A 42,731-nucleotide genomic window follows, 5' to 3' on the forward strand; every position below is an offset into this window, starting at 1 on the left:
TTTCATACGTATGATTTGTTAGTTTTGCTGCGTTTGGTACGTAAAGAAAGGACAAAGGCTTATGATTTAATGCTAACCCTTAGAAAGGCTAGTAAGAGTACGCAAATTCACCAAGCAATGATAACTGTTCGGAGGAGCAATATGGGCTTTATACAGGGCGTATGAAGGTTATAGAAGGTATTTTAATAGACAGAATGGATTATAAACCTCAGCCAATAGATGATAAATTGGTAGCGAAATTAGCTAAAAGACTACGAAAAGAGTAGAAAAAGAGGAAAATTATTGATAGTGTTGAATGTAGTATAAAATGGGAAAAACCGCCCATGCTTTAGTTGGCAGGCTGTTTCTCAATACAGAACAGAAAGGGAATTGGGGCTCCGGTGCAAAAATATTCTCTAGAAACATAAAGTGTCAATTTCCTTTAAATTCATAGCCTATGAAGCTAATCCAAACAGTTTACGGATGAATTCGTTTTGATCTTGGACAGACTTTACCTTTTGGTAAACTTGCTTCTTTTTCAGCATATGTATCACACAGGCACCTTTTTTTCTCCCTTCAACTCTTCAGTAGCTATAGGATAAGCTGGGTTCTTGGCTACTGTGATAACACGAGGCTTTGAAACATGAAAAGACCGCAAAAGTTTCTTGAAGAAACGCTTTTCAGTTTTATGATCTCTTGTTTTGTTTAAATAAAAATCAATCGTATTTCCTTCTGAATAAACAGCACGATATAGGTACATCTATTGACCTTTTACCTTAATATAAGTTTCACCCACTCTCCAGGAATGATTAGTTGCCTTAAGGTGACGCCGTACTCTCCCACCTAGTTCAGAACCATACCGATAAACCCAGCGCATGATAGTTATATGGGCAATGGACAAAGCCCGTTCCTCCATCCTTTCCATTAAAGTTGTACCGCAGGTGCCATTTTACCGTTAATAAAATAACATCAGGCTGATAATGTTTCCATTTGAACAAATTCTCCTTTTCCATACCATCACACATCTTTTTTCGTAGAAAGAGCAAAAATTGTCCAAGTCCAAGCCTTCTCCATCAAATTTCATGTCATGATTGTGTATCCTGTCTTACGAAAGGAAGTGATGATATGACTTCGGAACATCATTTTCGTGGAAATGGTTATCGCCATTGCAATGTAATATTTGTGACATTCAATCAAACAACTGGCAGAGTGATACTTATTAGTCCTTCCATAGGCACAATTCCTCCAGCTTGTGCAAATGACACACTCATTCAAGATTTTACCGTGGGCTTATTGAAAGACGGCTATACAATCCAAGCATTCTACCAGGAAACCTTTGTCTTCTCAAAATGTAAAAGCTACTATGATACAAAATAGAAAATGAAATAAAAATTAAATAAAACTCTATAGCCTGAGCAAACTACTAAAGATGGATAAATCATCATTCTATAATTAGCTCCTAAAAACAAAAAAATTCCTGATTAGGGCTCAGGAGTTTTTTTGTTTTTAGGTTGTATAGATTATTCATTTCAAGTTTACATAATGTGATTAATCAATATAAAAATTAAATTTTCAAACAGAAATTTATAAAAACCGTTCTTTACATGCGACAAGTCTAACTTTATATTCATAGAATGATATTTGAGGTATGTTCTCATCACTAATAAAGGGAGATGAGAAAATGGAATATTATAAAAAAGATTATAAATCTAATCATAAAAAAAGGTATTCTCAAGATGATCATGATCATCATTGCTGTAAGAATGACCAATACGACTATCATAAAGAAAAAAAAATCAGCAGAACAGTTGCAGATTTTGACTATTTTAACCAAGCTGGATCAGTAATTCTTACTTCTACAACAACGGCTCCGTCCGTTGAAGAAATAATGGGAACAGTGAGATTTGAAGAAGTATTTAATGGTGACCTTGTCCATTTAAGTGGTTCAAGTACAGTTACAGTCGGTGCGACTTTACCAAGTACTATTACATTTAGAATTCACAAAGTAAGAAAATCCCAATATAATCCACTTTTAAGTCCCACAATTTATGCGCGTACTATATCAGTTACTGCAAATACAACCTTTGCTGTAACATTGGAATTTGTTGATGCCCTCATTAATGATGAGGATGAAGTAAATTACTACTATACTGTTAGTATTCCAGCAGGCGTTGCAGCAACTGCAACAGTTAGTAATAGTACTCATACAGGGACTTTACACAGATAATAAATATAGCAAAAACATCTAGATCCTTTTATTCTTTCAATAGAAAAAACATTAACATGTCCCTACGAGATAGGGATTTTCTCTTTTTTACGCTGTATATAATATACAAAGTTATTTAGATCGGGTAAGCGGGTTCTGGTGCAAAGATTACATTTATTTAAAAGAGGTATATAGATTTCTAATGGAATTTGTTCTTATGCAGCCATTCCAAATAGTTGATGAATGAATTTCACTTGATTTTGGACAGACGTGTCCTGTAAAGTAAGTTGTCCTTTTTTAATGATATGGATTGCTTTTATTCCCGAAAGAATAGATTCGGCTGTACGAAAAGATTTTAATCCTAACATAGAGCGAACTCTCTTTTTAGTAAAACGATGATCTTGTTCAATAATATTATTAAGATATTTAATCTTCCTTAGTTGGATGTCTACAGGCATCTTTTTTTCTTTCTTCAAACTCTTCAATAACCACAAAATAGGCCGGATTTTTATCGAAAGCTATGACAAGGCTTTGAAATATGAAAAGACTGCAAAGCTTTCTTAAAAAGCGCTTTGCAGCTCTGTGATTTCCTGTTTTCTTTAAATAAAAATCAATCGTATTTCCCCCTGAATCAACAGCACGATAGAGGTACATCCCTTGTTCTTTAACTTTCACATATGTCTCATCGATTCGCCAAGAATCAGTGGTTGGCTTAAGATAACGACGTACTTGCCCATCTAGTTCAGAGTCATACTGATGAACCCAGCGCATGATGATTGTATGAGCAATGAAGAGTCCACGTTCTTCCATCATTTCGATTAGGTCACGAAGACTAAGGTTGTACCGCAGATACCATCGCAATATTATTCATATAGGGAAACATTCAAGTTAATGGGCGGTATTTGCCATAGATATTTCTTGATTTTTATGTCTGGGTCCAAAAATTTATACAGATCTCTATATTAAGACAGAAATATCTAAAAAGAAGAGCGTAAAACATCTTGAAACGGTTACAAGATGAAGTTTGTTAGAAATCAAAATGAATTTATTCCAAGACTTTTTAGATTAGCTTTATAAGCTATAAATTTAGAATAAACTTACACTTTATGTTTCTAGAGATTAGTGTGAACCAGAAACCCTAAAATTCATGCCTCCCTTTGATTGTTCTAATATATTGAAACATTTAAAAAAATGTCATTATAGTCTACTTTTTAGTTAATCAACCTAGATATCAAAAAAATTAATAAATATATGAACATTTGTCCCATTCACTTTCCAATCAATTGCATAAGCTATTGTTGGGAGGGTGGTTAATAATGATGGGAACAAAATTAGGTTGCTACCCTTTATAATCATCCTCCTAAAACAATAAAAAAATTTAAAAAAGAAAGGTGATATAACATGGGTGGAGTACACACTTGTACACTTACAGTAAGAGTAACAACGGCTGCAGGGGTAGTAGTTACTGGAACTGCGTTAGTTACAGCAGTTGATGGTATTATTCTCAGCGCTTCGGTTCCCCTGGGCGCTCCTATCGGCGCAACCCTTGCTTTAGCAGGAATTCCTTGTCCAACACTTGCACCGATTACACTATCTCTTCCAGGTCTAGGATCCGTTGTAATTACTGCTACAGAAGTATAGAAGTACACTAGAAATATAAAATATAATTTTAATTCAGTTTATCCACCTCAAACTCTAAGAGGTGGATTTTTTAGGAGTGATTATTATGGAGCAAAAGTCCCCGCTTATAGGAATCTGTGTATCAAAGGTGAAACCATTATTCGAAAGTCTAGTAAAGGATAGACTTGAAAAGTACCCCGATGACGTTACTCTTATAGCATTTCGTATTGAGAACTTGAACTTGGCGGGAGGTAATGTAAAAGGGGTCTATTGGGAGAAAAAAGGGCAGGAAATTAATCGAAAAGAAGGGGTGTTTCCCTTTCCCGACGTGATTTACTTGCAATGTCATGTGGATAACAATGTCATAAAACAGATCGAAGGGGTCATTGGTCGTAAGGTATTTAATAATTTCATATTTGATAAATGGGAGTGTTGGAAGCTACTGGAAAAGGATAAGGAAGTACGCAATCATCTCCCCTATACCCAAAGATTAAAAAATAGGACAAACCTCTATCTCTTTCTACACCAATATAAGGACATTTTTTTGAAACCTATTAATGCCTCCACTGCTCATAGTAGTAAAGGAATTTTTAGGGTGAAGTTGCAAAAGAAAGGAAACATCAAAATTTTCTATAGAGAAAAGAATAAAATGCAAGAGAAAGGATTTAAATCTTACCAGAAATTTCAGGACTGGATTTTCCCTAAATTATCTCCTAAAGACTATGTTCTGCAGCAGAGTATTGAAACGATGAAAAATTCTGAAAATGCAACTGATATTCGAATTAATATGAATAAAAATAGTAGAGGTGAGTGGGAAGTATCCATGATATTGGTTCGGGTTGCTACAAATGTTAGCCATGTTATTCCTAGATTTGCAATGTTCTATTCCATTAGCAATTTTATAAAAACAATCACTGATGATGAAGAAAAAATAGAAGACTTGGAAAGGTCTATTAGTAACATAGGGCTAAAGATTTGTAGGGGTTTTGACAAATCTGGATACCATATGGCAGATATAGGGATTGACTTAGGAATGGATCAGAATGGACATGTATGGATTTTTGAAGTTAATCCCCTTCCATTTCCTTATCGTGGTTCAGTTCGGGATCATTCATTGATTAGACCACTTGAATACGCTTCTTATCTTGGATTAACATATCAACAAAAGCAAGAACAACAACAACAACAACAAGAGATGCTTAAAAAATGGTGGCAGCAACAATGGCAAGAACAACAACAACAAGAACAACAAGAACAACAACAAGAACAACAAGAACAACAACAAGAACAACAAGAACAACAAGAACAACAACAAGAACAACAAGAACAACAACAAGAACAACAAGAACAACAAGAACAACAAGAACAACAAGAACAACAACAACAAGGAATGCTTAAAAAATGGTGGCAGCAACAATGGCAAGAACAACAACAAAAGCAAGAACAACAACAACAAGAGATGCTTAAAAAATGGTGGCAATTCTGGAAATAAAATAACGGCACAAGGTTAAACTCATGCTGTTATTTTGGGTAATTGAGACCATTATATAAAATAAACTCTGTGTAAAAAGGTTTTTAAAGGAATATAGATCCAGCCATTACCAAACATTAGGGATCACAATGTAAATTAGAACAAATGTAATTTTTATTGATATTTGTTAATTAAAATCAAGTATTAGATGAATACTCTCTACAAACTTCCCTCTGTAAATTGAGTAATATCATAGATTTGTAGAGAGAAATAGAAACACAAACAAATTTCCACGTTCATTAGAGCTATATATTCTCATTTTTTACAAACTGTCGATAAGGGAAATAGCTTAATTACTCTGTTCCCTTTATTTTAAAAACAGAGGGAGACATACCTATGATCGCAAAATGTATCTATAGTCTTATAGCGATCAGATTCCCAGTGTCTTAGCGCTCTCATTCCTTCGTTCAACCTATCTATGGGATAAAGTCTAGTAATGCCAATTAGCAAGGTCGAATGCCTAGAAGAATGCTTTATATTCAATAATCTGTGCTTAATTTTTAATGTGTAAAGATTAAGCTTGTAAAGCTACGGAAAGATGGGGAGGAGAATATTTCGTATTATCTGCTCTCCATTAAATAGATATTGTTTCTGACCTACAGTATGTAAATAGAATATGAACTACCTTCCTACAAAATACAATAAGTGATTGTTTCTTGGGTAAGAAAAAATACCTTCACTATTTTAGTTTTGTTAAGAACCCCGTTGACAGAACCTATTCCCAATATAAATATCCTTATCCTTTTTTGAAAAATGTGTTTATACATTATGTTAAATGCCTACAACACCACAAAACTTCATCATATATTGGTTATAAGTCAGATAAAGACATTTCATTTCTATTCAAAAAGTGAAAGGAATAAATTTTAAATGTTTATAAAAAGAAAAAATACCTACCATTAACGTTTAGCTGATTTTATTCTTAAATAAGGGATTTAATACTAGTTTAAAAACTTAATTTAAGTATAAATTGACAGCAAGTTGAAGAAAGGAAGAAGATATCATGGATATAGCAATAATAGGTACAGGGTATGTTGGTCTGGTAACAGGGACTTGCTTATCAGAAATAGGCCATAATGTTACGTGTATCGAGATAGATGAAGAAAAAGTTAAGGAACTGAGATTAGGTAACTCTCCAATTTATGAACCAGGACTTGGTGAATTGATAACAAATAACATTCAAAAAGAAAGGTTAAACTTTACAGCAAGTCATAAAGAAGGCCTTGCTAATAAGCAGATTATATATATAGCTGTAGGTACTCCACAAGAAGTGGATGGTTCTGCAAATCTTAGATTTATTGAACAAGCAGCTAAGGATATTGCTCAAAATATAACAAATGATGTTATTGTTGTTACAAAAAGCACAGTTCCAGTTGGAACTAACATGTATATAAAAGATCTGATATTAAATAATTTAAAGAATAAATTAAAAGTAGAGATTATTTCTAATCCTGAATTCTTACGTGAAGGTTCAGCCATAAAGGATACCTTTCACGGAGATCGAATTATTATAGGCCATGATAATGAAAAAGCAGCATGTATTCTTGAGGAAGTTTATAAGCCATTAGATATTCCTATATTTAAAACGGATATTTACAGTGCTGAGATGATAAAATATGCATCTAATACTTTTTTAGCCACGAAAATCAGTTTCATAAATGAAATAGCCAATATATGTGATAAAGTTGGAGCTAATATTGAAGAGGTAGCAAAAGGAATGAAACTAGATAAACGAATTGGTCCTCATTTTTTAAATGCGGGCATTGGATATGGAGGCTCTTGTTTTCCAAAGGATAATAGTGCATTGATCAAAATTGCAGAAAACGTTCAGTATGATTTAGAAATTATAAAATCCACTATTAAAGTAAATGAAAAACAGCCATCCTTACTAGTAGAAAAAGCAAAAACACGCTTTGGAAATTTAATTGACAAACGGATAGCATTATTAGGATTAACTTTTAAACCATATACTGATGATATGAGAGAAGCACCTTCTATCTATATTTCAAAACAATTATTGAAGGAAGGCGCACAAATAATTGCGTATGATCCAGTAGGAGTTGAGAATGCAAAAGAGGTTTTTCCACAGGGGATAAATTATACAGATTCTGTAGAACAGGCCCTTTTGGAAGCAGATCTTGTTTTTATCCTAACGGAATGGAAGGAGATTACTGAATCTTTCTTAAAAAAGGCAACTCAGTTAATGAAAGATCCTGTTATTTTCGATGGTCGAAATTGTTTTTCATTAAAGGATGCAAAAAGTTCCAATGTGGAATATCACTCAATAGGAAGACCAACTGTGCTAAGAGAAATGTATGGCGAATTTCAATAAGGCGGGAATGGCGATTAGGATGAATTACAATTTTTATTTTAATATCAAGAATTGTATGAGGGCCCCCTTACTTCACTTGTAGTAAAGGTTTATAATATAATAAATTCTTCCCCTTTTTTATTCCTTCACTTGGAGATTTTGATTCCATGTAAAACTTCTAAAGTCACCATACTGCTGCAAGTTCCTTCCAAAATTAAACAGTCTCTTATGAATTAAGAAAATCAGTAACCCTTTGTAATTCTATTATATCATCATAAAAAAGCTTTCTTATTAAGGTTTTTAACATGAAAGCTTTAAACAAAAATGAATTAAAAACATGTAAACATTCGTTTTAATGTTAATATTTAAATTTCCGTATTTTTCACTTTATCTATATCCACTTTTCCTTGTTTGTTTATTCTCCAAAGAATTTCCGTTTCCCTTTAATTAAAAGTAAATAGGCTACTAAGGTTTAGAGTGACCTTTGTCAAATAGACAGTCTTAAGAAAGCTACCTATGCAGCCTGAGTTCTATACTGATAAGGACTCAGGTTATTTAATTTTTGTACCATTTTCAATAGACAGGTATCTTTTGTTTTGTTTGATAAATAACCTTTATTATTAATATATTTATGATAATAGATAATAACAGGATCGACCTCTTTTTCCGTATATAAAATTTTGGGGTTTAAAAGTTCCGGGGATTTTTCTATTGTAAGAATAAAGTTATATAATGATACCGTCATTATTGGAACCCCATTTTCCTTTAGGAAACCTTCCACACTTGATTTACTATGTTGAAATTCTGGATTGATGAAAGACTCAACGGATTTATAAAGCTTCTTATAGTTAGAAATAATAACTCCTAACGTTTTTGCTACTTCTTTTAATTTTGTTGTCCAATTTTTTAAGCAACCATCATAATGAATAACTGTTCTATTTGAACTTTCCGATCCTAAAAATGACGATAATGTATATAGCGTCCATATAAGAAAAGACTTATCTTTTGAGAATCCATTTCTTTGATAAAGAGAATTAGCCACACCTAATGGATTTCTCCCGACAATTACGTATGGGAAATTGATATTTAATTTTTGAAAAATCTGTTGCTACATTGGAAGTAAGAAACTAGTTCTATGGTCTCTCTAACCCCATAGCTTTTTTCGAAAAATTTCTTAATTATAATTTGTTTTAATCGTTTTTTTGAAGGAATATAACTTTACTTTCTCATTATTTTTCTGGTAAGAGTACTTGTAAATCCCATGAATACGAAAATTTCTTAAGTATTTATTGCTGTCTCAAAGTAATTCCCCCATGTTTCCAATATCCTGCCAGATTAAATTTCTCTCCTTTCGCAATTAGTTGGGACTCTTCCCAAAGATTAATGCCTAGTAGATTTAATGATCTTGTAATCATTAAATCTACTTCAATGTATTCCTAAAACACATACAGCTTCCAATTGATTATCCATTATCTGATCTCCTTCGACATCTTTAGTCATTTAATTGTGAATTAGATTTAGGGATTAGAAAAAGCAAAGTTTCTACATCTCAATTAGATTGTTTAAGACACACCATTTCCTTAAAAAATAAAATATAATTTGGAAGCCTATAGATTAAATGTTTTAAGTTTTAATTATTGGAATAGCTCTCTTTCACTTTTCTCATTCGTCTCTGAGATAAAAGCTCTTCTGTGTGAAAAATCACCCCACTAATATAGGTACACTTTCATTAGTATATGAATATACATATTCTATCCTTATCATCAAATGAAGTATTTGTATTTTATGTGATTAAATAATGTTAATTATAGTCAAGAAATAAAAAAACGGATTTTAACATTATGTGTTTTAAAATTTATTTTATCTATGTAGTTAATTTATGTTTATAAGCGCAAGATACATTAAATTAACGGAACTTAGATATAAGTAAATGCATCCATTTTAAAGGAGGTCTACCATGAGCATCTCATCCCGAGACGAAACCAGATATTATATTGTGAAAAAACTTAAAGGTAGAAAAAGGAGTGTTAAAAATATAAGCACTGGCACGCTATATGAAAGCGTCGTTAGACCATATGAAAGTGACGATACACCATATGAAAGTACTGACACGCCATATGAGAGTACTGACACGCCATATGAGAGTGACGATATACTATGGGAAGATAGTGAACCCATTTATAAAAGCTGTGTTTGTGAGTTATTAGATCAAATTGCAAATAAAGGTGGCGTGGATATTGTTACGGGTTGTGAAAGTAAATTATTGTTACTGAATAAACATACTTCGCAACCAATATCAGTTGATGGGATAGATCCAACGGTTTTTAACTTAGAAAGCTTTAACTTTGAAACTGGTTGTGCGATCTTCAGTTTCGATAGAGAAATGATGGATTCTACCACAGGCTCTGTAAAAGGAACACTTATTGAAGATTGCGACAATATTTCTGGAATCTTGTTCATAGAAGATAACAACGAATGTTGGTAAATCCTTTTTCCAAGACTTATTCCAAAGGTAATATTGGATTTATAACTTAAAAATCAGGCTGTAGATAAACAGCCTGATTTTTAGATGGTAATTTGTATAAATTTGTGAAAAGTCACCCTCTAGTAGAGGTCGTATTTAAGGGACTATTAGAAAAATAATCTAACGAATGATTAAGTTAAAGAAGAAGCTATACATATTTATAAAAATAAAGGTGGATAAAATGCGGATTTTATATATGCCATAAGGTTCTCCTAGAATCTATTAGTTTTTTAATCAATATATTTTAAGAGAACTTCAAAAATTTCCTGATATAGAAGTGAAAATTTATCAAGAATCAAGTGAATTATTCATATTCCAATCGATATTTGGGAATCCCACGGCTAAAGCTGCAAGCCCTACACCTAACGTTGTGGCGGGTGGAGTTCTTGAATGACTAAGCGTTCACAGTCCATTTCTATTTTGAACAACCTTCAAGATGAGGGCATCTCATTGCCCCTCTTAAGACAGTACATATAGCACCTTAGGATGATTGACTGTTACCATCAATCACAGGTACATATCGAATGTTCATGGCACCGACTAAATCATGATGTTTTAAGAGACCCTTTACCAAATACAAGTTATTGGAAAATGAAAAAAACGATATTCCCTAAAATTTCTATTTAAAATTTAAATTTGATTCAACACTGGATTCCCCATCAAAAGCTGTTAATTACTATTCAAACTCAAAAATTACACTTAATACTTAACGTTCGTATAATAATAAAGTGAATCAAAATAGTGCAAATATTATAAATAAAATCATAAATAATCGCACCTCTGATATAGCTAGCTGTGGTACATTTCAGCTTACTGAATGAATCTACGATCCCCCAAAAATTTTGATGAAGGAAATGGAGTTGTGTCATTTAAAACAGATAAGAATTCAATTAATAGAGTTAGTAACTACCTTTCCAATACTGAAGAGCGAGAGTTAGTTTCCTGAAGAGTTTTAAACCACCACACCTTCCATCATCACCTTAATAAGATGATAGATATAATAAAGAAATAACGTGCTTTATATCAAAGCACGTTTATTGATAATAAAGCCAGTTAATTTCCTAATAAGATAAAAGAAGGATTTAATAGAATGAGATAAGTAGAAAATCCCTTTAAGTTGAAACACGGGTATACAATACCTAATCATCGCTTGGGTTATTTTTCAATGGAAACAAGAGTTGATTATCCATTAGATGTAAAATTAAAAACTATTAAGTCACCCCCCCTGGCTCACCAGTATTTTGGACAACTTGTTCTGTGCCTAATTCTGCTTACAACCGATGAATTCGCTACTAAGCAACCTGCTTCAGATAGAGAGCATCTTTGGATTTATAAATAAGAAATTTAAGATACACTGTAAGAATACGACTGCTTTTCACATCGTAATCAGCATTACAAAAGGTTACAAACATTTAAAAGATCTTTTGATGGAAAATGATTCTAATTTACTAATACAAGCATACAAACATTTTCTCTGTCAATGAATAAAATAAATAGAATACTAAGGAAAGGAAGGGCTAAAATGAGTGATTATTATATAAAAAAATATATAAAAGAATCCAACTGCAAAGAATGTGGTTGTAAGCACAAAGACCACTGCAAAGAATGTGGTTGTAAGCACAAAGACCACTGCAAAGAATGTGGTTGTAAGCACAAAGACCACTGCAAAGAATGTGGTTGTAAGCACAAAGACCACTGCAAAGAATGTGGTTGTAAGCACAAAGACCACTGCAAAGAATGTGGTTGTAAGCACAAAGACCACAAGAAAAAATGTGGTTGTAAGCACAAAGACCACAAGAAAAAATGCGGTTGTAAGCACAAAGACCACAAGAAAAAATGCGGTTGTAAGGACAAAGACCACAAGAAAAAATGCGGCTGTAAGAACAAAGATCATAAGAAAAAATGCAGTCGTAAGAACAAAAATCACAAGAAAAAATGCAGTCATAAGCTAGAAGTCACCCAAAAAGTGCGGCTGCAAGCATAAAGATGGATTCTGATTATAATTGTAAGAAAAACAAGAAAAAATAAGATGATTTTTTTAAAAAAGTAATCTGTAAGCAGTAATTATTTAGTTCCGTTCAGTTATATAATTTTCTACTTTTCTGTTTTCTGTCGATAAAATAGATCTTTTTATCATTGGGGTATTATCAAGTGTACAAACCTTCAGCTGCGTCTATAGTATTTATTTTTCTTAGCCGTTTTCTAGGTAGTCGTGCGCTGACTCTCTATTTTCTCGTGTAACCCAATAAGTCTATCACCAGAAACAGGAAGTTAGTGTTGGACAAGAACAGTCTTTGTGCTTGAACTATTCACTCAATTCATTTCTTCTCGCGCCACAATAATTAAATGTTAGAAATAAAGAAATTTATATTTTACTAATTAGCAGTGTTATATTCCTTTCACATTCTACTAAGAATTTATAGTAAGTTTAATTCCCCTAACTAACATAATCGAAATAATCAAAATTTTAGTTTTAGAAGAATTTTTTTAGTTAGTTTGCTTCCAATAATTGTTTCTGGTGTTGAGCCAACTAGAAGGTTACCTGTTAATTTATAGTCTATATGACCATAACCATCCATGAGAAGGCCTGTAAGTGAAACGAGAAAAAAGCATGGAAGATATCAGTGCCGACAACTTCAGAAGATTTTAGATTATAGAAAAATAAAATGAATAAAGCAAATGAACTTCCTGCTCCTATAGAAGTTATGCATACGACAGCTCCTATAATTATACCAATGACGATAGTTATAGGAGCTTTTCGATAATTAGCTTTAGCCTCCAAGGACTATTTATTTTTCGAGTGAATGTTAGTTGAATTAATACAATTACTGGTATAAGAATTAAAATAAAACCAAAAAGTAAAATCATCCAGTGCTCATTGTAATAATCAGAAAAAAAGTAATAAAAAGTTAAATTTGCAATAATTGCAGATGGTAAACTTCCGATAGCTAAATATTTCACTAATTGATAGTTAACTGTTTTTTGCTAACTCGTTGGAAAGCACTAAACATCTTTGTAATTGCATTATAAACAAAAATACCACCAGTTTATACTAATTATTATAGTAGGATGAATTCCGAAAAATATAAGAAAAGGAGTAAGTAAAGAGGATCTTCCTATTCCTGTAAAGCCGACTAACAAAAAGGGCGTTTCAATCAAATATTCTTCATAATAGCAAACTAATTAATTTTAATTAAAATGGAAAAGTATTCAGTAATGAATCAATCATACTTAGATACCTCTTCCTCATTGAATTTAAGTTATATATAACTCAGTAGCATAATCCGTTCCAAAATTTTAAATTATCAAATGGTTATTTATCTTATGTATTTAGCAATCAGTATCCTCTAGGCAATTGACTTTAAATTAAAAATTAAAAGTAAAAACTTGATGATAAGTCCGATTTATATATATTGGATAAAGTAATAGGATTAGGAGTTCAGAGCATTTGGCACTCGCCTTTGAAACGAAACTAAGGTACGAAATGTCAAGAGTAGCTTCCCCTATTTATCAAATACCACTTTTAAATTGGCATTCGGATGGCATTATGAGGTATAACTTGAGAAACTTATAATTTTTTTAAAAAAATGATATCCATAGCCATTTCAATTTCTACATTGATATGTGATATATCTAACGTTTTAAGTTATTTAGTGAACTCTGTCCCATGGGAAAGGAGAAATCTTTAACACAAAAATTTAGGTTTAGGTGCAAAAGTTACTTTCTGAAAATATAAGGTTTCGGTTTCTTTTAAATTACTAGCCTACGAAAAAAACGAAGATGTAAAGAAAGCATTTGTCTATTTTTCTATTTCTTGATTTACTTACATAAAAATCCACAATTTATCTCTTCAAATCGACTGCATGATATAAGTAACCCCATGACTTTTTACTGTGATATACCTTTCATCTAACCTGAGGGTAGTGTACGGTCAGTTAAGGTGATACTTTCCCCTTTCTTCTAAGTGAAGTCCATATTAGTTGTATGAGGTAAAGATAATCCTTGCTATTCCATACTTTCCATTAAATCCAACATGTTAAAGTTGTACCATAGATACCATTCGACAGTAAATAGGATCAGATTGATAATGTTCTCCTCCTAACCAAATTTTAGGTTTTTATACCGGCTATATCCCTTTTTAGAGTAATGGTATTAATGTGTCCAAATTTGGTAGATTGCTCAGGTTTTCTGCACCAGACTCGAAGCAATGCATATGATTAAAAAGAGGCAGGTTCACCAAAGGGCAAGCTCTGCCTAAAATCTAAGGGAATTCATTAACAAACCCTTTAATCTTGAAGCATGATTCCTAATTTAGCAGGAAATTTACCACCTGTTTTTTTATTAAATTCTCTTCGCATTTAACTATTATAAATAGTAGGTAGGAGTAAATTTTTTAGATTTATCTAATATGGACCTATATGTTACCTATGAAAAAGGAGGGAAAATAGGTGGCGAAGCAAAATGACCGTGATAAAGTTCAATCCCCTATTAAGAAGCAATTAGATGAAGTTGAAAAATATTTTAAACAATATAAATCAGAAGTAAGCAAACAGTTGAACAAAGCACCCAACCGGAAAGAAATTGCTTTTGGCATTTCGCTCAAAAGTAAAAAGGTATCTCGCAATTGGAATAAGGTACAGAAAAATTTATCGAATACCTTAAAATCAATATTCAGGAATACTGACCAACATTTTCGTATTATAATTGCTGGGCATAATAAACCAAATATTAAGGAATTAAATGATAAGCGAGTTAAGTGGTTACCAGTTAAATTCTCTTCACCTACAAGTCCAAAAGGATTTTCTCAAGATAAAATGCGTAAACGTAGAGTGATAGGTGAATATTTGTATAAAATAGGGTTTCATGGATATTTTATGGCTGTCGATGCGGATGACTGGATACACCATAGATTTGTAGAATATATAAGGTCCCAGCCGTTTTCCGATGCTTTCATACTAGAGAAAGGTTTAATAACAAATATTGGACGAAAAGAGATTTGGGAAATGGGAGAATTCTATAAAAGATGTGGAACTAATGCACTTTTTTATTTTTCTAAAAAGGATTTTCCTAATCCTAAGAAAAAGAAAGCGAATCCCTTTAATATATTAACTCTAAAGGCACATCCAAAGTCCCCAGAGCGTTTAAAAAAACTCAACAAGAAATATAAAATGATTAATCTCCCCTTTGTGATTTGGGTTCTCTCACATGGTGACAATAATAGTATGTTAAAGGGAAACAAAGACCCAGGAATTTCAGCCAAAGATTATAATTTACAAGGAGAAAAGCTTGAAGATTGGTTCTATAATTATTTTAAAATCAAGTAAAACAAAATCACTAGAGCGGTTCACTTCTCCTCAAAATAATTAGGTTTGGAAAGATCAATAGATTTCTTGGATTTACTTAAACAACTTATGGTTTACTCTAAGGTAGTAACCCATTCAATTTTCGATAAATTTATAAACAGAGGCGTTCTAACATAATGAGAACAAGGAGGAAAAAAGATGTTAAACCAAGTATCTGTATTAATCCCATACAAACCAGACAATGGCGAAAGGGATAAATTGTTTAAATGGGTAAAATCCTACTATAAAAATGTAATGCCTGAAGTTGAATTGTGTATTGGAACGAGCAAAAGTGAACCTTTTAATCGATCACAAGCAATTAATAGAGCTGCAAAAAAGGCTACAAAGGATGTGTTTGTTATAGCTGATGCAGATGTTATATATAATCCAAAAATTTTAATTAAGGGGATTCGGTTGCTTGATAAACATGCTTGGGTTATTCCCTATGGTAAATGGTTAGACATCTCAAAGGCAAGTACTATAAGACTGTTAAAGACTTCCCCTAAATGGCCTTTATCGACAAAATTTAAATCTACAGAGCGTTTTCAAGACAAAACTGTTAAACCTGTAAGTGGAGTTATCATCGTTACTCGCAAAAATTTTAATAGTATTAAAGGATTTGACGAAAGATTTGTAGGTTGGGGTCGAGAAGATAACGCGTTCAGAGATGCAATGAATACTTTATGTGGACCTTTTAAAAGAATCAACAATAGTTCTATATATCATTTATGGCATCCAAAGGTCGGACCTAAAGGCAATCCAAATATCAAAAATAATAATAAATTATACAAGAGATATGAAGAAATAAATGGAAATGTAAAGAAAATGAGAAAATTGATTAACGAACGTAAAGATTAGAAAAAGGTTCTCATATTTTGATTTTTTAAAATATGAAAAATTATACTCAAACTATATATTAAATGGAGGATTAAGTAAAAATGACAGAAAATAAGCAACATCCAATGGAAAAATTAAAGGAGCAATTGCTTTATATTTTAAATGTAATTCCTCCGGGTTCCAATATATATTATCTTGATTACCCCTTTCATACAAATATCGGTGATTTGCTAATTTATAAAGGGAGTGAAAAATTTTTTGAAAATAACAATATAAAGGTGCAAGCAAGATATTCAGTATTTAACTTTCCAAAAGACTTATCAATACCTAAAAATCATATTATTGTTTTCCATGGCGGAGGTAATTTTGGGGATTTATGGGTGAGTCATCAGCGTTTTAGGGAGTCTATCATATCAGAATACCCTAATCATCGTATTGTAATACTGCCTCAAACTGTATATTTCAAAGATAATAACAACTATATAAAAGCCAAGAAGCTGTTCAGTAAACATTCAGATCTTCATATTTATGCTCGAGATAAACGGAGTCTAAAGCAGTTAAAAGGATTTAGTAAAAATATATACCTTTCACCAGATATGGCTCACGAGCTTTGGCCCATAACCCCCCCCACCCCCTCACAGAAAAAGAATCTATATCTCTTGCGTACAGACAAGGAAGTCAATAAAAAAAACAGATTCAAAACCCAAAAGAATCAAAATGTCGTAGATTGGAATGACTTAGTAACAAAAAAAGATTCCAAGAAAGTGCAAGAAATTAAAAAAGAGTATAAGAATAAGGGAGTTAGCAATGCCGAATCGTGGTATAAATTTAGCGATTATTTAATTAATAAAGCAATATCGTTATTTAGCACCCATAATAAAGTAATTACAACGAGGTTACATGGGCATATTCTTGCTTGTTTACTAGATAAAAAAAATATACTTTATGATAATTCTTATGGAAAAAATAATCAATATTATCGCACTTGGACTCACAATGTAAACAAAAGTAAATTTATTAAGTAATGGAAATAATCGTACCCAAGTATGATCATCTAATCAATGAGCAGCTTGTTGATAAATTTTTTATTTGGGTAAAAGACCATAGTTAGTTCAAAATAAAACGAATGGGACAATTCACTGAGAATGGACAGGTTTTTATCATTTGAACTAAAGAGAACGTGGAACTTTTTCAATCTCGCACCTTCAAATGAGAAGATTCTTTTGTGATTGAAACTCCGCCATGTAAGCTCTTTACTTTGCAATCCCAATTAATAAAAAGGCATGATGTCGTTAAAAGACATAAAATACGTGGTTTCAATAATTCTTATATCTATTCAGTCGAATTTTAGATATTCAACACGTTTGTCTAAAAAGGAGAGAATTTCACAATGAGAAATCAAAACCAAATAGTCCTAGATCCCCCTAAAGTAAGAGGCGGAAATAAAATTTATTGTCATTTTAAGTGTTCAGGAAAAGTTAGCAAATATTTTAATGAAAATAATTTTTATATAAAATTAAATGCAAATGTTGAATCTGTACCTCAAAGCATCCTTATCATTCCCGCTTTATCAAATATTTGCCCTGTTGCTTGGATTACGGGAGCTGATATTTATGTTGAAGAAATTGACCAAGAGTTTTTAGAAGCACTAAATACAGTAAAAAAATCATTTCAGAAGTTATATCCTAAGCATTCTTTTAAGGGAGACATAAAGTATAAAAAAATTAAGAAAAATAAGGGATATGGAAAGAAAAAAAGTGGGCTCTTCTTTAGTGGAGGAGTAGATTCAGTGGCTTCATATATAAGAAAACGACATGAAAAACCGTATTTACTGACGGTTAGAGGAGCTGATATACCATTATCGGAAACGGAAGGATGGCGTAAAGTAAAGAATAATAATAAGCAATTTGCCAAAAAGAACGGACTTTATCCTTTATTTATTCAATCAAATCTAAGGTCTTTTTTAAATGAACGTAACCTTAATAAATCCTATTCCAAACATGGCCTTAGAGGCTGGTGGGGAGGTATTCAACATGGGTTAGGCACAGTAGGTCTATCTGCTCCCTTATCATTCATTAAAGGTATGAATAAAATTTATTTTGCATCTTCTCCGGGTATAATATCAGTTGATAATTATTTACGCTTCACTCCAGAACCGGAAGGGTCACATCCATCAATTGAGAATAACCTTAAATGGGGGGCTACAAAGGTTGCTTTGGAAAGTATGGACCTAAATAGACTTGAAAAGATAGGAATTATTGCAAGATATATAAAGAAAAATGATCCTAACCTGCAATTAAGAGTATGCTGGGAATCAAAAAAAGGAAGCAATTGTGGAAAGTGTGAAAAATGTACTCGAACAATGGCTAGTATACTTTCCGAAGGATTAAACCCAAGCAATCATGGTTTTAGGATGAATAAAAATTTATTAAAATCAATGAAAAATAATAAAAAATTATTTACTAGATTAAATAAAAATAAAGAATTTCAATGGAAGAGAATTCAAAGAAAATTGGGTAAAATAATTCTAGATAAAAATTCTGAATACTATGATTTTCACCAATGGATTTTGAAAACTTACTTTCATAACAAATCATAATGAATTCGTAATTTTTATTTCTTATTATATTCCCCATATAAAATAAAGTTATTCTAAAACTATTAATCAGAGCTACATCATTAGTTATTTAATCTTTAACTTCAATTTCGGTCAAGATTAAACGTAGAGGCATTAATTATGGGGGGCTTTTCAGCTGTTAACACTCTCACCTTTCTACCTCGAAAATATACTCAATAAAAAGAAATACTGAGACTAAGCAAACTTAGAATGTTTCAGAAACCGTTCTACTCCCCCCTTAGATAGTAACATCAGATTTTTTTCTATTAAGCAAGTGGTATTAATTCTTACGTTTAAAGAGGTGATAAAAGATATGCTCGGGCACATAAACACATCTGAAGTCAAATATTGTATTAATCAGCATCTTTCATGGAAGTTTAATAACTTTAGCTCTTTAAACTTATACACTAATTCCTGGGGGATTAGGTCATTATGATCCCTATTAGCTATCACATAGGAGAAAACTTCTATTTGGAGTTTATTCTAGACAGGTTAGCTATACTAAAGGCTAAGGTGCCTTTTCAATTAATTAGGTTGATGTTAACGAACATAATAAAAGAGAAATGCATCAAACGGATTAGTATGAAACAGAGTTTTTAAAGTGCGAAAGTCGAGGAAATTAAGAAAGTTCTTTTTGGTACTAAAATGAAATTTTTCATCACAATAAGGAGAGAATTTCCCGATGAGAAACCAAAACAAAATAGTCCTAGATCCTCCTAAAGTAAGAGGCGGAAATAAAATTTATTGTCACTTTAAGTGTTCAGGAAAAGTTAGCAAATATTTTAATGAAAATAATTTTTATATGAAATTAAATGCAAACGTTGAATCTGTACCTCAAAGCATTCTTATCATTCCCGCTTTATCAAATATTTGTCCTGTTGCTTGGGTTACGGGAACTGATATTTATGTTGAAGAAATTGACCAAGAGTTTCTGGAAGCACTGAATATAGTAAAAAAATCATTTCAGAAGTTATATCCTAAACATTCTTTTAAAGGAGATATAAAGTATAAAAAAATTAAGGAAAATAAGGGATATGGAAAGAAAAAAAGTGGGCTCTTCTTTAGTGGAGGAGCAGATTCTGTGGCATCATATATAAGAAAACGCCATGAAAAACCGTATTTACTGACGGTTTTGGGAGCTGATATACCATTATCAGAAAATGAAGGATGGAGTAGAGTAAAGAGTCATACCAATCAATTTGCCAAAATGCACAAACTTACCCCTTTGTTTATCCAATCAAATCTAAGGTCTTTTTTAAATGAACGTAACCTTAATAAATCCTATTCCAAACATGGCCTTAGAGGCTGGTGGGGAGGCATTCAACATGGATTAGGTTTAGTAGGTCTATCCGCCCCCTTAACATTCATTAAAGGTATGAATAAAATTCATTTTGCATCTACACCACTTTTATCACACAATAACACTTTATATTCTACGTCATGGGGATCACATCCTTCGATTGAGAATAATCTTAAATGGGGGGATACGCAGGTTGCTCTAGATGGTACGCATTTAAATAGATTCGATAAGATAGGAATTATTGCAAAATATATAAAGAAAAATGGTTCTAACCTTCAATTAAGAGTATGCTGGGAATCAAAAAAAGGAAGCAATTGTGGGAAGTGTGAAAAATGTGCTCGAACAATGGCGAATCTACTTTCCGAAGGATTAAATCCAAGTAATCATGGTTTTAGGATGAATAAGAATTTATTAAAATCAATGAAAAAAAATAAAAAGTCATTTATGAAATTAAATAAGCCCCAATGGAAAATTCTCCAAAAAAAGTTAAGTAATAAAATTCCAGATGCAGATTCTGAATACTATGATTTTTGTCAATGGATTGTAAAAGTTAACTTTCAGCGTAAAAGGAAAGATTTTTTTAGTTAACACATTTTCGTCATAGATAAGAATCAATAGTATGCTCTTTTAAATCGCCTACAAAAGATACCCCCTCTTATTGCCCCACCATGTTAATACATTATTGCATCTATTCGCTAAAAATTATTAGTTGGTTTGGGATGTCATGTCATCTCATCTTACTCGTTCATCGTAACCAGAATTATACTTATAAAACTAGCGTATGATAACTTGATAAGTAATATAGACCCCCTATTCTTCTAGAATACTAGCAACCCTATATCATCTAATTTTAAGAGATTACTTGTGTATATTTTTAAGTTTTCATTAGAACCAAATATATTGAAGAGTTATAAGTTTTATTTTCACTGTTTGTAATTAAAAAATCTATAAATTAAGTTTATAGATTTATATAAAAAACTATTTTCATTTCATAATAAAGTAATTATAGGGTAGCAACATATTGAATTATAACATATCTTATAATATTGAAAAAAATATAACTAAAGGAGTAAAAGATATGATTCCGGATAAACAACTCTTAACTGTTGAGCAAGTTTTAAAAAAGCTAAAGCAGGCCATTAAGAAAAAGAAACCCTTTTCTTTGGTACGTGTGGGTGATGGAGAAAATATTATACTAGCGCAAAATTCTGTTATGACAATCGAAAAAACCTTAAAAGAACAATGGGCACGGAACGCGAACAAATCTCGAGATAATAAAGGAGTTACTCTTCCAAATACAATTTTAAGAGATCAAATGGTAAACGCCATTAAAAATGCTAGCATAGTAGGTATTCCTTTTTATAAAAATGATCCAATTCTTGCTGAAGATAGATTAAAGCGCCAATTAACTGATAAAGTATTTAATCATTTTCAGATTACTCCTAAAATGGCTTGTCATACTTTTGTAAACAGGGTTTTTGCTCAAAAAAGTGATTTTTGGAAAGCATTACAGGGCAAAAGAATCCTGATTATAACCAAATCCAAGTGGTCAAAAAAAGTGACTCAAACCTTAAGAAAAAAACCTTACAACTTAAATGTTACTAAGAGAATAAATTTTAATCACTATGATCAGCTGGAACATACCTTAGCAATAATTAAGGCAAATAAAGGCAACTTTGATATAGCTCTTATTTCATGTGGTGTAAATTCTGTCATTCTTGCCCAAAAAGTTGCTGAAACGACAGGCAACATTGGAATTGATTTTGGAAAATCCCTAATGTATATAGTACAAAAAAAAGCCGGATTAAATCATTCCTCACGTGGAGCAAATAAAGATTTACTCCCATAAATTAAAAAATTGTTGCTGGTTATTAAGAATAATATTTTTTTAGGTTATTCCTTTATATTGCTATTAATTAAACGGAAGTTTTAGACATTTTATTCCCATTAAAGTTAGATCATTTATTGTGATTTAATAAATATATTTCGGGAAATTAAATCTCTATTTTCCTTTAAAGAAATGATTCATATGAAAGCTTTATATACAAGTTCAGCTAACTAGGGAGGAGAAATTTAGTGAAGATAAGAAAGGCAGTTATTCCAGCAGCAGGTCTAGGAACAAGGTTATTGCCATCAACAAAGGCAATGCCAAAAGAAATGTTACCTATTATCGATAAGCCAACGATACAATATATTATTGAAGAAGCAGTGGAATCGGGAATTAAAGATATTATCATTGTCACTGGAAAAGGAAAGAAATCGATTGAAGATCACTTTGATACTTCAATGTTACTAGAAGAAACCTTAAAAAATAAAGGAAAAATAACCATCTTGAAAGAAATGCAAAGCATTTCTCAGTTAGCGAATATTCATTATATTCGCCAAGGGGTACCTAATGGTTTAGGACACGCGATTTGGTGTGCAAGAAATTTTATTGGTAATGAACCCTTTGCTGTTTTGTTAGGAGATACTCTTATTAAAGATAAAAAACCATGTCTAAAAGAAATGATTAGATTATTTGAAGAATGTCAGTCATCTATCATAGGCGTTAAGCGAGTTAACGAGTCTGAATTAAGTCGATATGGAATTGTAGATGTGATGAAGGGAAATGAGCCACTGTTGAAGGTTCGTAATCTAGTAGAGAAACCGGATAAAGGAGAGGCACCATCGGATTTAGCTATATTTGGAAGATACATCCTCACCCCTAAAATTTTTGAATTATTAGAAAAACAGGAGCGTGGGGTTGGTAACGAAATTCAGTTAACAGATTCTCTACAAACACTGCTTAACTATGAGAATGTATATGCTCAAATCTTTGAAGGGAAAAGTTATGATATAGGTGAAAAATTAGGTTACCTTAAGACAATTATTGAGTTCGCAATGGAACGAGAAGATCTAAAAAAAGATTTAGTTCAATTTTTAAAGGACATTGTAATAAAAAAGGGGACTGCCCCCCTAGAGTGAGAAAAATAAAACACCTTTAAGTTGAAAAACGGGTATATACTACCTAACAATCACTTGGAGATGTTTTTTTATGGGGACAAGAGTCAGTTATTCAGTAAAGGTAAAAATAAAAGCCGTTGAAATGAGACTAGGTGGTGTGCCTGCTAAAGAAGTGCTGTCACAATTAATATTCACAATTATACCCAATTAAAAAGGTGAATGAGTTGGTACAAAAATGGAGAAATGCATCGATTTGAATAGTCTGTAGGCAAACAATAATAACATCAAGAAGGCTTGTAAAACGTTAAGCATCTCACGATCAGGTTACTATGAATATTTACAGAGAAAACCTTCTAAAAGAGCTTTAGAGAATGAAGTGTTACGTGCGAAAATACAGGAGATATTTAAGGAACATAAGGGCTGGTATGGATCCTTAAGAATTACAAAGGTTCTTGAGAAGAAGGGAATCAAGATAAATCGAAAAAGAGTAGGAAAATTAATGCGTCAAATGAACCTGTATGCGAAAGGAAGTCGGTATCGCCATAAACGTTATAATAAAAAATCACCTTCTATAGAAAGACCCAACCCCTTAAATCAAGTTTTTCACACAGACGGACGAAATAAAATGTGGGTCGGTGACATTATCTATATCCCTACTCAAAAGGGCACTTTAAACCTTGCGGTATTTGTAGATATGTACTCGAGAAAAGTGAGTGGCTGGTCTATGAGTACACGGGTGAAAGATTCTCTTGTGATAGACGCGTTTTTACAAGGGTACAAGAAAGAACATCCTCCAACAGAATTAATTATCCATACAGATCAGGGGTCTCAATATATAGGTAGTAATTTTCAAGCCATACTGAAAAAGTATGATGCTATTTCAAGTGTCAGTAGAAAAGGAAATCTTTATGATAATGCGTTAATGGCATCTTTTTATAAGACTATAAAAAGAAAGCTCATTCATGGTGCCAAACTTACGGCATCAGAACAAACTCGAAAAGAAGTATTTAAATATATAGAGCTCTATTACAATACCAAAAAAATGCATTCTTCGCCGCATTAGCTTTCCCCTATTGAATACGAAAAAGCCTATTCATCATAGTAGCCTAATTTAATGCCTGGTGAATATTTACAACCCCAAAGAGTGTTTTGAATCCTGTCTCAAAAACAGGATTCAGTCCCCTTAAACTTGCTTGGGGACTTTTTCATTTGTTGTTTGATAAAATTTGTTTAGTCTCTATTTCTATTTTGAATTGTTCTTTTACATAGTTATAGTTTCGTGTAAGCGTATAGGAATGAAATAAAACAAAAGGGCCACTCTATGTATACAATATAAACATAGAGTGGCCTTCTTTTTTTGAAATGAAAATAAATAAACTTCTAAATGTGGAGAAACTTTTAAAAAAAGTCTAAGTAGTTTTCATAATTCTCATGCAGAGAAACGGTCTCTGTCGAAATTAACTTTTGTTTTGCAAACCCTTTCTCATTCGTTGCATATTTTAGCACCCTAGGAATATTAAATACGTGTGTCAAGCAAAGGTTTATTTTTTATACATGAATAAGTGAGATGACCACCAAATAAATACAAATTGTATACATCTTGTCAGCAGGAATTCATCTATTATGTGTTGAATCTGTATACAAATTATAAATGGGGTGATACAAATGGGAAGATTAGATAAATATGCTCGTCAATCTAAGCGGAAAGAACCTAGCAAAGTACTACCGATTCGGCTGCCTGAAAGCATCTACGATCAATTTCGAAAACGATGTGATGAACTTGGTTTATCCATGTCAGAGGCTGGTTACCTTCTAATTAAGGAGGAAATAGAAGATTCTTTATACACTAAGTATACAAATGAAGTAGCAGTAACAACAAACTCACTACAAATTCCTATACAAAAAGAAGATTATCCGACTACAAAAGTGATTGATCGAAAAACTTCCATGCCTTCCACACGTTGGACTTCGACACCTTACGAGGTAGAGAATGAATTGCCCTGCCCTTTATGTAATCAATGGTATAGTAAAGCTAATTTTTCTCGCCATGCAAAACATCATAATTTTACTACCAGAGAAATCCTAGAATCTCATCAAGAGACAATTAATCAAATGATCAAATGGCGAAAGAGTAATTGAAAAATGTGTTATGTATCAATAAGTAAAATATAAAACTAACTTCTAAATTATTAAGTTTTAATTAATAAACATACTGTAGGTAAATATGGATTTATACTTCTTCTCATATATCAGTCTATATTCTACTTTCTTATTAAGGAATTAGTGCCTTCACGATAACCTGATAGAAAATATATAAGTTATTGAATTAAATGTATTTTTAATAAAATAAATTCATTAAAAAATACAAGATTAACGTTTTTTATTCAAAGAAGTAAATGGATAAACTACGTTATAAAAATAATAGTTTTATCATTTACTCTATATGACGACAAATACATCATTTTTCTACAAATCATATAAATGATGAAACTTTTTTTAATAAAATGTTTGGATATTTACTTATAAAGTAAATATAACTTATATTTGTATTAGCAAAAATAAATACCTATACAAAGTTTGTTGAATGGATAGGTAATATAAAATTAGTAGTTTGTAATAGATGTCTTGTAAACAATCTAACTAGAAATAATGTAATGATTAATTATTAATTATTAATGTATTCCATTTCAAGAAATCTGTTTTTTTAAAAATATATTGTGAAAATATAAAAAGTTCCGTCTTTTTGAGAAGGAACCTTTTCATATAAGTGAATTCAATTCATTTCTTCTTTTGATGAGTAGGAAGACCAGTGAAAGAAATGATACGTGTTTTAAACCTAATTATTTAAGGTGTTTTCTTTAAAATAAGAAAACACCTTAAATAATTACATCCAAAGAAGTCGTGAAAATGGATTAATAAGCGTTATTTTAGGAAACCCAACCACGGAGGGAATGATAAATGGACTCTCACATGTCCACTTAATAACATTCAATTGTTAAGAATGTCCTGGGATTAAGACAGAACGACATGTCATGGTAGCCTATAAGAATAGCCCATATGATCCGAGTCTAAAAGAGTATTGGAAAAAACGAGACTGTAAGGTCTTTAATGGTGACAATACGCTAGATAGGATAAAGCTCGCAGGAAAGCAAGGATATCGTTTTGCACCGTGTAGATACACTTCACAAAATGGAGAAAAAGTTACCGTATGTAATCTGGTAGTTTCCCCGGATAAAGTTGTTAAATTGGTACAGCATATTGTATTAAATAAAAAGAGTTGTTTGGATAAAAAGAAGGATTGGACCGTATGACAGAAAATCTGTCACGTATGGTTCTTAGAGGGGAAGATACTCATGGGGGTCCCTTCCTATCCAACTTAACTGAAAATGTAGAGAACCTATTTTAAAAAAAGAAAAAACCCCCACGTATCAACTATATTACCTAAACAGTAATTTTTATAGGAATTTAAATATTATTGGACAAGCATCCACACACTCTATTTATCAATGAATAAACTATATTAATAAGTTAAGAAAGAAGGTGATTACAATAAAAAAACATTATTGTTACTATAACCAAAAACTAAATCATCAACATAAAAAGCAGAAAAGAGCAAACATCTTTATTCAAATTAACATTTATAACCATGCTGAAACTGGAGGACAAATTAGTGGTAATGGAGGACAAAATGCTAACCAGGGGGGGCAGATTGCTAAAAAAGGTGGGCAGAACGCTAATCAAGGCGGTGTGATTATTAAGAAGTACGGAAAGAAAACCAAAGGAACTAAAGTAAGAAAAAATAATTTTAGAAAGAAAACTAAAGGGAAATAATGTTGATTCTTTTAATGCTATACCCAAAACAATGTACCAAGCTTATCTAAGGTTAGTAATGTGCAAAATAGAAAACTAATAGATTAATAAACTTCACCTCCTCTAATTATTAGTTTTTGTCTAAAAATAGTTATTTAGTTCGAAATAAGGAAGTTTTCATATTTTTGAACTGTATATCATATACAAAGATAGTTAAGTAGGGCAGTTAGGGTACCACTGCCCTACTTGACTATCCTAAGAACTGTGCAAGTCTCTTTCAAGACACATCGACCCAAGTCTTCCATTGCGGGTCCATTTGCTGTCGTATCTTCATCACACGCCATAAAGGTAAGTAAAACGTACGTCGACGCTCCAAATGGAGGTATACATAACAGTACGTTTCGTTCATCAGAAGATAGCCACAACTTTATGTGTCTACGAGGGACCAATGGAGAAGTATGCCCCCTTTAGGGCCTATCGTGGGTTGTCCGTAAAGACGATAATATCCATCCAGTTATACAGTTTCCTACTTTCCTGTCCTCTTTCCAGGCAACGACATTCGCTTTCTCCCGTATCCTTTACCCTCTGTCACACCGTTTGATCTTACGATCTCGCTACTGATGACAAAGGGCTTATCAGGTTCCGCATTCTATAGATACGAGATGCATCACAACAGCATTATGGATTTACTTTCCCTCTTAGCAATACCCAAGCGAACCTATACATTATCCTGAGCTAACATTTACGAAGCTTATAAATCTCCCCTAATGTTGCCCATACTCATCCCTCCTAGCAGTGTTCTGAGTCGTGCACGGACCCTCTGTTTCCGCATTTCCGCATGCAACCCACAAATCCGTTACCAAATCCGCAGTTTTGGATAGAGATAGTTTTTGCGTCTAAACTAGTAGCGTAAGCCACACTATATAAAAGTGATAGCTTATCGTACCATAATGAATGTTACCGGAATAAAAAAGCCATTAGATACCAAAACTCTAACAACTTTTTCTATATTAGAACATGCCCAAAATTTTATGAATCTATATTATAAACTCATATCCTCATAAACAATTCTCATAAAAGAATGTCTAAATCTTGTTTTCCCTATAAAAATATATTGAATTTTATTATCCAGTAAACAATTGAACCCAATAAGTCTGATATTCATTAAAATCTAGGCCTTGAACATAACCTACTCTGGTATATTTGTAATTAGGGCCTAACATATTAGCATAATGGCCAGGACTATTTTTCCATCCTTCAAACACCTCCTGAGGAGTTATATAACCGGCGGCAATGTTTTCAGCTCCATATCGATACGAAACACCAAAATTTCTCAACATTTCAAAAGGCGTACCATATTGGAGACTATAATGTGAAAAATAATTATTATCCCTCATATCAGCAGCTTTCAGGTTTACAACTTCACTTAATTTTGAATCAATTATAAGGGGGGCGATACCACATCCCTTCCTTTCTTCATTTACTAGATATACAACTTGTTCTTGAAAACTTTGATATGGAATAGGAACTTCTACAATATCATTGACTTCTGATACTATAGATTTATCTAGCTGATGACTTTCTACACTATTTGCTGTTTTCTTACTTTTAGATGGTTTTGATTTCACAGTTTTTACCTCATCTCTAGTTAGCATGAAATATAATATTCTAAATCGATAAATTTGTTTCTATGCTTATTGTTATTCTAAGAAAGAAAGCCGTTGGAATTGTTAGTTCCAACGGCTTTCTTAGAACACATCCAAACCCTTTTGATTGGACCGCATTATATAAAATAATGGTATCTAAAAGGAAGTAATCAAGATAGAACAATGGCCTAATCTTATTGGGAATTTTGGCTTTCCTATTATTGTTGCTTTTTATCTTCTACTACGCTTTGAAAAGAAAATTAATCATATTTGTTATGTACTATAACCTAAAATAGATTATAAAAATAAACGAAACACCTTGAACTTATTTAATTTTTATAATTGGGAAAAAGAACTAATTGGAGATACACAAAGAAAAAAGATCAGTAAAGAAGTTAAAGAAACAGTTACTAATGATGATGGAGAAAAGCTATTTCAAAAGCATATCGAAGAATCATATGTTTCAAAAGAACCTGATTACGTAAAAATTTATTTAGATAATATCCTACAAATAAATAACCTATCAAGTGGTATCCAAAAGACATTGAACGTTCTTCTAAAAAGAATGGCCTATGATAACATAGTCGTTTTAAATGCATACATAAAGAAACAAATGGCTGAAGAGTTAGGATTTAATACAGTCCAAAGTTTGAATAACAACATCAATAAGCTTGTTAAAGAAGGAATTATGAATAGAAAAGGAACTGGAACTTATGAAATGAATCCATTTCTATTTGGAAGAGGATCTTGGGACAATATTAAAAAGATTAGATTCCAAGTAATATTTGAGGAAGGGAAAATCAGTCAAAAAGCAGATTTTGACTATAAAGATGAAGTCGCTATATCTCATGAAGAAAAAAACTACTGATTAGACACAAGTAATCTTTTCCCCTTTGTACACATAAGTTCTTACGAACTTGAGCAAACTACTCAAGACATCATGAGATATCTACCCAATGATTAAGATTTATGTAAGAGAAGAAGCTACTGGCCTCACCAGTATCTTCTTCTCTTTTTTTAGATTAATATCATATACAACCTTCCCATAGGTGGATATTTAAGAGGTTCCCAACGCATTTATAGATAAAATTTACATTTATCTATATTTACTTCAATACATAATAAAATTCCCATAATCAACGACGGTAATTTTACCTTTCTTGGATAACCTTATATTACTATTCCCCATATCCCTAGGTCTGATTCCGGCAGCTAGAAATTTGTTTTTTAATTGAGTTAATTCTTTGTTATATATTCCATCGGGAACTTTAATGTCCATTTTTTTCATTATAATCCAACCATGCCCAACTTCTTTCACTGGGCAGAGGTGTTTTCGTAAATTAGCCCGACAATGGTTATATATTTTAAATTCGGTTTTATTATTTTGAATTCCAAACTCAGTAAGGGCTACTTTTAATACATATCCATTATTAAGATCATAGACAATACGTTGGCGACCATTACCAATCTTTTTGTATTTCAACTGTAAGATTTCTTTAGCTTTGTTAGCCCTCTGACTTTTACTTGTATGCTTATAATGATGCATTATTGATAGCCATAAATTAATAGATTGTATTTCCAAATTAGATAAAAAAACACTCAACCTTAACTCTCCCCCCTCCCTTTTTTATCTCTAAAATTATAGTTTGGGCAATAGAAGAATCCCTTGACAGCGTGTTTGTATAAAGAAACAGGAACTATGAGCCTGATCTTTCCTAAAGAAAAACAATCCAACATATCATTTGATAATGGAATCTTTAAAATTTAGTTACTGTTATTAAATAATAGAGAAAATTATCTACATTAATTTAAAATAAAGCTAGAATCAATAACAACATCCTCTGTTATCATTTTTTCTATGCTTGTTATAGGAATTGTGTTTTTTATTTTGCTTTTTATTGCGTTTTTTGTCATCTTTTTTAATAATTACTTTGTCTGTCTGAATAATCACTTTATCATCATGAATAACTTTTTTCCTTTTATCATAGGACACTTAAATCACCTCCTAAACAAAAGGGATACTACATAATATGAAAAAAAATAAAATTGGTACAAGCCAAACGTTTACTTATAGAGCATTTCTCTAAAAAATGATCAAATAATCTAGTTTTAGCCTTTTAAAGGTAGTTTTTCTGTTTTTAGATTGTATATGGTATACATCTTTAATTAACATAATGAACTTTATAGGTAGTCAGAAAACAAAGTAAGAACTATACAGTTTAATCAGCAGCTATAAATCTTCTCTTTTTTCTTAAAACAATCATATAGTCCCATTTTAATTGATTTAATTAACCTTAATAATTTCTAAGCATATAATTCAATAATGAAATCTTTAAGTATTTCATTAACTTTAAGGAGGCATGATTGTGGAAACAAGGAGTATTTTAATTGCATTAATTGGTGCCTGGTTTATTCTCGCACCTTGGGTTATTGGTTTTTCAGATCAATCAGGAGCTTTGTGGTCAAGTATAATTTTTGGAATCATTCAGATTATCGTATCATTGTGGGTCTGTAACAAACTTGGTTGGACTTCATGGCAGAACTGGGTTTCATTGATTACTGGTGTTTGGTTTGTAATTTTTCCTTTTATTTATTCATTAACAAACGGAGAAGTTTGGTCAAGTGTAATACTTGGTGTAATCACTATTATATTGAGCTTATTAAACTTAAGATCTAATTCGAATTCTAAAAGTTTAAATGAATAATGTTCAATATTTTGAGCAAACTACCCAATATGCTATAAAGCATCCTCTCATAGAACCCAATTGCATACAATCCAAGTAATAGAAAGAACTACTGATTCCTGTTCAGTAGTTCTTTCTGTTTTTTAAGCTGTATATGATATACATCTTTAGTTAACATAATCACTATTATAAGAAGAAAAAAGATTTTTATATATTGCTATAAACCTTGATATATCAAGGTTTATAGGGCTTTTTTTGAAAGTTAAAAATAACTTTTATAAAGAGTTGTTTTTTGTAAAAAAACAAAGGTTAAAAACAACACTATTATAGAGTTTAATTTAACTCTAATGAAGAGTGGATATTAACTGAAATATAAGTTAATATAAAAATATAATAAATGGTAAAAAATGATAGAGGTGGATAATGCAGCTAAAATATCGAAAGTGGAAACAACAAAAGTCGTTGATATGAACGGAGAAATAATGGAAGAAACGACAAGTGTTTTTTTAACTATGGAAAAGAAACAGACTACATAAAAGTATATCTCGACAATATTGTTGTATTAGCAGAGATACAAGGATGGATAAGTAAAGTACTATACGAACTCATCAAAGGCGTAACTTATGCAAATAAAGGACAATTTATCATCATTAATTCAGGATATAAACGAATTGTAGCTGAAAATTTAGGCATTAAACAACAATCAGTAACCAATGCGGTTAATCAATTAACAAAAAAATATCCCAATTAAAAAAGAAACAGGGGTTTTCTTATTAAATCCCCAATTCTTTGGAAGAGGTGAATGGAAAGACATCTCTAAAATTAGATACGAAGTAGAACTAAGTGCAGACGGTAAAGTCATGCGATTAAAAGATACAAATTGAGAAAATAATTAAAACATCGTGTTCAAAAAAATGAATACGATGTTTTCTACAGCTGCACATATATGTTCACTTTTAATTAAGTCGGGTAAGTTAGGGGCATCACTGCCCCTTCCTCCCCTAAGAACCGTACGAGTCCCTTTCAAGACACATCGGCTCAAGCCTCCCATTGCAGTTCCATTTGCTGTCGTATCCTCTTCACACACCATAATGGTAAGTAGAACGTACGCCGACGCCCCAAATGGAGGTATACATAACAGTAGGTTTCTTTCGTCAGAAGATAGCCACAACCTTATGTTCCTACGAGAAACCAACGAGAAGTCGGCTCCCTTTTGGGCCTGTCATTGTCTGTAAAGACGACAGTATCCGTCCAGTTTATCGTACCATCTCCAATTAGAAAACTTATCAGGCATCTATGATGCTATTCAACAGGCTACTCACAGTGAAGAACAAAATCAACAAAGACATCAACTAAGAAAAAGAAAACCAAAACTAAAAACATTAATAAAGGGCTAGATTTAAGCCTTTAATAGCACATATAGAAATTGCCTTAAGTCAATTAAAATCAACTTAAAGTTGCTTCCCTTAGAAAGAACTCTGAAGCGTTTACAGCTAATGAGTAATTTCATTATCTCGCTTAAAGTTTACTATGTCCCAGAAAACCATACTGACCACCAGTAGGTTTTTCCCCTTTTGAGATCAATATCATATCCAATCTTCCCATAATTGGATATTTAAGAGGTTCCCAACACATTTATAGATAAAATTTCTATTTATCTATATTGACTTCAATACATAATAAAATTCCCATAATCAACGACAGTAATTTTACCTTTGTTGGATAACCTCATATTACTCTTCCACATATCCTTAGGTTTGATTCCGGCAGCTAGAAATTTGTTTTTTAATTGAGCTAATTCTTTGTTATATATTTCATCGGGAACTTCAATCTCCATTTTTTTCATTATAATCCAACCATGTCCATCCTCTTTCACTAGGCAGAGGTGTTCTCGTAAATCAACTGGACAATGGTTATATATTTTAAATTCGGTTTTATTACTTTGAATCCCCCATTCGGTGAGGGCTACTTTTAATACATATCCATTATTAAGATCATAGACAATACGGTTGCGACCATTACCAATCATCTTGTGTTCCAACTGTAAGATTTCTTTAGCTTTGTTAGCCCTTTGACTTTTACTGTTATCCTTATAATGATGCATTTTTGATAGCCATAAATTAATAGATTTTATCTCCCAATTAGACAAAAAAACACTCAACCTTAACTCTCCCCCTCCCTTTTTTATCTCTAAAATTATAGTTTATGCAATAGAAAAATGCCTTGACAGGGTGTTTGTTTAAAGAAACAGGAACTATGAGCCTAATTTTTTCTCTTTTTTACAAACTAACATATTTAAATGCATTAATTGGTGTCTGGTTTACTATTGCACCTTAGGCTATTGGTTTTACAGATCAGTCAGGGGCTTTGTCGTCAAGTGAACTTTTTGGACTCATTCAGATTATCGTGTCATTGTTGGGGTCTAATAAACCTGATGGAAATTAATGACGAGGCTGAATTTCAGTGATTACTGGTGTCTGGTTTGTAATTTTCCCATTTATAATGGAGAGGTTTGGTCAAGCATAATTCTTGGTTTAATTACGATTATATTTAGCTTATGGAACTTGAGATCTAATTCAGAATCAAAAGCTGGAGGTTAAAAATAACTGAATAGCATCCCATAGCTTGAGCAAAATACTTAAGATGTTTTCAAGCATTATCATAACGTAAACCAATTTCCCTTGGCAGTAGGGGATTTTTCGCTTTTAAATTTGTATACGATATACAAGTTTTCCTCTATAAAGTGAGTAATATCAAATATTTATAGGGGAAAATACGTCCACAATCAGCTTTATAACTCTGTGGCTTTTGTTTTTTTCTGTTTGGTTTCTTAATCTCTCAGCAAATCTTAAAATCTTATTTTTTATTCTATTAAAGCTTTCATAAATTAAAGAAAATACGTTGTTTATCCTCTATTTTCTTACTTCCCCATGCAATCTACAAACTTGTTATTGAACCAGTAGTTGGACTACAATTACCTAAATTAAAAGCTGTATTTGTAATAGCATTTAGATTTTTGAAGAGAATAGTATTTCCTTCTTGATTTGCACGCAAATTATCAACCCCATAACTATTTATAAAAACATTAAGATCATAGGAGGTTTGATAGCGTATTTCATATTTTTCAGCATTAATTTCCATATCCGGATTAACTAAAAAAACCAGGGAATTAATTGAAGTATTTGGATGAAGAATAAATTCTGTGTCAGTAATCGTTGTACGATCGCTCCAGTTTATCACTTTAATCCGTATCTCTACGGTAATAGAAGGGTTAAGATTTATTAATTCGCTAAGAGCTATAGTAGTATTAGGGTGTTTGTTTAATACACCAGTTGATAAATAAGACATTATTTAATCTCCTTATATAGTTTTATTGAAGGAGGAATACGTAAAAGCTGTGATCAAGGTCATATGTCGTTATTTGAAAACGCTTACATAACCTCCTACATTATACTATACGTACTTTGTAATTAACCTGTCTTAGTCAATAGCCTTTTTTGAAATCTGAGGGAAAATATAATTAAATATTCTAAGTGAAAAATAATTACTTTATAAATCTTTATTCAATATAGAAAAATTCATTGTAATTAACAAGCATGAAGAATCCAACAATGAGAATTAGACAATTATAGAAAACGCATAAATGTTTTTCAACAACTAGGGATTTTTAAGAAAACGGATTTTTAAAAGAAAAATAAGTTTAAGGTCGTTAATTCTACTATATTTATTAACTTATTTTTAGCTGAATTATATAAGAAAACCATATCTAACAACTTGAGCAAACTATCCCAAGGAAAATCAGTTTCAGTAGTTACTCATCACACGGAAAAGGAAACCATAAGAAAAAACAAAAGCCTTTAGAATGAATTTCCCTTCCGAAGGCTTTTGTTTTTCTTATGATTAAAGGATATCTATTTTGATTAATAAAGCTACTAGAAGTTGAATAAGAACTTGAACATTAGCTGCAATATCAGTGTCTGTAGTTGTCACCTTAACATTTCTTGAATTTTTAACAATTGTACGCTGCTTATTAATTTGTTTAATAGAGGATTTTTGAAAAAGTTCTTGCGCCACTTTATCAGCTTCTGTGCTACTACCCAAAGAAATAGTTAAAATAAGCACGATAGCCGCTTGTAAAGCTGCTTGAATCGATAATCCTACTTTTGTACTTGTTGTGTTAATTTCCACATCAGCCGAATCATAGACGAAGATAGATTCTTCAGAAAACTGAAGAGTTTCAGCTTTTTGAGCTGCTAATTGCTTGTTATCATCAAAAACTGGATGTGAAGAAGCGTCTAAGGCACTCCACTTATTACCTTTACCTTTTTTCTTATGGTCCTGCTTACTCATATAGTACTTACCATCTTCTGGGTTATAGTAACTATAATATTTACTCACTTGATCACCATTCCTTCAAATTTTTTATTTTTAAAAATATAAAATGCTTGTACCTAAAAAAAATAAATAAAAAATGGTCTATTTCAAAGTTTTATTGATTCTAGATTGTAGTTCTGATGTGATTTTTTTAATTTTTTCTTTTTGATCGGGTGATAAATTTTTTAGTGCAGATTCTGAAATTCCATATTTATCTAGTACGCGTGAAATTAAAGCATCGGCAACGCCGTCTGGATCTTGATTATTAAATGCAGAAGATATAATTTTTTTTAAATTGCTCATTCTGACGAATCCCTCCTATAAAAAATATTCTTAAGTAAGAAATACCTCTAATAGTAGAGTATGCAAGTACTAAAAAGGTGCTTGGACTAATAACGATAGACAAAAATCCATTTTATAGAATTAAAAGTAATATATAATTTTTAGGCTACTCTTTAATCTAAAAGCTTTTTTGTGATTTAAACTTGTAATTTCTAATTAATTCAAGTACTGTTTCTGATTCCAAAACAAATCCCCCCTTAGCTACTAAGGGAGGAGGTATATATCTTATTTTTAAAAGAATCTTGAAATAAAGCTTTTAATTAAAGCATTACAGAAACTGGACGGGGAATTTCTTCAATTCTTTACTTTTACTTTCTAAAAAACATGCTCCAGAAACCTTTTGGTTTTGATTCAATATTTTCTTGGGCAGATGCTATAAGTTTTTTAGTATCATTAATTTCACGTATTGCTTTAGTCAATCTTTCATCCCGTTTTTCTAGATTATTTTCAATATATTTATCTTGATTGCTTAACTTTTCTGTAAGCTGTTCTATAAGCTTTCCTTGCTCATCAAGGCGCTGAATAAGTGCGATCTGAAATTGCTCATCTTTTTCAGATCTATTAAGCAAATCTTGAATTTTTTCTTCAAGGGAGTCTACTTTTTTTTCGAGTTTTGTTTGTACATCAACTGCTTCTGGTATGATTTCTCCCTGAAGCCACTGATTTATCATTTTATAGCTCCAGTTTTGCTCCTGAATTCTTTTTTTTATTTCAATTAATAAATCAATATTTTGTTTGTTATATCTTCTATGACCTCCCTCAGTTCGTTGAATTTGGAGATTAAATTCTTTCTCATATAAACGCACCAAGTCAATACTTAATCCAGTTAGCTTTACAGTATCTTTCAAAGTATAGACAACGCCACTATCTGTTTCTTTAGACATTTTTCTAGAGTTCTCCTTTCTATATAAAAATCTAGATACTCATCAAAGTTGATTTATCAAGGCTAATAACGATTCTAGAATCTACTTGTACTAGATATTACTCAAGATTTATATTCCTAGTAAAATTCTATTAATATTTTAGTAATTCCTTCATTGTGTGACAATTATTGCTTTGCTTTACATAAATCCATTAATTCCTCTTATTAATTCTAGATAAAATTATGAACTTTGCAAGAGTAGAACTATATATTTTAAACCTAAATAAATTATCAATTTTATTTTCAGAATGCGTGCGTTTTTTTTAAAAATATCAAAACTAGAATTGATATTTTTAAATGTTTCATAAGTGAATGCATCTTTAGTACTCTTAAATCTAACTGGTTCTTCAGGTGCAACTTCTCAAACTATACCTTCTGTAACTAGAAGAGCAGGAAATCTAGTAGCATTTAGAGATGCTATTTCACAACATTCAACTCCTATTGCTGCAACTAGTACAGTATAGACTATGTTTTCAAATATTGGTGTCTAATAAATAGACTTAACTGTGATAGCAACTATAATGCGTTTTCATCAACGTTGCAAATATACGAAGTTATTTTAAAAGAAAGTGTTTATAACTCTTGATATTACAAAGGTTTCAATGAATCTAGAATGCGCTTTATCTAGACTAAATTCGAGATATTTAGTTTCAAATGGAAGGTATTCGTGCAAATATATTCTCCTCTATAATTTTTAGTCTTCCAACAGAATCTAGAACTTGGCTATCCTTTGATAATAAAGGGTTTGTAACAAATCTAGAATGCACTTTATCTAGGATTTAACCAAGAATCTCAATTCTTTTTAAATTCAAGGATAGGCATCCAAGAGTTTAGTTCCTATGTGTTTGATGGCTTTCCTTCATAGATATTATATCTATAGTACTTCTTTAATCTAATTTCATATAAATTTACTACTTTAACAACTTTAATAATAGAATTGTGCATCTCCTAGTTTAACTAAAGTCAAACTAGGAGGTGCATTCTAGAATTAGTTAGTCTGATAAAAGAAATAAGTTGAACTAATGAATATTTGTCGTTGGTATAACGTGTTTCTAAAGGAGATTAAGTTAAACTTGGTTTTAAATTATTTTTTATTTTGATTTTAGATATCGTTTGAATCGGTATAGAGCATGGCGACTAGATAGCCCAAAATAAGAAATAATGTCTTCGTTTGAATACCCTTTGCAAATTTTGTCTAATATACAGCTATTTCGAAAGTGAGTAGATCTCACGTGAGCTTTTATGCCTGAACGTTTAACTTCTCTTTCAATCATACGCTTTGTTCCGATTACACTAATCCTTTTAGGTTTGTTTAAGGCGTAATCATACCAATAAGCCATTTTTTGAGGATGAAAAGAAATAAACAGTGGATCGTCTGTATAGTCTTTGGGTCTGAATAATAAAGGAATGGTTGATAGGTAGTGATATATGATTTTTTTATCATGTTTAGAAAGATCTAAGGTGCGATTAGTTTTGTTAGTACTAATGGTTAATGTATTTTGTCCAAAATTAATGTCTTGTATATTTAAAGATACAACTTCATTAATCGTGAGGCCGTAACGAAGCATAAGAACTAATATGGAATGGTTACGAGGTCCAATGTATTTATGTATCTGCAATTGAATGTCGCTTAGATTTTTATGGCTTACAACAGAATATAAAAGGATTGATGTATCTGCTTCTGTTATAAAGTCAGTGTCAGTTAATCCTCGTTGCTTTTTTGTTGTTGCCTTTAATATACCGAGATGATCTGTGAGATTATAGTATTTCAATAAGCCATTTAAATGTGATGCTACGCGTCTTAAAGTCGCTTCTGACAGCTTTTTTTCTTTTAGGTACATAAAGTATCCCTCGTAATATTTTTGCTCTTTTGGTAAGGTTTCTTGATCTATCTTAGAATGATAAAGAGTTAGCCATTCAAAAAACTTCTCTAAATCATGCTGATACATTAAAATTGTAGAAGTTTTTTTCCCTGATTCATCTAAATAAGCAAGGAAGTCCTGAAGAATAATAGGATTATTCAAGTGAGAGCACATCCATTCCAGGTAAATTTAATATACTATCATTATAACAGAAATAAAGATGGCTTGCTAAGACTTGAATTTGTTAAGAAATTCGATATATTAAATTTACCTTCATTTGAAAACCCTTATAAAAAAACACGCCGTTAAAAGCGTGTTTTTTTATATCTGGCTGTTCAATTTAAGTTTTATTAGAAATCTCACTTTGTAAAAATTCTTTGTAAACCTTTTTTAATTCTTTATTTTTAAAATCATTAACTAGTCTCGGCTCTAAACCTAATTCTTCACGTTTTTTCAAATCATCTCTCATATTTCGAATGACTTCTTGTAAACCTGCTTCTTGAGCTTTTTTGACTTCTTGTTGATTCGGTTGATCTGAACTTAAGACCAACATTTTTTTCAATTCTTGAAACTGAAGGAGCTTTTCTTCAAATTCTATTTGAGTTCCATTTTCTTTAAAGAAAAATTCTTGCTTCTCTTTTAATGTAAAATCTTTAAAAGTTTGTTTTTTATCTCTAGCTTCTGCTATAAAATCTGGAACTAATTCTTTTTTTGGTGTCCTTTTAGAGTTAATACGCTTTGATTCCTGTGAGAGTTTGGCATAATCTTTTTGAATCGCTTTTACTACATAAGAATGAGGATAAGTGACCTCTCCTGTAATTGAACGATCTTGTGTGTATCTTATATTTCTTTCTAGATGTTCTTTTGTAAATTCAGATAACAGCCATTCTATTTTTTCCGGCTTAACTCCTAAGTTCTCTAAATCATTCTGGACACTGTTTTTATTATCATCTAACTCTAATGATTCCTGGTTTAATTCTAGCTTTTTCTCCTTAGTAGCAATAGCCTCATTTATTGCAGGAGAACCAGTAATAATGAATTCTATAGATGTTACTTTTCTACCCGTTTTTAATTCAACGAATTCAAAGCGGATGTCCGTTTTATTATTAATTTCTTTTTGGGCGACTGCTAATACTTTACTTTTAAAGTGACCATACTGTTTATACTTAGTAGGTTCAATAGCTAAAAAATGACGCAATTCTTCGAGAGTTAGTTCTCTTTTTCTCAGACGCTCATATTGCTTAAGCAGCTCATAAATACGAATTGAATAAACTGAATTGAGTCTGACTACATTCTCTAATTGATACGATGTAAATTTTTCTTTAAGCTCTAAAAACAGATACTTTAAGCTAGGGTGAAATTGTAATGTTATGTAGCCTTCATTTTCCTCATAGATAGACGTGATTACCCAGTTGTAATTTCTTTGTTTTCCTTTTTCTTTTATGGTCAGAATCTTTGTTTGCAGACCATTTACAATTTCTTTTAAGTAGGAGTAAAAACCTGTGCCTTTCTTATTCCCTACGATTTCGATGAAATCTTTAGCACGAAATCTATAGGTCTTTAACGTTTCATCGTTAGGCTGTACTTTAGAAGCCATGATTAAAAGGATTCTTTGTTCCTGTAAAGATAATTTATATGTACTCTCAATAAGGATGTTTGATTTAGTTACCCAATTTTTTATATTTATACTTTCCAGATCATATGGTTGAACGACAGTCGTTTTCTTCATAAAATCCCCCATATTTTCCTAAACTATCACTAAAATATCATAAAAGTGATACTGTGTAAATTACATATCAGGGAGCAGCTTGTCCTTATAATTTAACTATCACGCAAAATTAGTGATAGTTCATGAGCATGTTTACCCCTGAAAACATTGCTCAGTTTTGATTTATTACCCCAAATTTTCAATTTGATACGCAAAATTGGTGATAGTTAAAGCATGTCTACATATTTAACGCAAAATTGGTGATACTTCATAAGTATCTACACTTTTCACGCAAAATTAGTGATAGTTAATCTATATTTACATTTCCAACGCAAAATTAGTGATAGTTCGCGCAAAATTAGTGATAGTTTCACGCAAAATTAGTGATAGTTTCACGCAAAATTAGTGATAGTTCGCGCAAAATTAGTGATAGTTCGCGCAAAATTAGTGATAGTTTAGGCTTATAAATGTTGTAATATCAGTATCTATAGACGGCCTAAAACAGTAAAACAATAAAAACAAATATATAAAACAATATATAAAACAATAAAACAATAAAACAATAAAACAATAAAACAACATAAGAGAATAGTTGTTTTTTGTTTTATAACTTTCAAGATTAATAATTAAGTAAACAAATACATCTGTAGTGAGTTTTTTAGAATATTAAAAGTATATCCAAACGAAGTAATTTTTAATCATGGGTAAAATATAGAGGTTTTATGAGGAGATTATGAATTCTTATTGAATTATAAGATTAATAGACGGTATAATAGAGTCACCAAAACAGTGCGGAATATAAAAAGACTCCAACGTGTGCAAGTGGTGCGCCAACACCCTTACACCGTTAACCCTAATACATCTAGGGAAAACACCTGTCGAAGTCCTAATACATAAATTTAATTACGCCTTTATTCTATAGGATAATTAAATTTATTTCAAGGGCGTAGTCTGTCAAAAAATCCGACATCGTTTTCCTTTTTCATGGGATGCGATGTCTTTTTTTGTTCCTGAAAAGGAGAGGATAGACTAATGTCTACTACGCGCATGCTTACGACAGAAGAATTTGATTTTATGAAAAATTATCATAGTTTTATAGAAAACCGTTCTCAACATCAATCAATGAAACGAAAATTACTTAAAGAAATTATAAGCCTCTATGGAGAAAGATTTTATCGCCTTCACGAAGGAACGCGAAAAGCTTTGGACCGACTTTGTTGGTTTGCTGCAGAAAAGGGCTTTTGTTTTCCTGGTAGTACATATTTAGGTAAAACCTACGAAAAGTCAAAAGGAACAATCGATCGTCATTTAAAAGAACTTCGAAAACAAGGACAAATTGTTACTTTCTATCGTCGCTGCCCTCATAACAATGGAAAGGGGAACCCAGTGCACTTATTTGTGAATCACCCTTATTTTAACCATTGGGTTAAGTATTTACAGCTCGATTTAGAGTGTGATGTTGAAGCAGATGTTAAAGCAGAAAATGCTGAAACTTCATGTGAGAGTAAGAGTAAAGAGGCAAAAAAGTGTTCTACCTATAATTTATCTTTAAAAGATTTTAATAAATACATACGTAATAATGTAAATGTCACACTTTCATCTGAATATGTACCTTCTTTTATTCCAAAAGCTTTTAGAGATGCTGTAAGGCCTTTTTTCACTTCTGCAGACGATATCTACGAATTATGGGGGAAAGTCCGTTTAGCTTATAAAATGAGTCATATTGATAAACCATTAGAAGATTTAGTTTCCATTTCCGTTCAATCATTTAAAGAGACCATATTCGCTTACAAGAGAAAGCGAATAAAAAATACTTTTACAGCTTATTTTTTTGGAACATTGCGGGGTCAGTTTGCTATTGAACGTAGAAGAGAGGTTCAAAGAAATTCTGATAGTGTGCTATTTTACAATGTTTTAAAAGCGTGATTTCTTCTATATATAGTAGATACATTTAAATAAAATATGATTTTAAAAATTATATATTGACTTTGTTTAAAAAATATTATAAGCTATTTAAGCGTCGTTGAGACATACTAATAACAATGATGTTAAAAAAAATTAAAAAGTTATTGACATCTCATTGATGACTTGATAAAATGATAAAGTCGCTTAAGAGCGGCGGTTGAACTTTGAAAACTGAACAAAGCGACAAACGTCAACGTTAATTTTTATT

The 42,731-nt window shown here is 31.6% G+C and carries 33 protein-coding genes and 3 pseudogenes; 21 read left to right on the plus strand and 15 right to left on the minus strand.

All coding sequences use genetic code 11. From position 1 onward, the window contains the following. Window positions 1-434: 434 nt before the first annotated feature. A pseudogene (locus tag ACFX4N_RS29675) lies at window positions 435-992 on the minus strand (IS6 family transposase). Window positions 993-1,104: 112 nt separating this feature from the next. On the opposite strand from ACFX4N_RS29675, the gene ACFX4N_RS29680 reads away from it, so the two are divergent. Both ACFX4N_RS29680 and ACFX4N_RS29685 read left to right on the plus strand, forming a co-directional pair. Beyond that, window positions 1,105-1,356, plus strand: a complete 252-nt coding sequence (locus tag ACFX4N_RS29680; protein ID WP_377263598.1) for a hypothetical protein — start codon at window positions 1,105-1,107, stop codon at window positions 1,354-1,356. A gap of 304 nt (window positions 1,357-1,660) precedes the next feature. Continuing rightward, the gene (locus ACFX4N_RS29685; protein ID WP_377263600.1) at window positions 1,661-2,206 is read left to right on the plus strand and encodes a hypothetical protein; all 546 of its coding nucleotides are present in this window, start codon (window positions 1,661-1,663) and stop codon (window positions 2,204-2,206) included. 194 nt (window positions 2,207-2,400) lie between these two features. Here the strand turns inward: ACFX4N_RS29685 and ACFX4N_RS29690 are convergent. After that, a pseudogene (locus ACFX4N_RS29690) lies at window positions 2,401-3,052 on the minus strand (IS6 family transposase). A 534-nt stretch (window positions 3,053-3,586) separates the two neighbouring features. On the opposite strand from ACFX4N_RS29690, the gene ACFX4N_RS29695 reads away from it, so the two are divergent. From ACFX4N_RS29695 to ACFX4N_RS29705, 3 genes are all read left to right on the plus strand, one after another. Beyond that, the gene (locus ACFX4N_RS29695) at window positions 3,587-3,826 is read left to right on the plus strand and encodes a hypothetical protein (protein ID WP_377263602.1); all 240 of its coding nucleotides are present in this window, start codon (window positions 3,587-3,589) and stop codon (window positions 3,824-3,826) included. A gap of 85 nt (window positions 3,827-3,911) precedes the next feature. Next, a complete protein-coding gene (locus ACFX4N_RS29700) occupies window positions 3,912-5,297 on the plus strand; it encodes a YheC/YheD family protein (protein WP_377263604.1) in 1,386 nt (461 codons plus the stop codon). Window positions 5,298-6,339: 1,042 nt separating this feature from the next. Beyond that, window positions 6,340-7,668 (plus strand): UDP-glucose dehydrogenase family protein, encoded by a 1,329-nt coding sequence (locus ACFX4N_RS29705; RefSeq protein WP_377263605.1) that lies wholly within the window; start codon window positions 6,340-6,342, stop codon window positions 7,666-7,668. Window positions 7,669-8,161: 493 nt separating this feature from the next. Here ACFX4N_RS29705 and ACFX4N_RS29710 read toward each other — a convergent pair whose 3' ends face one another. Next, the gene (locus tag ACFX4N_RS29710) at window positions 8,162-8,689 is read right to left on the minus strand and encodes a hypothetical protein (RefSeq protein ID WP_301264939.1); all 528 of its coding nucleotides are present in this window, start codon (window positions 8,687-8,689) and stop codon (window positions 8,162-8,164) included. A 915-nt stretch (window positions 8,690-9,604) separates the two neighbouring features. Here ACFX4N_RS29710 and ACFX4N_RS29715 point away from each other — a divergent pair. Continuing rightward, a complete protein-coding gene (locus ACFX4N_RS29715; protein WP_301264938.1) occupies window positions 9,605-10,132 on the plus strand; it encodes a hypothetical protein in 528 nt (175 codons plus the stop codon). 520 nt (window positions 10,133-10,652) lie between these two features. On the opposite strand, the pseudogene ACFX4N_RS29720 reads toward ACFX4N_RS29715, so the two are convergent. Continuing rightward, a pseudogene (locus ACFX4N_RS29720) lies at window positions 10,653-10,736 on the minus strand (RNA-guided endonuclease TnpB family protein); the annotation flags it as partial. 1,009 nt (window positions 10,737-11,745) lie between these two features. Between ACFX4N_RS29720 and ACFX4N_RS29725 the strand changes: the two are divergent. From ACFX4N_RS29725 to ACFX4N_RS29775, 11 genes are all read left to right on the plus strand, one after another. Then, window positions 11,746-12,123 carry a hypothetical protein gene (locus tag ACFX4N_RS29725; protein ID WP_377263607.1) on the plus strand — a complete coding sequence of 126 codons (378 nt, stop codon included), beginning with the start codon at window positions 11,746-11,748 and terminating at the stop codon, window positions 12,121-12,123. A gap of 2,496 nt (window positions 12,124-14,619) precedes the next feature. Continuing rightward, window positions 14,620-15,495: a hypothetical protein gene (locus ACFX4N_RS29730; RefSeq protein ID WP_301264936.1), complete on the plus strand. Its 876-nt coding sequence runs from the start codon at window positions 14,620-14,622 to the stop codon at window positions 15,493-15,495. 177 nt (window positions 15,496-15,672) lie between these two features. Next, window positions 15,673-16,371 (plus strand): galactosyltransferase-related protein, encoded by a 699-nt coding sequence (locus tag ACFX4N_RS29735; protein WP_301264935.1) that lies wholly within the window; start codon window positions 15,673-15,675, stop codon window positions 16,369-16,371. A gap of 80 nt (window positions 16,372-16,451) precedes the next feature. Continuing rightward, window positions 16,452-17,375, plus strand: a complete 924-nt coding sequence (locus ACFX4N_RS29740) for a polysaccharide pyruvyl transferase family protein (RefSeq protein ID WP_377263610.1) — start codon at window positions 16,452-16,454, stop codon at window positions 17,373-17,375. 365 nt (window positions 17,376-17,740) lie between these two features. Beyond that, on the plus strand, window positions 17,741-18,949 hold the full coding sequence (locus ACFX4N_RS29745) for a hypothetical protein (RefSeq protein ID WP_301264933.1): 1,209 nt from the start codon (window positions 17,741-17,743) through the stop codon (window positions 18,947-18,949). Window positions 18,950-19,649: 700 nt separating this feature from the next. After that, window positions 19,650-20,855 (plus strand): hypothetical protein, encoded by a 1,206-nt coding sequence (locus tag ACFX4N_RS29750; RefSeq protein ID WP_301264932.1) that lies wholly within the window; start codon window positions 19,650-19,652, stop codon window positions 20,853-20,855. 490 nt (window positions 20,856-21,345) lie between these two features. Then, window positions 21,346-22,116, plus strand: coding sequence for a GT-D fold domain-containing glycosyltransferase (locus ACFX4N_RS29755; protein WP_301264931.1), 771 nt, complete (start codon window positions 21,346-21,348; stop codon window positions 22,114-22,116). Between the two features lie 227 nt (window positions 22,117-22,343). After that, window positions 22,344-23,231 carry a UTP--glucose-1-phosphate uridylyltransferase GalU gene (gene galU / locus ACFX4N_RS29760; protein WP_301264930.1) on the plus strand — a complete coding sequence of 296 codons (888 nt, stop codon included), beginning with the start codon at window positions 22,344-22,346 and terminating at the stop codon, window positions 23,229-23,231. Window positions 23,232-23,493: 262 nt separating this feature from the next. Next, window positions 23,494-24,273: an IS3 family transposase gene (locus ACFX4N_RS29765; protein ID WP_377263633.1), complete on the plus strand. Its 780-nt coding sequence runs from the start codon at window positions 23,494-23,496 to the stop codon at window positions 24,271-24,273. Between the two features lie 602 nt (window positions 24,274-24,875). Continuing rightward, window positions 24,876-25,349: a hypothetical protein gene (locus ACFX4N_RS29770; RefSeq protein ID WP_057275361.1), complete on the plus strand. Its 474-nt coding sequence runs from the start codon at window positions 24,876-24,878 to the stop codon at window positions 25,347-25,349. 1,401 nt (window positions 25,350-26,750) lie between these two features. Further along, on the plus strand, window positions 26,751-27,041 hold the full coding sequence (locus tag ACFX4N_RS29775) for a hypothetical protein (RefSeq protein WP_377263612.1): 291 nt from the start codon (window positions 26,751-26,753) through the stop codon (window positions 27,039-27,041). A gap of 1,103 nt (window positions 27,042-28,144) precedes the next feature. Here ACFX4N_RS29775 and ACFX4N_RS29780 read toward each other — a convergent pair. After that, window positions 28,145-28,648, minus strand: coding sequence for a CAP domain-containing protein (locus ACFX4N_RS29780; RefSeq protein WP_377263614.1), 504 nt, complete (start codon window positions 28,646-28,648; stop codon window positions 28,145-28,147). A gap of 214 nt (window positions 28,649-28,862) precedes the next feature. Here ACFX4N_RS29780 and ACFX4N_RS29785 point away from each other — a divergent pair, with 214 nt between their 5' ends. Then, the gene (locus ACFX4N_RS29785; protein WP_301264959.1) at window positions 28,863-28,952 is read left to right on the plus strand and encodes a YvrJ family protein; all 90 of its coding nucleotides are present in this window, start codon (window positions 28,863-28,865) and stop codon (window positions 28,950-28,952) included. A gap of 33 nt (window positions 28,953-28,985) precedes the next feature. Next, window positions 28,986-29,534, plus strand: a complete 549-nt coding sequence (locus ACFX4N_RS29790; protein WP_377263616.1) for a hypothetical protein — start codon at window positions 28,986-28,988, stop codon at window positions 29,532-29,534. Window positions 29,535-29,777: 243 nt separating this feature from the next. Here the strand turns inward: ACFX4N_RS29790 and ACFX4N_RS29795 are convergent, their stop codons facing one another. Both ACFX4N_RS29795 and ACFX4N_RS29800 read right to left on the minus strand, forming a co-directional pair. Next, on the minus strand, window positions 29,778-30,269 hold the full coding sequence (locus ACFX4N_RS29795) for a hypothetical protein (protein ID WP_377263618.1): 492 nt from the start codon (window positions 30,267-30,269) through the stop codon (window positions 29,778-29,780). A 222-nt stretch (window positions 30,270-30,491) separates the two neighbouring features. Further along, on the minus strand, window positions 30,492-30,659 hold the full coding sequence (locus ACFX4N_RS29800) for a hypothetical protein (RefSeq protein WP_301264925.1): 168 nt from the start codon (window positions 30,657-30,659) through the stop codon (window positions 30,492-30,494). A gap of 367 nt (window positions 30,660-31,026) precedes the next feature. Between ACFX4N_RS29800 and ACFX4N_RS29805 the strand changes: the two genes are divergently transcribed. Then, window positions 31,027-31,371 carry an SPW repeat protein gene (locus ACFX4N_RS29805; protein ID WP_199866560.1) on the plus strand — a complete coding sequence of 115 codons (345 nt, stop codon included), beginning with the start codon at window positions 31,027-31,029 and terminating at the stop codon, window positions 31,369-31,371. 871 nt (window positions 31,372-32,242) lie between these two features. Here the strand turns inward: ACFX4N_RS29805 and ACFX4N_RS29810 are convergent. From ACFX4N_RS29810 to ACFX4N_RS29845, 8 genes are all read right to left on the minus strand, one after another. Further along, window positions 32,243-32,440 (minus strand): hypothetical protein, encoded by a 198-nt coding sequence (locus ACFX4N_RS29810; protein WP_377263620.1) that lies wholly within the window; start codon window positions 32,438-32,440, stop codon window positions 32,243-32,245. 579 nt (window positions 32,441-33,019) lie between these two features. After that, the gene (locus tag ACFX4N_RS29815) at window positions 33,020-33,511 is read right to left on the minus strand and encodes a hypothetical protein (protein ID WP_377263622.1); all 492 of its coding nucleotides are present in this window, start codon (window positions 33,509-33,511) and stop codon (window positions 33,020-33,022) included. Between the two features lie 776 nt (window positions 33,512-34,287). After that, window positions 34,288-34,698: a hypothetical protein gene (locus tag ACFX4N_RS29820; protein ID WP_377263624.1), complete on the minus strand. Its 411-nt coding sequence runs from the start codon at window positions 34,696-34,698 to the stop codon at window positions 34,288-34,290. A 552-nt stretch (window positions 34,699-35,250) separates the two neighbouring features. After that, window positions 35,251-35,700, minus strand: a complete 450-nt coding sequence (locus ACFX4N_RS29825; protein WP_057275350.1) for a spore coat protein — start codon at window positions 35,698-35,700, stop codon at window positions 35,251-35,253. Window positions 35,701-35,826: 126 nt separating this feature from the next. After that, window positions 35,827-36,027: a hypothetical protein gene (locus tag ACFX4N_RS29830; protein WP_057275349.1), complete on the minus strand. Its 201-nt coding sequence runs from the start codon at window positions 36,025-36,027 to the stop codon at window positions 35,827-35,829. A 347-nt stretch (window positions 36,028-36,374) separates the two neighbouring features. After that, window positions 36,375-36,950, minus strand: a complete 576-nt coding sequence (locus tag ACFX4N_RS29835; protein ID WP_377263626.1) for a MerR family transcriptional regulator — start codon at window positions 36,948-36,950, stop codon at window positions 36,375-36,377. Between the two features lie 1,129 nt (window positions 36,951-38,079). Continuing rightward, window positions 38,080-39,012, minus strand: a complete 933-nt coding sequence (locus ACFX4N_RS29840) for a tyrosine-type recombinase/integrase (RefSeq protein ID WP_377263628.1) — start codon at window positions 39,010-39,012, stop codon at window positions 38,080-38,082. A 178-nt stretch (window positions 39,013-39,190) separates the two neighbouring features. Further along, window positions 39,191-40,579 (minus strand): replication initiation protein, encoded by a 1,389-nt coding sequence (locus tag ACFX4N_RS29845; protein ID WP_377263630.1) that lies wholly within the window; start codon window positions 40,577-40,579, stop codon window positions 39,191-39,193. Window positions 40,580-41,590: 1,011 nt separating this feature from the next. Between ACFX4N_RS29845 and ACFX4N_RS29850 the strand changes: the two genes are divergently transcribed. Then, complete coding sequence (locus tag ACFX4N_RS29850; RefSeq protein WP_377263631.1) at window positions 41,591-42,484, plus strand: transcriptional regulator; 894 nt, start codon at window positions 41,591-41,593, stop codon at window positions 42,482-42,484. Window positions 42,485-42,731: the final 247 nt, after the last annotated feature.

This window comes from Priestia sp. YIM B13551 (assembly GCF_042787905.1).
Classification (GTDB): domain Bacteria; phylum Bacillota; class Bacilli; order Bacillales; family Bacillaceae_H; genus Priestia.

What these genes read in the sequence shown, in the direction of transcription:
- ACFX4N_RS29680 (WP_377263598.1), top strand. Translation starts at nt 1,105, where the DNA reads ATGACTTCGGAACATCATTTTCGTGGAAATGGTTATCGCCATTGCAAT.
- ACFX4N_RS29685 (WP_377263600.1), top strand. Translation starts at nt 1,661, where the DNA reads ATGGAATATTATAAAAAAGATTATAAATCTAATCATAAAAAAAGGTAT.
- ACFX4N_RS29695 (WP_377263602.1), top strand. Translation starts at nt 3,587, where the DNA reads ATGGGTGGAGTACACACTTGTACACTTACAGTAAGAGTAACAACGGCT.
- ACFX4N_RS29700 (WP_377263604.1), top strand. Translation starts at nt 3,912, where the DNA reads ATGGAGCAAAAGTCCCCGCTTATAGGAATCTGTGTATCAAAGGTGAAA.
- ACFX4N_RS29705 (WP_377263605.1), top strand. Translation starts at nt 6,340, where the DNA reads ATGGATATAGCAATAATAGGTACAGGGTATGTTGGTCTGGTAACAGGG.
- ACFX4N_RS29715 (WP_301264938.1), top strand. Translation starts at nt 9,605, where the DNA reads ATGAGCATCTCATCCCGAGACGAAACCAGATATTATATTGTGAAAAAA.
- ACFX4N_RS29735 (WP_301264935.1), top strand. Translation starts at nt 15,673, where the DNA reads ATGTTAAACCAAGTATCTGTATTAATCCCATACAAACCAGACAATGGC.
- ACFX4N_RS29740 (WP_377263610.1), top strand. Translation starts at nt 16,452, where the DNA reads ATGACAGAAAATAAGCAACATCCAATGGAAAAATTAAAGGAGCAATTG.
- ACFX4N_RS29745 (WP_301264933.1), top strand. Translation starts at nt 17,741, where the DNA reads ATGAGAAATCAAAACCAAATAGTCCTAGATCCCCCTAAAGTAAGAGGC.
- ACFX4N_RS29750 (WP_301264932.1), top strand. Translation starts at nt 19,650, where the DNA reads ATGAGAAACCAAAACAAAATAGTCCTAGATCCTCCTAAAGTAAGAGGC.
- ACFX4N_RS29755 (WP_301264931.1), top strand. Translation starts at nt 21,346, where the DNA reads ATGATTCCGGATAAACAACTCTTAACTGTTGAGCAAGTTTTAAAAAAG.
- ACFX4N_RS29770 (WP_057275361.1), top strand. Translation starts at nt 24,876, where the DNA reads ATGGGAAGATTAGATAAATATGCTCGTCAATCTAAGCGGAAAGAACCT.
- ACFX4N_RS29805 (WP_199866560.1), top strand. Translation starts at nt 31,027, where the DNA reads ATGATTGTGGAAACAAGGAGTATTTTAATTGCATTAATTGGTGCCTGG.
- ACFX4N_RS29810 (WP_377263620.1), bottom strand. Translation starts at nt 32,440, where the DNA reads ATGGTGTGTGAAGAGGATACGACAGCAAATGGAACTGCAATGGGAGGC.
- ACFX4N_RS29820 (WP_377263624.1), bottom strand. Translation starts at nt 34,698, where the DNA reads ATGTCTTATTTATCAACTGGTGTATTAAACAAACACCCTAATACTACT.
- ACFX4N_RS29825 (WP_057275350.1), bottom strand. Translation starts at nt 35,700, where the DNA reads ATGAGTAAGCAGGACCATAAGAAAAAAGGTAAAGGTAATAAGTGGAGT.
- ACFX4N_RS29830 (WP_057275349.1), bottom strand. Translation starts at nt 36,027, where the DNA reads ATGAGCAATTTAAAAAAAATTATATCTTCTGCATTTAATAATCAAGAT.
- ACFX4N_RS29835 (WP_377263626.1), bottom strand. Translation starts at nt 36,950, where the DNA reads ATGTCTAAAGAAACAGATAGTGGCGTTGTCTATACTTTGAAAGATACT.
- ACFX4N_RS29845 (WP_377263630.1), bottom strand. Translation starts at nt 40,579, where the DNA reads ATGAAGAAAACGACTGTCGTTCAACCATATGATCTGGAAAGTATAAAT.
- ACFX4N_RS29850 (WP_377263631.1), top strand. Translation starts at nt 41,591, where the DNA reads ATGTCTACTACGCGCATGCTTACGACAGAAGAATTTGATTTTATGAAA.